Origin of the sequence: Legionella steelei, from assembly GCF_001468005.1 — a bacterium.
Classification (GTDB): Bacteria; Pseudomonadota; Gammaproteobacteria; order Legionellales; family Legionellaceae; genus Legionella; species Legionella steelei.
Map to the genome: position 1 here is coordinate 808,035 of NZ_LNYY01000021.1, position 57,671 is coordinate 865,705.

Sequence of the window (57,671 nt, forward strand, 5' to 3'; positions counted from 1 at the left end):
AAGATAATCTACTGGAGTTTGAATCAGGTCTACATCACTTACTTACAGAAAACCCAACCCCCAAAGAAAATACTCAAGAACAAATTAGCGAGGATGAAAATAGTTTGGATTTTGTTCCTTCTGCATCTGCCGATGTACATACACAAGAGGATGAGCAGGGTAAAAATCTGGCTAATTTAAAGAATAAAAAAGCATTAGACACACTATTAGCTTTAGCAAGAACCTATATAGGAATGGAAGATATAGAATCAGCATTACATTCCTTGAATGAAGTCATGGAACATGGAAGTAAATCACAAAAAGAAGACGCACAACGTTTAATTGATGAGATTAAAGGGAAGTCCTAATATTTTAGTACTTTGTAGTTTTGTAGTCTGGGGGAAGGCGTAAGCCTAAGCCGGGGAGTCTGCAGAAAGTCCCAGGGTTGGCTGTGCTTTACCCTGGTTACACCGCGAAATATAAATTCAGCTTAATAAGGTTCCCATTCACAAGGACTAATTGATTGAGCATATCTAATATTAATTAGCTTGATTATAAAGTAAGCAATTTCAGTGATGAATGTACTATAGTTATAAGATGACTTTAACTTTATGGTCAAGGAATATCAAGAGAGAGAAAAGAACTCGTAGGTCATAAAATATTTCGATTTAGGGTAGGGGGCTCATTAAATTGCAGGAATGGTTGTTTCTATTAGAAGATAGAAGACTGAACTTTTTGAGAAAATTTTTTATATTCACGCGACCATGATTAAAATTACAAATTTCTACGCCATTGCATTTTTAGGATTATAGGGTATAGACAAAACATATACTGTATTATAAATTGATCCTTTTTTTCAGGAATAATCAATGCGTATCGCCTTAGTGCTTGAGTACGATGGTAGCCAGTATCATGGCTGGCAAGCACAAACAGGCTTGCATACTGTGCAACAAGCCGTAGAACATGCTTTATCAAGAGTAGCTGATTGCCCTATTTCTGTTGTGTGCGCAGGTAGGACAGATACTGGCGTGCACGCTACAAATCAAGTAATTCATTTTGACTGCGATAAAGTTCGCAGCATTCGTGCCTGGATTCATGGTGCGAATTCTTTTTTGCCTAAAGATGTTTGTGTTAAGTGGGGAAAAGAATTATCAGAAGAGTTCCACGCACGATATTCCGCTACCGCAAGACGATATCGTTATGTGATTTATAATTGTGCCATTAGACCTGCTTTATTACGAAGTAATGTAACTTGGCAATACAGGCAACTAGATCACCGCTTGATGCATCAAGCAGCCCAAGTTTTACTAGGAGAAAATGATTTTACTTCATTTCGTTCCGTTGAGTGTCAATCGAATACACCTATGCGAAATATCCACAAATTACAGGTTAGTCGCATGGGGGATTTGGTGGTAATCGATATTACTGCCAATGCTTTTTTGCATCATATGGTACGAAACATTGCTGGTGTGTTAATTGCAGTAGGATCAGGTAAGCATCCTGTGGCTTGGGTCGATGAAGTACTTAAAGCAAAAGACAGACGATTAGGTGCTGAAACAGCACCTGCTTATGGTTTGTATTTGGTGCAAGTAACTTATCCTCAGGAGTTTTCTATATTACAAAGTGGTCCGGGGCCTACTTTTCTTTTGGAGAAATAATTGAATCTGGCACGTGTACGAGTCAAAATGTGTGGTATGACACGTAACGAAGATATCGCACATGCGGTTAATCTAGGTGTTGATGCTATAGGTTTGATCTTTTATCCAAAAAGTGCTCGTTGTGTCTCAGTCGCGCAGGCAAAAATTTTATTAAGAGACCTTCCTGCACTTGTAGATGCAGTTGCTGTTTTGGTTAATCCTGAGCGAGATTTTGTCTATGAAATAGTAGAGGAATTACCAATTCAGTTATTGCAATTTCATGGAGATGAATCAGCTGAGTTTTGCCAGCAATTTAATAAACCTTTTATTAAAGCCATTCATTGTGATTCGACAGAACATATTCATCAGGCGGCACGGGATTTTATGACCGCACGCGCATTGTTACTGGATACTCCTTCTAATGTGGCACGAGGTGGTACTGGGTGTGTTTTTGACTGGAATATTATTCCCCAAAAAGTAGAAAAGCCTTACCTGCTGGCTGGTGGATTAGATGAGTTTAATGTACTAGAAGCAATTAAATCATGCCATCCTTATGCTGTAGATCTGTGTAGTGGCATTGAGATGTCGCCTGGAGTTAAAGATCATGGCAAAATGAGTCGATTTATGCAGAAATTAATACATAGATAATGTAGTAGTAGCCTGGGTGAAGCGCAGCATAGCCCAGGGTTAGTAATCCAATATTCCCGGGTTACGCTGCGCTTCACCCAGGCTACGTTTATAAGAAGTAATAAGGTAGATAATGAGCAAAAAAGAGCTTCCTGATGAGCGCGGGCACTTTGGCCCCTACGGCGGTATTTTTGTTGCAGATACTTTGATGTACGCATTGAAGCAATTGGAAGAGGCTTATGCAAAATATCGAAAAGATCCTGAGTTTTTAGCTGAGCTGAATGTTGAATTAAAAGATTATGTGGGACGTCCCAATCCACTGTATCATGCACGACGTTTAAGTCTGGAGCTTGGTGGTGCACAAATCTACTTAAAGCGAGAGGATTTGAATCATACCGGTGCACATAAAATTAATAATACTGTAGGACAAGCGTTACTTGCCAAGCGCATGGGAAAAACGCGAGTCATTGCTGAAACGGGTGCAGGTCAACATGGAGTTGCCTCAGCAACAGTAGCTGCTAAATTAGGTTTAGAATGTGTCGTATATATGGGTGCTGAAGACATAAAACGTCAATCATCAAATGTTTATCGCATGAAATTGTTGGGAGCAGAGGTTGTTCCGGTCACTGCGGGATCACGCACGTTAAAAGATGCATTAAATGAAGCCATGCGCGATTGGGTAAGTCATATTGATGATACTTTTTATATTATTGGCACAGTTGCCGGTCCACATCCATATCCGCAAATGGTTCGCGATTTTCAAGCAATTATTGGTATTGAAGCGCGCGCCCAGTTTTTGGAAAAAACAGGACACTTGCCTGATGCCCTGGTGGCCTGTGTCGGTGGTGGTTCCAATGCAATCGGTTTATTTTATCCTTTCCTGAATGATTCAACAGTGGCTATCTATGGTGTTGAAGCTGGAGGAAAAGGGCTAGAAAGTGGTGAACATTCTGCGTCGCTGATTGCTGGAAAACCGGGTGTTTTACATGGCAACCGGACTTATTTGCTGTGTGATGAATACGGTCAGATTAAAGATACCCATTCAGTTTCAGCTGGCCTTGATTATCCTGGTGTAGGCCCAGAACATGCCTACTTAAAAGATACCGGACGTGTCGTTTATGAAGCAATTAATGACGATGAAGCCTTGCATGCATTCCGTACTTTAACACGCGTTGAGGGGATTATTCCTGCTCTTGAATCCAGTCATGCAATTGCTTATGCAATGAAACTTGCTAAGAACATGTCAGCGGAGCAAAGCATTATCGTGAATTTATCTGGTCGTGGTGATAAAGACATGCATACTGTTGCTCAAATTGATGGAATTACTGTATGAATCGAATTGATAAAACTTTGATGCGCCTGCAATCTCAAGGCAAAAAAATGCTTAGCCCTTATATTACTGCTGGGGATCCATATCCAGAAGTCACGGTCAAACTCATGCATGAATTGGTTAGAGCAGGGGCTGATATTTTAGAATTAGGCATCCCTTTTTCTGATCCTATGGCAGAAGGCCCTGTTATCCAAAGAGCAATGGAGCGTGCACTTGCTCAAGATGTACATTGCCATACCGTATTGAATATGGTGAAGGAGTTTCGTGTACAGGATCAAGAGACACCCATTGTTCTCATGGGCTATCTAAATCCTATCGAACATTTTGGTTATGAACTGTTTGCACAACAGGCTGTGGAAGCGGGTGTGGATGGAACGATTTTGGTAGACTTACCACCAGAAGAAAGTGAGGATGTAGCAAAAGTCTGGCAAAAACATGGTTTATACAGTATCTTTCTTTGTTCGCCTACGACCTCTGATGAGCGAATGGCATTAATTAACCAATTCGCGAAGGGCTATTTGTACTACGTGTCTTTAAAGGGTGTTACTGGATCGAATGCGTTGGATGTTTCATCTTTAAAATCGCAATATCAACACCGGAAAGCACAAACCACACTTCCTTTAATGGTGGGTTTTGGTATAAAAACACCAGAAATGGCTGCAGAGGTTGCTGGTTTTGCTGATGGTGTCATTGTGGGAGCAGCCCTTATTACGCAAATTCTGGATGCGTACAATACGAATAATGATATATTGCAAGCGGGAGCAGATTTAATTTATTCCATGCGACATGCGATGGATAATTAAAATAATGGCTTCATAGTAGAATTGTCAAAAGCCCATAATAGACGGAAAAATCTAATGATAGAATTAACTGAAAAACGAGCTCATTTTATAAGACAACTGATTACTGATGAATTAGCGAGTGGCAAACATAAGTCTGTAGTGACTCGTTTTCCTCCTGAGCCTAATGGATATTTGCATGTAGGGCATGCTAAGTCTATATGCCTGAATTTTGGTTTGGCACAAGAATTTAAAGGTATTTGTTTTTTACGTTTTGATGATACCAATCCAATGAAAGAAGAAGAGGAGTACGTCAATGCGATTATTGAAGACGTACGTTGGCTAGGTTTTGAATGGCATGCAATGACTCATTCTTCAGACTACTATCATGAACTCTATGACTTTGCAGTATTATTAATCAAAAAAGACTTGGCTTATGTTGATAGCTTAAGCATGGATGAAATTCGTGCTTATCGAGGAACTTTGCAAGAGCCTGGACGTGAAAGCCCTTACAGAAATAGACCTATAGAGGAAAGTTTGGATTTATTTACTCGTATGAAAGCTGGAGAGTTTCCTGATGGAACGCATGTGCTAAGAGCAAAGATTGATATGCAATCTGGTAACCTAAATATGCGTGATCCAGTAATCTATCGTATTCGACATGCGCATCATCAACGCACTGGGGATGAATGGTGTATTTATCCTATGTACGACTATGCTCACCCTATTTCTGATGCGCTAGAAAAAATTACTCATTCTCTATGTACTTTAGAGTTTCAAGACCATCGTCCTCTTTATGACTGGTGTGTTGATAATTTACCTTTACCGGCAAAGCCAATACAAACTGAGTTTGCGCGCTTGAATTTATCGCATACGGTCACATCAAAACGTAAATTACGTACTCTAGTTGAAAAAAATGCTGTTTCAGGATGGGATGATCCGCGAATGCCTACGTTACGCGGAATGCGTAAACGTGGTTATCCACCGGCTGCAATTCGGCAATTTTGTGAAATAATAGGGATATCACGGAGTGATTCCGTAATCGATATGTCTATTCTTGAGGAATGCGTCCGTAACGAATTGAATAGGACTGCCAAACGTGCTTTATGTGTTATGGATCCTGTAAAAGTAGTTATAGAAAATTACCCTGAAGGCAAAGTAGACATGTTAAAGCCTGCTTATAATCAGCAGGACCCAGATTCAGAAAAGCGGGAATTACCTTTTACTCGCGAACTCTTCATTGAGCGTTCTGATTTCATGGAAGAACCACCTAAAAAATATTTCCGTTTATCTCCTGGGGCTGAAGTACGTTTACGTCATGCCTATGTGATTAAATGTCATGATGTGGTTCATGATGAGCAGGGTAATATCGTCGAGTTACGTTGTACCTATGATGAAAAAACTTTAGGAAAGAATCCAGAAGATAGAAAAGTAAAAGGTGTCATTCATTGGGTATCATGTGAACACGCTTATCCTGTGAGTGTACTGGAGTATGACCGTTTATTTAATGATCCGAATCCTGGTCGAGAGGAGGATTTTTTCCAGTTTTTAAATCATGATTCGTTGCAAGTAAAACAAGCCTATTGTGAGCCGGCTCTAGCCCATCAGCCATTAGGTGAGGTATTCCAATTTGAGCGTCTAGGGTACTATTGTGTTAATGAGTCAAAAGATGGACGAGTTAGTGTATTTCATCGTGTTGTTGACTTAAAAGATACTTGGACAAAAGGATAGAGTAACCTAAAGGGGTAGATATGTTGCATTTATATAATTCTCTAACCAGAACAAAAGAACCATTTGTTTCCATTTCTCCTGGAAAAATTGGTATCTATGTTTGTGGTATTACCGTATATGATCGTTGTCATATAGGCCATGCCCGCTCTATGGTATCTTTTGACGTCATTGTTCGATACCTTCGTTCTCAAGGTTATGAAGTAAAATACGTACGTAATATTACAGATATTGACGATAAAATTATTGCACGTGCGCATGAACGTGCAATACCGATCGATGAGTTGACTGCTCAGTATATCGCGGCAATGAATGGGGATACGCAAGCTCTAAATATTTTATCTCCGGATGTAGAGCCACGTGCTACAGAACATATCAATAGCATTATTCGCCTAATTGAGCGATTGCTAGAAAAGGGGAATGCATATCTTAGTGATAATGGCGATGTATGTTATCAAGTAGATTCTTTCGCTGACTACGGCAAATTATCGCACAAAGATTTAGAGGGATTAGTTGCAGGAGCACGAGTAGAGATTGTCAAAGAAAAACGCTCTCCCTTAGATTTTGTTCTATGGAAAAAGGCAAAGCAAGGGGAACCAAGTTGGCCTTCCCCATGGGGCGAAGGACGCCCTGGCTGGCATATTGAATGTTCTGCGATGGCTATGAGTGAATTAGGTGAACAATTTGATATTCATGGAGGTGGACTGGATTTACAATTCCCACATCATGAAAATGAAATTGCTCAAAGTGAAGCTGCTACTGCAAAGCCTTTTGCAAATTATTGGTTGCATGTAGGAATGCTACAAGTCAATAATGAAAAGATGTCCAAATCATTGGGTAATTTTTTTACAATAGCTGATGTTTTGGCCAAGCATCACCCAGAGGTTGTACGCTATTTTCTTTTAAGTAGCCATTATCGTAGTCCATTAAATTATTCCGAAGAAAATTTAGCAAATACTAAGAAAGCGTTAACGCGCTTATACCAGACAATAAAAGACAGCTATACTGCTGCAGATGGTGAGTTAGATAATCATTGGATTAATGAATTTAATCAAGCAATGAATGATGATTTTAATACGCCTGTAGCGCTCTCTGTTTTGTTCCAACTAAGCCATGAAGTCAATAAGAATCGTTCATCTATTTTAGCGAATACATTGAAGCACTTAGCCGGGATCCTGGGTCTATTACAAGAAGATCCAGCATCTTTTTTACAATCAGGTTTTGCTGAAGAAGATAAGACTGAAATAGAACAATTAATTGCTGAGAGACTTCAAGCTCGTGCTGATCGAAATTGGCAGCGGGCTGACCAAATAAGAGCAGATTTGTTACATCGTGGGATTGAGTTGGAAGATGGACCCAATGGTACCACTTGGCGTAGGATGGAATAAGCAATTTTCTGTAGCCTGGGCACAGCACAGCGTACCCCGGGTTTCTATGCAAAGATAGCCGTCATCCCGAGTACAACGAGAGATCCCACCGTAACAAGTTGTTACAACGCGGGGATCTCTCGTTGCACTCGGGATGATGCTTGCTTTTTATTACGAAATAAAAGAATAACAACTAAAAAACAGAGTAAACTGAGAGCCATCCAGCCCATAAGATAAAAGCAATCGTCCAATGCCAAAGCAGTGGCTTGTCGCGTAAGATAAACATTTAATTGGGCAGCAGTCTGTTTTCCTTGCAGATGAAATAGTTTTGCTCGCTCGAGAAACTGTTGTGTTTCCTGGGAAAATGCAGTTAATCTGCTTCCTAAACGAAGATGAAAAAATACTTCACGTCTGTGCCATAAAATAGAAAATAAAGCAACTCCTAATCCGCTACCAAGCAATCGAGAGACATGAAAGAAGCATATGCTTTCGGCAAGCTTTGTTTCAGGAAAAGCTTGTACTGACAATTGAAAGAGTGGCGATAAGAACAATGCGAGACCTATACCGGCTAATACACGTGAAAAAGCAATTCGATTAAAATCAATATCTACATTAAAGGAAGTGGTATAGAAACAGGAAATGGCAAAAAAAAGTAAGGCAATGATTAATGGGAAAAACGGATCATATTGTTTCTTATTGAAAAGAACTGGAATCCATCCACAAAATGCCATAGTACCTATAATGAGTGCGATCCAATTGGGGGTATAATTGACATAAAGTTTTAACCATAAAGACAATAAAATCACCATACCAAAATAGAGTGCAAAAAATAAGATGATATAGAGCATTGCAAGTGAAAAATAAAAATTCTTAAGTAATTTTAATTCAATGACAGGATGCTGTGCTGACCAACTACGTAAAATAAAAAAGATAAGACTGATTACCCCAGAAACAAGCAAAAAAGTAATTAAAGGAGAGCGAAACCAATCTAGCTCCTGGCCTATTGTTAACGCGCTGACAATAAAGATCATGCTGACGCAGTAATAAAGATATCCGAGTTTGTCAAAATATGCCTTTTTAACAGGTTCATGATATTTTCTATAGCCATAACCTACATAAACAATAAAAAACAAACAAATAGGTATATTAGAATAGAAAAGGAAACGCCAATCATAGATGTAAGCAATCCAAGCGCCATATGAAGCACCAAGTACCGGAACTATTGAAAGACAAATCAATACTAAAGAAACAATATAGACTTTATCCTTATTTGATGAAAGTAACGGAATCAGTGTACACGTAATAAGAAGAAACATTGGTCCTGAAGCCAATCCTTCTAAGAATCTGAATAAGATAAAAGTAAAAAAATTGTTGGCTATAGCGCATTGCCACGAGAATAATGCGGTAAGGCTAAGACATACTACATAAAGCTGAATGGGGCTTAAGCGTGTTGCCGTAGGTTTGCCTAGAGGAACGCCGAGGAGATTTCCAATGCAAAAAAAACTGACTGTATACGACGTCATATAAGGGCTGCCACCCAGATCACTGACAATATATAGACCAGCCATTATAGTTAAGGTCAGGTTGAAAATGATTGCAGCAAGTGAGAACAGTAAAATATAAAGAATCATTACTTACTCATTTTATTTAGCGCAATTTTATTGTGCCTAAGTGGAGTATGGGCAAACTCCTGAAGATTAGGGTCTAAATTGTTCTTAATAATATTTGCAATGAGCTTCTCATTACCTGCCTCTTCTTTTTGAAAAATTTCAGTAACGTAACTTGGTGAGTTTGATGTTGAGGTGGGCACTAAAAGTCCGTTTTGATCGGACAAATCAGTAGTTAACTCTAAAGAGAGACCAATTCGCAGAGGATATTTTTTTAATTCATCCTGTTCTATTGCTACACGAACCGGTAATCTTTGGACAATTTTAATCCAATTCCCACTGAGATTTTCGGGGGGTAATAATGAAAAAACATTACCTGCACCACCTGGTAAACCGACAATCTTCCCATGAAATACAACATTGGAACCGTACAGATCAGAAGTAAACCTAACGTTTTGGCCGATACGCATTCTTTTCATTTGAGTTTCCTTATAATTGGCATTGACCCAAATTTGATCGAGCGGAATAATGGCCATTAGTGGATCATTGGGAGAAACCCACATGCCTACTTGAATTGTTCTTTGTGCGATCAATCCCTCTACAGGAGCATAAATTTTACATCGATATAATTGTACCCATGCATCGCGCACCTCTTGTGCTGCTGCTTGTACCCATGGATGCTCTGTAATGGAGGTACCTTGTACAAAAGCAAGCTTTTTTTGATAAGTGTTTTTAGTACTTCTTAAGGTGGCAGACGCGGCTTTGAGATCATCTTGTGCATTTTGGTACTCTTCTAAAGAAATCGCATTGGCACCAATGACATCATGACGATGCTTTAGATTTTGTTTTGTTTTTAAGAGCTCTGCACTTCTAACTTCAATATCTGCGGCCAAAATAAACACATCATGAAATGCTTGGCATACATCACGTACTGTTTTGGCAAGTTTCTTTTTTGCTTTTTCCAGCGCGATCAGTGAATCAGTTTCATTTAAAGAAACAATGAGCTGTCCTTTTTTTACTAGAAAACTATCATCGGTATAAATGCCTGTAACAAATCCTGGCCGTAAGGATTTGATGTAAACCTGATTCCCTTGTACATAAGCATTATTGGTATAAGCTTGGTTTCTCCATACAAAAAACCAATACAAGAAAATAAAAATAAATAAGACTATAAGAATAAGTGTAAAATAAAAAGAAGGAGATCTTTTTTTCATGAGTTTTTCACCAATGGGATGGTATTTTGATGGTAACCGCCACCTAACGCCTTAGTTAATTTTATAGAGGCTAAGTATTGATTATAAAGCAGCGTAACATCTTCAAGTTTTCTTTGGATGACCTCTTCTTGTATAAGATAAAGATCAAATAAGTTATCTAAACCTTTTTTATGGCGTAAAAAACTTAATTCATAACGTTGTTTCGCATATTCTACTATCTTTTTTTGTTCTATTTTTTGTTGATAAATGTCTTCAGAAAAAGCCAAAACATCAAGAACTTCCTGGGTGCTGTATAAGAGTAAACTATTGTATGAATCGATTGCCGCATCAAATTGTGCTTTAGTTGCCTTAATATTAGCGCGTATCGCGCCTGCAGTAAAAATGGGTAACTGTAATGCGGGCCTAATCGCTGCGGTGCCGCTTGAAATATCAAGAAACTTTCTCCAACTGGTACTTTCTAAGCCAATTAAGCCAGCAAGGTTTACGTCAGGATAATATTCTGCCATCGCTGCCCCTGTTTTGTAGGCTAAGGCTTTAGCTCGCCAAATTTGTGCCATAAGATCAGGTCGGCGTGCTAAAAAATCGAGTGGTAGTATTTGAGGGATATTCAGAGTTTTAGGCAATGCAGGAAGGGATGAATTAATCATAAGAGGAGTGTCTGGTCCACGACCTGCTAACGTATTAATTAAGTGTTTATTTGCAGTCAATTCATCAGTAATACTTGAGAGTAATTTTTGGGATTCAAGTAGGTTTGCTGAAGTTTCTAATGCGGGCAATTTTGAGGAAAGTCCTTTTTGTACTAGTAAACGCTGCAATTTTGCAATTTTTTGTCGTACATCAATTAACTGTGTGAACAATTGTTTTCTTATAAGATTCGTTTTATAAGCAAAATAAGCTTGCGCGATTGCTGTGCTTGTAATCAAAACTACTTCAGCAGCTTCTGCTTCTTGTGCTTTTGCTTCGCCTAATGCAGCGTGAAAAAGATTACGGTTTTTTCCCCAGAAATCAAACTCATAATTAAAGGAAAGCGAAAGGTCTAAGAGTGTGGCATTCAAGGGGAATTTATGATTGAACGCACGATATAAACCGTTTTTGCTTATATATTGTCGATTTTCATCTGCATTGAAGAAAACTAAAGGGAATAATACAGAGCGCGTAACAATTGCTTGTTGCTTGGCAACTTCAATACGATTTCTGACCTCATGAATTGATGGATTATTCGTTAACGCTTCTACAACTAAGGTATTGAGCTCGGGGTTATTATAAGATAACCACCATTGTTCTCTGGGCCATTTGCCTTTAGAATAAATGGCTTTTTTTTGTAAGCTCTTTTTAATGGTGTGTTCCATATTCGGAATGGCTTTTATATTTTTAACTTGGCTTTGTTGGGGCAGAGATACAGTGCAGGATGTTAATGCGTACAAACTAAAACAAATACATCCTACTATCCAAAGCCGCATAATTGATCCCTTTTTATTTGGCAGCACCACTCAATCCTAAAAAATTATCCCATTCCATGCATTCGTGACTTTATGGTCCTAAGGACAGACTGCTAATTCCTTAACTTAATGAGCCCAGCCACTGATATAGCAAATATCCTATATAGTAACCATTAACATTTGATTTTCATAGGAATTTTCTATCGATTAATAGGAAACAATTTTTTGAATAATTGAAGGTGTTGTTATCCCAAGTGCAATAGGGTACATATGTTACGAAGTGAAGAACCTTCTCTACACTCAGGATCTGATGTATTTCCATGAATTTGTTGTCACTCCTGCAAGGCATGGATCCATTACTATTTTGGCATTGTACCATCTTGATGGATGGATCCCTTGCCTTCGCGGGGATGATGGCTTGCTCATAAGTAAGAGCAATTAATTCAAATTTATGTTCAAAAAACCAGGTATACGTCAGCTCGGGATGACGAGAGTATGATATTTTGCAATACTCAGTTACCTTTTATCATGGGCTGTAGTTCTATTTCTTTGTCATCTTTAGGCAATAACTCTGATATTTTATATATTATTGAACCTAATACCTCGAGACAAAAGCTCGCAACGGGAGCAACTTGAGAAGCTTGATCACTGACTTTAAGAGCATTATAAAAACCAGCTTCTGCAGAATATAATATGCTATTAAACACATTACTTAAATTATCTAAGTAAGTCTCTAACGAGTCAACTTTCTTTGTTTTAGGTATTGGTATTGCCAAAGCTTCATTAAAAATGGGATCACGAAAAAAATGAAGGGTACCTACTTTTTGTAAGTTTTGAAGCGCTTCTTGAGTCTTTTTGTGAAAATATTCTCTTTGTTTCCCAGATGGCATGGTTATTCTCCCAGCGATTAACTATAAAAAATCGAATACTTTTTAAACACTTTTTTGTGCTAAAAATATAAAAGTAATTCAAATTATATAAGAAAAAGCTTAAAGAAATATTAATATGAACAAAGTGTATTAATTTATTCCATGTTTTTTCTGTTTTTTGTGCAACACTTCGATGTGATGCTTAATCAATTAACCCTGTGTTGTTACGCGAAGGATTTCAGCAAGTGAGGTATCGCCGGCCAGCACTCGCTGAAATCCATCATCGCGAATACTGGGAGTAGTGGGGCGTAAATGATTTTCCATTGTTTGTAAATTTTCATGACGATGAATCATTCCTCTTAATACCTCATCTATAGTAATCAGCTCATAAATCCCTGTTCTCCCCTTATAGCCTAAGTGATTACAGGCGTCACAGCCGTTGGGCTCAAAAACATTAGAAGTATCTGCGTCAGGAGCAAGTCCCATAAGCTCTTTTTCATCATCTCTCAATTGATGTGGTGTTTTACACTGATGGCATAATTTTCTGACCAGTCGTTGGGCGATGAGTCCAACAATACTTGAGGAGAGAAGGAATGATTCTACTCCCATATCGCGTAAACGGGTTAACGCGCCTAGTGCACTGTTTGTATGCAAAGTTGACAGTACTAAATGCCCGGTAAGACTCGCCTGCACGGCAATGTCAGCGGTTTCCAAATCACGGATTTCCCCAATCATAACGACATCGGGATCTTGCCTAAGAATTGCTCTCAAGCCTTTAGCAAAGGTCATCTGTACTTTAGTATTTACCTGCGTTTGTCCTATACCTTCAAGATCATATTCTATGGGATCCTCAATGGTTAGAATATTACGTGTGACTTCATTTAACTCGGTTAACATGGCATATAAGGACGTAGTCTTTCCAGAACCAGTTGGCCCAGTAACTAAAATAATGCCATGAGGCTCGGCAATCATTCGTCGCATGGCTTTCACAGTTGGCTCAGGCATACCGAGCAAATTTAAATCTAATTGAGCAGCCTGTTTGTCTAGAATCCTTAAAACGACACGTTCACCATGGTTAGAGGGGAGTGTTGAAACCCGGACGTCAATATTATGTCCACCAATACGCAGGGAAATACGGCCATCTTGTGGAATACGTTTTTCTGCAATATCTAATTTGGCCATAACTTTGACCCTGGAAATTACTAGGGGAGCTATAGCCCGTTGAATTTCTAAAACTTCATGTAAAACCCCATCAATTCGATTACGTACTAAGACCCGATCTTCATAAGTTTCAATATGAATATCAGAAGCTTTTTGCTTTATCGCCTGAGTAAATAATGCATTCAATAAGCGGATAATTGGTGCATCATCCTGATTTTCCAACAAATCTTCACTTACAGGTAGTTGGCTTGCAAGTAATGAAAGATCCATATCATCCTCCATTCCTCCAGCAGCTTCCAATATTGATGATTTTGATTGATACACATGAGCTAAATGTTGCTGAAACGCGGATTCATCAACTTGTTTTAAAGTAAATTCACATTGTAATAATCGTTTGATTTCGGCAAGTGCTTGTAAGGGCGTGTTAGATAAATAATAAACAAGAACATGACCATCACTCATTTCACTGGCAACAACAATCCCATGGTTTTTTGCAAAACTGTATGGGATTTTCAGTGATGTTTCTTCATGTTCCATAGTTTAGTTCGTTACTAATAAAGGTGGACGATTAAACGGTTTAGGTAATTCTGCTTGTTTTAAAGCAGGCATTACCGTTGCGTTATTACTTTGTAAAAATGCATCTTGTGATCTTATCCAATCCAGTTGGTATTGACGTACGCTATTATACTTTTCGCCAGTCATATGCATCGCATCTCGTTCATTACGTAAAATAATGGGTTTAATAAAGACCATCAGTACACGTTTTTCGCGAGAATTTACGTTACGTTTGAAAATGCGACCTATGCCTGGTATATCTCCCAACACAGGTATACGATTATCGTCATTACCCAGACTGTCTTGAGTTAATCCCCCTAGAACAACAATGTCACCACTGTCAACATGAACAGAAGTAACGATACTGCTAATTCTAAATGTTGGCGTGGTTGTATTTGGTGCAACAACTGGTGGGTCTAAAGTATCATTGCCCTGATCGATTTGCATTTGAATGCCTTGGCCACGCGTAATTTGAGGTCTGACATAAAGATGTAATGCAACGTTAACCCGATCAAAAGTGGTAAATGGTACGCCATTATTTGTTGTACCTCCCGCATTGGCAGGCTGAGTAGTGGATGCAATCGAAACCTGTTTACCTACCAGTATCTTAGCTTGACGATTATCAAGAACTACAACCGAAGGTGTTGATAAAATATTCGCTTTATTTTCTCTTGCCAAGGCATATATTTGCGCTTGAAAATCATCAAGTCTGGTCTTGCTATTAATTATAGCAAACCCAGGCCTAAAGCTGGCTGGTTTTCCTGTTTGTTGATTACTACCCCATTCTATACCTAGGTCATTAATGTCTGATTGATTTATCTCAGCGACAATGGCCTCAATGAGAATTTGCGCAGGCTTAATATCCAATTGGCTAATTACTTTTTTCAGAATTCGTATTACAGACGCTGGGGCATTAAGAATAATAGAATTTGTATTGGGCTCAGCAATAATTTGTACTGTTGGTTTTGTGGAGCCTTCATTTTGTGAGGTTGCTGACGTAGTATTTGCAGTCGCCCCAGGTGATGCCAATGGAGAGCCTCCTGCTGGATAAGGAGAAGTCGAACTCGGACTAGAGCTAGAGTTATTACTGTTGCTTACAAGATTGGAAGCAGGGTTAGTGCTGTCTAAAACGGGACGCGTGACTGTGCCAATAGTTGTTCCAACATTACCACTGAAGTTTGCTTGAGCAATACCGGCAAGAATGGGGACTAGGTCTTCTGCGCGGAGATAGTTCAGATAAACAACTTGAGTATTGGTGTTAAGACCCTCAGAGCTTTCTTTATCTAACTTTAATATTAACATTCTAAGACGTATTCTATCTGTTTTGGATCCGCTGATTAATAGAGAATTTGAGCGGTCATCAGCCGCTACAGTTAACTGAGTTCGAGCTCCTCCCATACTGGGTTGGGTTTTTACTAGATCTTTTAGAGTTGCGGCAATGTCCATTGCTAAAGAATGTCTTAAATGGACCATATCAATACCATTTGCGGTTGAGTTATCTACTTGTTTGATAATGTCTGCAAGACTATGAACATTGTTTGCTCTTCCTGAGAGGATGAGCATGTTTGAAGGGGCATATGCGGAGATACTACTCCATTGGGGCATTAACGGACGTAAAACAGGGACTAATTGTTCTGCTGGAACATAATGAACAGGCACAACAGCGACCATCATATCATCGCCTTGAGGCGGATGTTTTATTTCGTTCAGCAGATCAGGTGATTGGGTTTTCGCATCAATATTCGGAATAATTTTAATCACTGCACCACTGGGTATGGCAGCATAGCCCGATACTTGCAAAACGGAAAGGAAAACTTGATAGAGTTCGTTATTATTCATTGGTGTTGACGATACAATCGATATTTTCCCTTGAACACGAGGATCAATGACAAAGTTTTTTCCTGTAACGCGCGATACTTCAGCGATGACAGCTCGGATATCCGCGTTTCTTAAATTCCATATTTGACTATTTGGTGGCAGTGTTTCTGTTGGCTCACTTGAATTTTCAGATTGATTTGTTTGTACCGAGGGAGGTGTTTGATTTTGCTCATTATTTTTTTGATTTTTTTGAGCACTGATTTGTTGGGTTAGTTTATTCTGCAAATCACGCGCTTTAAGATAATCACTAATAGGACCGATTTGTACAAGATAAAGTTTTTTATCTGATAGATTCTTAATTGTTACATGTTCACTAACAAGACCAGATAGCTCTTTTTCACGTTGCTTTGCATCTTTTTCTAAATTAAATGCTCCTGCTTGCAGGTAAAAAATAGTATTCCCGTTCTTGGTTGTGGTGGAAATATTAATTTCGTTTGCATGAATTAATGCAGAGCAGATAAATGTTAAAATTATAATTACTATCGAGCGCATTGAAAAACCGCAAAATCATAAGTAAATAACATAATAACTAAATTTATAAACTTACCATAGCTTTTTTGACGAGTAACTGAAGGTATTTTGAAGCATTTTTCTATTTTGCTTCAAGATTATATTAATTGTTAAGAAATTAATGAAATACGATGCATAGTGCTTCTTTTTTTCTTCAAATTGATTTCTGAGTGTTCATATTTTATACAGAAAAAAAACTGCAGTCCCGGATCACTTAATGTTGATCCGGGACTCTCTCTTAACTAAGGATGGTGGGTATGTGTATGTGAATCATGCTGCTGATGATGTTGTTGTTGATGATGTTGTTGTTGATGATGGTGATTATTTTGGTATGGATTATGTACATGATGATGTGGCTGAAAGAAACCGTTATGATGGGCGCCTTGTACTACCGGAGTCGTAACAACTACTGTAGTGTGTGGTTGGGTAGTTGATTGATGGGCGTTTGGCTGATGTCCATGTGTTGTTCTTGAAGTCATATTATTTCACCCTAATTAAATTAAGAATTGAATTTTATTTATTGACGTGTACTGATGATAAAGAATATAAGTGTACATTTTAAGTATCATCCAAACGCATTATATGCAGAGAGTTTGGCAAATGTATATGGCTTTTCGAACACTATAAAATTTAAACACTATCAATGCATTAGCATAATGATGAGAAAAAGCCTTCTACATTTATATGTAGAAAGCTTTTGCAAATTTTAGGAAAAGGTTAAGGGCAATAAATTGTATCAATTACTTCTTCGAGATCGGCATTACTCGGATCATTTAAATCAAAGTTGCCATGAAGCTCTTCACCTGCTGAACTGATGTAGCACTTTTCAAAAAATCTTGATATCACTGCATTTTGTCTTCGAAGTACGAGTGATGGGAGGATTTCATCGGGATTAGGTAATAGAACCAAATGATTTTCTGATAAATCACCTGTACTTGTTTGGCCTCTGGTCACGAACAACGTTTTTGTATCTCTATCAAAAAATTTGGGCATGCGAATCTCCAGATGGATGAGTTGGTGATTACATACAACAATTTCAGTTGAACTTATAGTGCCGATTAAGCTCAATCAACTTTTGTACACGAATGTGATTACCCCGTCAACTGCATTAAGTTGAATGCGTTTTATTATGCAAATAATTGGGGTCTGGAAGACGATATTTTAATTGTACAATACCACAGCCAATATTCTTTGTATCCAAAAGCTCCAGTTCGACATCATTTTTTAGAGGGCCAAATAATGACCTGCCAGAACCGAGTAAAACGGGAATTAATGTAATGGTTAATTCATTAATGAGGCGCTCTGCAATGAACCTTTGAATGGTGAGTCCTCCATCAATGTAAAGGTGTTTCATTCCTTTTTTTACTAAGCGTTGCACGAGGGCAGTGGGCGTTTCAGACGATGAGGTAACGTAGTTTTGTAAGTGCTGAGGAATATTTATTGCTGTACTACTCATGACAATTACTGGAAGTGTTCCATATGGCCATTCAGCAAATGATAGGATTTGTTCAAAGGAATGCCTGCCCATGACCAATCCATCAACTGTCGAAATAAAGGCCTTATAACCACCATCCTCACCTTCAGGGACAATGGAGTTAACTTTCATCAGCCAATCAATAGAGCCGTCGTTTCGAGCAATAAATCCATCGACACTGGTAGCAATAAATACGGAACATTTGATGGACATTGTAGAATATCCTTGTGATTAATTTTGCAAAATATGCAGTAAAAAACGGATTCAATTCTGTTTAACTAACCAGAAAGAATATTACAAAAACAATGCTTAATATGCAGAGTAAAAAATTAATTTTTTGCCGTGTTAATAGTTTCAACAAAGTATAAAGAATAATACCGCCGCCAATCCCATCCGCAATAGATGCAGTAAAGGGGATCATCATAATTGTAACCATGCAGGGTGCTGTTTCACTAATATCATTTAATTTCATATCAGTAAGGTGTTTCATCATACAACATGCGACATAAAGAAGAGCGGGACCTACAGCAAAATTAGGGATCATTCGCGCTAAAGGTGAGAAAAATAACATGAGAATAAAACCGAGAGCAATGACGATTGCGGTAATACCACCACGTCCACCCGCTTCAATACCTGCCGCTGATTCAATATAAGGAGATGTACTTGCTGAGCCCAATAATCCCGCTACAGCTGAAGCTGCTGCATCCGCTATTAAGCAGTTACTCAGACGTTTCCCATAGTTTTTTTGTTGTTTGAATACTGATGGATTCAATAATCCGATCAATGTACCTGTTGCATCAAATACAGCAATTAAAAAAAAGGTGAAAGTGGCTTTTATGGCAAGCGCAGTATTTAGACCAGAAAAATCAAGTTTTAAAAAAGTAGCTTGCATGGAAGGGGGCATGGAAATTAATCCCTGCCAGGTGGACAAGCCCATTAACAAACTTAAAGCGGTAATACTCAGTATCCCAAGAATAATAGCTCCTGGTATTTGAAAATAATCCAAAGTCAGAATGAGAAGAAAACCTAAGAAAAATAATCCTGCTTCAGGCCGATTGATTTCACCTAGACGCATTAAATTATGGTTATCCGCTATAATAATTTGATTATTTTGTAAGGTAATTAACGCAATGAGCAGACTAATCCCTATCAAGATAGCAATTTGTAAATTATAGGGGATTGCTTCAATTAAAAGACGTCGCAGGCTGGTGAGCGACATAAAAAAGAATAAGACGCCCGAAAGAAAAACAATAGCTAAAGCCTGCTCCCAACGTATACCCATTCCTTGTACGACCGTGTAGGAAAAGAAGATATTTAAAGCCATACCCGGAGCAATACCGATGGGGGTGTTAGCAAAGAGGCCTGCGAGTAAACAGGCAAAAGCAGTAATAAGACAAGTAGCTGTAAATACTGCACCTTGATCCATCCCTGCATCATGCAGAATACTTGGGTTAATAAAGGCAATATACACCATTGTTAAAAAAGTGGTGATCCCTGCAATGATTTCAGTTCTTAGTGTCGTGTCTTTAAGAAAATAGGATTTTAACCGCTCCATAGTGTTTTATACTCTTATTTAAAAGTGAATTTAAAGACACTGGTTATCGCAATGTCATTAGTGAGTGATTTCTACTAAACATAACAAAAATTCAGTTTAAAGTATCTAGGGCTTGTTGTAATTTATATGCAAAAAACGCATCTTGAAAGCCTCACTGAAAACAATGAAGCAATGTTTCGCTAATCATCTTTTGCGTTTGTTTGCATAGACATTTTATTTAGTAGATGACGTCAACTTTTTTATCATGCGATAGTTTGTAAACATTGTGCCACGCAGTTCTTTAGTTTGTTTTGCTTTCGTAATGTACCCGCGACGCTCAAAAAATGGTTTAGCAGTGATACTGACATCTGAAAAGAGTGTAACAATTCCTAAGGTAATTGCTTTATGTTCACGTGCTTCTAATAATGCTTTTCCGATTCCTTGATTTTGATAGTCTTTATGAACATACCCTCGATTGAGATGGCCATTTTCTTCTAAGTCTGCAAATCCAATGATTTTATTATTTTCTAGAGCAATAGCTACAAAGGTGTAGTTTTTAGTAAGAGATTTTTGCCACTCGAACACATTCGGATTTTTAGGTGCCCATGCGTCAAGTTGCTCTTGGGTATAATCGGTGCAGTTAATATTGTGGACTGTATCATAAAAGAGTTGGCAGATTTCTTGTGTGTCGTTTGCTTCAAAAGCTCTAATATAAAATTTTTGATCTAGTGTCCTAAAGGCAGGATAAAACTCTAGGGGTTTTGCATCAGCCCAGAGTTTGTTCATTTCACAGAGTATATTCTCCGCCATTTGTTTTAAATGGGGTAATAAGTTAGTTTTGGATGCAACATGAATAAATGCCTGTAAACGTGATAAAACTCTCGGCCTTACCCAATTTTCTTTGATATCCCATAATGAGTTTTGAGGAGTAGGCCCTGAAGGGCCTACTCTGTCTTTTTCCAGAGTCGAATTAAGAAAGTGGAGGGTTTGTTGCAATAACCAGAAACCACAGGCCTCAGTATAGGCTTTAGCATAAGCTAAATCATCAGATGCTGCGGGAATAGTTCGTTTGAGTTCTTCTCGATAAATCATTTCAAGAGGGGCTATGACCTCCTCGGGTATGGCTTTGGCACACCAACACGTAGGCATGCTCATTCTAAGATAAGTTCCATCCAATAGGGCATTGCGTACAAAGGCCCATTCAAAATCAATGAGTTGCAAATCACGTGTTTCTTCGTGGTCAAAAACATTATCCGGGCAAATATCCCCATGAGTTAAAACAGTAAATGGACCTGGTGTGAGTAACGACTCAATCAGTGCAGTGGACTCATTAATGCATTCAGTTGTTAAAGTCAGATTGAGTTTTTTATTAATTGTGTGCAATTTTTCGAGTAAATCTGTACGAGTGAACTCCAAATCCTCTTGCAATGTTTCCGCACTCCCATGAATTTTATTTAGAATGGCTTCATACAGTTCTGTTTTAGCAAAACTTGCTGCATGGAAGCTCCCTAATGCGTGCATGAAGCGACCTAAAGCCCGAATCGCTTTATCACGGTAGGGGAGTGTCAATGCATCAACCAAACTTATATGTGGTGCTCCTAAATCTTCGATGAGAATAAATCGATACTCTTTATCACCGCCATAAAAGCGTGGGACATTATGCATGCTTTGATGAATTTCGTTTGCAAACTCAAGACCAGCCCAATCGCGGGCAAATCGTGCGTATGCCTCTTTATCATCGGCTTCTGATTCTTCAGGTAATGATTGTTTGAAAATAATGCTTTGGGGAATAGAGCTCAATGTACTTTGGAGCATAATTCGTAACACAACATTTCGGCGCTCTGGCTCGCTTAAAAACTTTAAAGAAACAATTTCAACTTCTACTTTAAAAAGTTGTTGTAGTATTTGAGTAACCTTTTCCAGTATCACTGGATTGATTGTTTGTTGTGTACCCATATTATTTAAGCCTTAGCGTAACGTTTTCAGCAGGATCAGATAATCTTTATCTTCACTATATTCAGTGTGTTCAAATCCGGCTTTTTCATAACAGTGAATTGCTTGGTAATTATTAATTGCAGGATCAACGACAACAGCACGAAACGTGTTAGGTAGATTCTCTGTAAAAATATCCAACATGTGTTTGCCTAATCCTTTACCGCGATTATCGCCTGCTGCAATAAAGAGATCCACTCCTGCCAATTCATTCGGTTGATACTTTTGAAATAAAGCATTCTTGGTATGTGAAATACCTTCAGGGAGATGATCTTTGAAACAATAATATTGAATAAAGCCTATTGCTTGTTTATCCAAGTAAACAATAAAACTAGGAACATTATCTTGACCATAAATTCTTGGTAAGTACTTCTTCGTTACCATGTCAAGGGACCAAACCATACCTCGAGCATACCATCGATTAATGTTCGGCTCCTGAAACCAGTGGTAAAGAAGGTTGATATCCTGTTCATGTAATGGTTTAAAATTGAAGGAGCTTTGATGATTCATAGGGATATTACTTTTTAATAGTTTTTTTCTTCTTAGGCATGGGTACTTCGGATGCCGTAATTTGAAAGAGATGAGTCAACCATTCATTTTCATCCCATAATTCAGCTGAGATGAATAAATAGGGCTTTGCACCTGGATAGGGAATGCCTTCAATGTAGTTATTAATAAATGTTTTACCCGCATGAGTGGGTTTAACAAATAATTGATCATCACAAACTAAAGCAATGACTTTGTTGTCGCAATAAATGGCATACTCACCAAACATTTTTTTCGCATATACGATTCCTGCTGTTGCAGTTTGGTCAATGATAAAATCAACGGTACTTTGTTTGGAGGCCATGACTCATTCCTGTGCTTATCTCGTTTTACAATGATGCCAGATATTTGATGTTGCTACTACAAAATCTAAGCTTACTGGTAGTCAAAAAAATAGCCTGGGTGAAGGCTTATGGATAGAGACGGATTGAGGAAATCCTCCAAATGCAAATGGCTAAAGTTTAAGAGATAGGTATCCTTAGAATATTTATGGGGAGGTCCGGGACGGATCCCTGTATAAAAGAAACAGATTGGCGTTTATCACTACAATAAATGGTTGGCTTATTATTTGCGAGTGGGGTTTTTCTAAGAGCCTTATCAGATAGAATCGTTGTAAATAAGCTTTCGTGGTCCAGCTGCTTTCCACAGTGGCAAGTAGGTTGGGTATTTTGACCCAACCATCGATGGTGAGTTTAGATTTGAGGTCGCGGCTACTACTTAACTAGCTCAGTGACTCGCGTTCATTGATGTTAAAGCAGTTTTTTCCAGTTCGGCTCTTTCTGTTTCTAAAGTTGCGAGCTCCTTGACTAAGCCATCACGTTTGAGTTTTTTAGCCCAAATTAGGTGATGCGTTTTATCAGAAATATCAACAACTTCTTTTTCAATAGCACGAATTTGTTTCACAGTAAGGTTCTCTGGACGACGGTAGAATGCATAAAGTTGCATACAGATCTTCTCAATTTTCTCCACCTCACTTAGGTTTTCACTACCAGGCTTGGTGTGGAAATCAATGACACAACACTCGGTGACGCGTACGTTGTTCATATGAAGAAAAGATCCTAATGCACGATAAATAGAGTTGTTACGAATAAATACAGGAATGAGCGGGTTATCCACACTCCAGAAACCATCTAGTCGAAGAACACGAATAGCTGCATTATTCTTCACTGCAAGCTTGGCTGCTCCGTCATAGACTCTGTGTGGCTCTTGGCCTATTTTTGCAAGATTACCTTGAGGGAAGAGTGCTAAGCAGCCTTTTTCTCTAAGTATTTGCCCAGCTTTTTCTAGTGCTTCGGCATTAGCCGATCGCCCATCACTACTTTTACTTGCTTTAGATTTTATTGTTATCGCTTGAAACATATCCAGAAAAGTACGGACTCCGGGTATCTTATCATAGTCATCTGTGGCAAAAACATGAGGTGGTATGCCTTCCATTTTTGAGGCAACAACAGCTCCGTCCACTAGACCAGTTCGATGTGGTCCTACTGCAATGATTTGACCTTCATAGTCGGTAATCTTTATATCGTCGCTTTTGGTATGCAACAAGTCCGTCGTAGTCTTTATTAAACCGGATATTATACGAGCAGAGCGGCTTTCATAGTTAAGGCGATTACGAGACTCAAAGTATCTTGCAAGTAAATACGTGAGTGTAGCGAGCGCAAAAAGTAGGTACAAAAGATTATAAGCACTCGATGAAGTGTCATTATCATTATGTAGATCTAAATGAGAACCAAGTCCAGGCATGTTTATTACTCCTTTAATAACTATATATCAGCCAGAAGATTGCATTTTAAGTAGGTTGAGTTATTTTGACCCAACATTTTATCTTATATATCTTGTTGCAGAGTTTCAACAGTTACAGAGTTGGTGTTAGGCGCTTTTTCTTTAAAGGTGTTTCCCAAGATTGGGAAGATGCATGTTTTCGGGATAAATTTGATTTTGATGGTGGCTATGGGTGGACTCGAACCACCGACCTCAGCATTATGAGTGCCGCGCTCTAACCGGCTGAGCTACATAGCCACAAGAGGCGTGATTTTGTCGTTTTAATGGAAAGTTGTCAAGTCTGTTAATCTATTTTTTTTGATTTTTTTCTGATTATAAGTAAAGTGGGCTTTTATCGTGCTTTTTTATAATTTTTTTATACAACCCATTAAGACAAAAGGGCTAGCCCAAGTGTTGTGCCTGGGGCGGGATTGTAGGCGTTAGGTAATTCGTTGACAAAACTAAATAACCGTAGGCTGGACTGCTAAGCCCTGCATTAACAACACCAATATCTTTCTTAAGAACAATGGATAAGTATTTGTTAATTGGTCTTACAGAGATGGATTTTGTGAATAGACATTTTGGAGAATTAATTCAGCGCGTGCTGGGCTTAACAGCCCAGCCTACACTTGCTGACGTAGCCGGATTATGTTGCGCTAATCCGGGGCTACAAAGTACTTAAAATTAGATAATCAATAAGTACATAGCGCCTGGTCCACGTAATATTTGAACCAACAATTCTTGTTTTTTCTGTTGCGCAACTTGTTGTAGCGATTTAACGTCTTTAACTGGAGTTTTATTAGCAGAGATAATAATGTCCCCAGGTCTTAAACCTGCACGCCATCCTGCACTTGTTTCTGAAGCGCCGACGACTTGTACGCCGATCACATTACCGTGAGGAGGGGTTTCTTGTTCAAAGCTTTTTAATGCCAGTCCGTAAAGGAAAGGATTTTCTGATTGAAGCTTTTGTTCATGAGATTTAATGTCGGTTACGACTGCATCCAAGGTGATTGTCTTGCCATCACGTTGTACCATCATTTTAACATTGGAGCCGACGCGTAAGAGACTAATGGTTGTTTTGACCTGAGTCGCTTGCGTGATTTTTGTATTGTTAATTTGGGTAATGATATCGCCCGCTTTTAAACCAGCACGTTCAGCAGGCGAGTTTGGATTAACCTGTGATACCAACGCACCTTGAAAATCTTCAGCATATCCTAATGAATGGGCAAGTTCTGGCGTGAGATGTTGAACAAATATACCCATTAAGCCACGATGAATTGAGCCAAATTTAATTATTTGTTGGGCAACATCTTTTGCCATGTTGATGGGTATGGCAAAACCAATTCCCACGTTACCGCCATAAGGAGAAAGAATTGCAGTATTAATTCCGATCAACTCCCCTTTTGTATTAACCAGCGCACCACCAGAATTACCTGGGTTAATTGCTGCGTCAGTTTGAATAAAGTTTTCTACGCCTTCAATATTTAAATCACTGCGTTTTAATGCGCTGACAATACCAAATGTTGCAGACTGGCTGTTGCCAAAACTGTTTAAACCGAAAGGATTACCAATAGCCACTACAAAATCACCAACTTGCAGTTGATCCGAATCACCTATAGGCAGGGATTTTAAATTGGTAGCAGTAATTTTTAATATGGCTAAATCAGTTTCACTATCACTACCGATCAGTTTTGCTTTTAAACGTCGACCATCTTGTAACGTAATGGTAACAAGATTCGCATTACGAATTACGTGATCATTAGTTATGATGATCCCGTTTTGCGCATCAACAATGACACCAGAGCCTATGCTTTCAAATTTACGTCCTTTTTCAGAATTTGGTCCTTGCTTTTTGTTGTTTTGAGCTTCACTAGGAGGTAAATAGCCTTGTACTGCAACATTGACAATCGCAGGCATAATGTTTTTTAGAGCCGGAGCCAAACTGGGCATAGGCGTAGGGGAAGGGGCTGCTGCTTCGTTTGCCGCATAAGTTGATGAGGCTGTTACAAGAAGCAGGGTACTTATAATGAATTTGATATGTTTTATCATAATTATTAGTCCTGAGGTTGATCATTAAACCAGATTAAGGTAGCTATTCTACCTGTTTGTGATGTTCTTCGATAGGAATACAACTCATTTTTTAACTCAAAAGTACATAATCCAGACTGATATACAGCTTTAATGCCTCTTTTAGTTAAAACAATTTCAGCGATAAGGGGTAAATTAGCCAACCATTTTCCATTTACAGGTTTGAATGCTTGTTTACTTAAAGGATAAGTATCGGTAAACGTTTGGTATACCTCTTCGCCAACTTCATAACATTTTTGACAAATTGATGGGCCTATCCAGGCTATTATATCAGATGTCAGACTGTTCATTTTATCAAGGGTATGTTCAATAATTCCATGAGCTAATCCTTTCCAGCCAGCATGAACCGCTGCAATTTCAGTGCCTTGTACATTAGAAAGCATGATGGGCAGGCAGTCGGCAGTAAGAATAACTAAAGGGTGATTCATAGAGCGGGATATGGAAGCATCCGCATTTCGATTCGGATCCTCTTCGGCAATAACACAATGAGTACCATGTGTTTGATGTAACCATTGGGGCTCGCCAGGCAGGTGCAACACCTCTATAAGCTGCTGTCGGTTTTGCAACACGTGCTGATCGTTATCACCCACATTCAAACCCATATTATTGCTGTCATAAGGTGCTTGGCTATACCCTGATAGACGAGTTGTGCTCAAGGCGGTGATATTTTTTGGCGCAGGCCAATTTGCTAGGTTATTCTTCATAATGCTCGTCCAATGTGTTAAGAAGAAGTTGAAAGTCATCAGGCATTGGTGCTGTAAACGTCAACTCATTTTCTGTTTGTGGATGATAAAATGAGAGTGTACGTGCATGCAGTGCCTGTCTTTTAAAATCTTGGATTAGAGTGCGTAACTGCTCCGTCGCATGAGCTGGAACACGCATCCGACCACCATAAAGCGAGTCTCCAACAACAGGATGATTGATATAAGACAAATGAACTCTGATTTGATGAGTGCGTCCAGTCATCAGCTGGACATCCAGTAAAGTAAAATCTTGATATTGTTTTTTTACTGCATAATGAGTTACTGCTTGTCTACCGTGCTCTTGCACGGCCATTTTTAACCGATTTCGTGGGTGTCGACCAAAACCAGTATCAATCGTACCACCTGAAATAATATGCCCTTGTACCAAAGTAATATAATGACGTTGAATATCGCGTGCCTGCATTTGGCGTATTAGAGCAGTATGTGCCGGTAATGTTTTTGCCACGACTAAAAGACCGGTTGTATCTTTATCTAAGCGATGAATAATGCCTGCTCTAGGTAAATGGTGTAAGGAAGGGGCATGGTGTAACAAAGCATTTACTAAAGTATGCTCTCTATTTCCCGCGCCTGGATGAACGACCATGTTTGCAGGTTTGTTGAGTACTAAAATGTCGTCATCTTCATAAACAATACTTAAAGGAATTTGTTCAGGGGCACAATGATTAAAATCATTATCTATTAACGTGAAATTGACATTGACCTCAATGTAATCCCCGTCCAACGCCTTGTCTTTAGGCTTACATGGTTTCTGATTGAGTGTTATTGTACCGCTTTTAATCCAATTGCTAATTTGTGAACGCGAATAATCAGGGAGTAGGTGGGCGAGTACACTGTCAATACGTTGATTATGGTACTCGCGTGGAACCGTTAATTGTTTGTGAATATGCTCTATCATTAAATTGTTTCAATCTCAACTTCGCTGAGACGCCCTCGTAATGAATTAGGTAAGGCATCATTGATTTGCACATTGACGAATTGACCTATTAAATGAGCTGGGCCATCAAAATTCACAACTCGATTGCATTCAGTGCGCCCGGACAGTTGTTGGGAGTCTTTTTTAGAATGGCCAGTAACTAATATTTTTTGTGTACTGCCAACCATCGATTGGCTATAACGAGAAGCGTTTAGTACTAGTCTATTTTGTAATATCTGCAGCCGTTGTTTTTTCACTTCCAATGGGGTGTCATCAGGCAAATTCGCTGCTGGTGTACCCGGTCTTGGACTATAAATAAAACTAAAAGAGGTATCGAAACCAATTTCATGAACCAAATCCATAGTGTCTTGAAAATCTTTATCTGTTTCTCCAGGGAAACCAACGATAATGTCTGTAGATAAACGAATATCAGGGCGTACTTTACGTAATTTTCTAATCTTGGATTTGAATTCCAACGCTGTATAGCCTCGTTTCATCAAACCTAAAATGCGGTCAGAACCGCTTTGTACCGGCAGATGTAAATGATTTGCCAATTCCGGTACTTCTGCATAAGCGTTAATTAAATTATCTGAGAATGCCAAAGGATGTGAGGTTGTAAAACGAATTCTATCTATACCTTCTATAGCAGCAAGATAATGAATTAAAAGTGCCAGGTCAGCGATATCACCATGTTCCATCACGCCTCGGTAATCATTAACATTTTGTCCTAATAAATTGATTTCTCTAACACCTTGTGTGGCCAATTGATAACACTCAGCAAGTACATCATCAAAAGGGCGACTAATTTCAGTACCACGGGTATAAGGGACAACACAGAAACTGCAGTATTTACTACAACCTTCCATAATCGAGACAAATGCAGTTGGACCTTCGGCTCTTGGTGGCGGTAAATGGTCAAATTTTTCAATTTCAGGGAAGCTGATATCAACCACGGGTTTTTTCTTTTCTGCACGCTCATTGAGCAATGCTGGAAGTCTGTGTAGGGTTTGAGGGCCAAAAACGATATCGACAAATGGGGCTCTTTTAATGATTGCCTCACCTTCTTGGCTTGCAACGCAGCCACCGACACCAATAACCACATGTGGGTTTTTTGCTTTATATTCACGCCATTGTCCCAATTGGGAAAAAACTTTTTCTTGTGCTTTTTCACGAATAGAGCATGTATTAAGCAATATTACATCTGCCTCTTCTAGATGCTCCGTTTTGACTAAGCCATGTGATTGCTGCAAAACTTCTGCCATTTTAGTTGAATCGTATTCATTCATTTGGCAGCCGTTGGTCTTGATGTATAGTTTTTTAGCCATATCAAATCTACTTTAAAAAATGTATTTGAGTGCATGCATAATCTGCGACAGGAAAACCTGAGTTTCGCTTTGCTGCACCCAGGTTATTATACCCCAGGAAGTCACGTATTATTCCATTAATGTACACTTTGGCAATAAGTTTCTTTAATTTTTGGTAAAATAATTAGCGCAATAAGCATTCCTATAGGAAGAATAGCAAGTCCGGTATAGTACGCTTCTAATGGATATATTCGAACATTTCCATTCAGTTCTCCTTGCCACATCCTATCCAGGACGAAACCAATAAGTGGCTGTGCTAATGCAATGCCTATCATATTCATCATGTTCATAAAGCTTAAACCGGTAGCGACATATTTTTTATTGCATAATTCTTTGGCTACAGTAAATGCAGGTAAAAAACCTGCGGAAAATATACCAAATGCAAACAACAAAATTTCCATATATATTGCATTATTAATTGGGGCAAAAATAAAAATCGTAGAGCAGATAAGCGCACCAATGCATCCAATGTACATAGGTGGTTTGCGTAAGCCAATACGATTCGAAAATATTCCCCATAATGGACTAGCAATTGCCCAGCCGATGAAAACTAAGGAAATATAGTTTGCTGCAGTTGTTTTGGTGATCATCATTTTAGTCATTAGGAAAGGAACACCCCACAGCCCACAGAAAACAGGAGTGGCCATATACATTAACCCCCCATAGCAAGCAACCAACCAAAGTTGCTTATTTTTTATTAGCGTTAATAAACTGGGGATTAGGTGTTCTTCTTCGATAGGATGTTGATGGGCAATTTCATGATTCTTAGGAGTATCTTTAGCAATGATGCTAATTAAAACAGCAAGAACAAGACCAATAGTCCCCATAATGAGCATGCTATGGCGCCAGCCAAAACTATCAACTAATAATGCTAACGGTGCTTCACCACCAATTGCTCCTAACATTCCTATGGTAACCATAAGACCCGTCAGCAGAGCAAAACGTTGAGCAGGGAACCAATTTGCAGCGAGTTTCATCGTACCTACAGCTGCAAAGGCTGAACCAAAACCTATCATCAAGCGTGCGACACACGCCATAAAAAAGTTATTGGTCATTCCAAAGGCGATAGTGCTTATTGCACAAACAATAGTCGCTAGTGTTAACAATCGTTGTGGACCAAAATAGTCCATTAATACGCCACCAGGTAATTGCATCGCTGCATAAGAATAAAAATAGACACCAGATAGAATTCCTAATGTTTGACTGGTAACTGAGAAATCTCTCATTAATTCGTTACTCATAACACTAGGGGATACTTGTAAAAGACATTCATAAAAGTAAAATAAACAACCCAAGCCCCATACCATCCAAGGCATTATCGACTGCATCCCAAAGCTAACTGCTGATTCGGATCGTGTATTGTAATGTGCCATGCTTTTATCATTCTCCAAATTCATCTACATGGATTGATTTTGTATTACTACTTTGGCATAAAATAAGCGCTTAGCATTATTTTGACCAATTATTCTGAAACATTCTTCAATCGAAAAAGATGTCCAGATGTAGCCTACTCAACCCGCACTTTTTTGTAAGAGCTCAAGCCCTATTCATTGAGTAGCTGTAATTTGGCGCAATCTGCGCTCAAATCCAACTGTTTCCCGAGATTCAAGCAAACGGTTACTTTTTTCTGACCATAGCGTACTCTATGCAGTTTTTTAAATCACGAAGTCAACGGGCAACGTTATCATACAAATATATAAATTTCACCATGTAAAATATTAACAGTTTGTCTATAATTTGTCTATTGCTCGTTTGGGTCATCAGTAGGATCAATGATAACACGAGTACCTTTCATGCCATCACCGGGTAGATCAACAAACTCTTCATTTAGCCAACGTGCGTCTTCAATGAACATTCTAATGCAACCATGACTTGCTCTAAAACCTGGCACATCATAACTTCCATGTAATGCATAACCTCTAAAGAAATGCATGCAATAGGGCATTAGCGCACCTCCATCATTGCCATCAGCTCTTCTCGGGAATACCGTAGATACGCAATCTATATCTTGTTTACGCACAATACGAAATGAACCTGTAGGTGTACCACAACCACCTATGACCCCTGGACACTTTCCTATCCCCGAAGAAATTGGCCCCCACCAAAGTAATTCTCCATCTTGATCATAGGCAGCCCAAGCCAATTTTTTTTGGCTTACATAAATTGTTTTCTCTCCTTCAGAGTCAATATACCGTGGAAAGGGAGAAACGTCATAGATAGTTAAGCGATCGATATTTTTAGGTACAGCAATCGTCATTCCGGAGCGCAATGAAATATTCATGCGATTAATTCGTCGAACCATATCTCGTTCTTCAGTATTAGGAAATAGTTTTTCCCAGCTTTCACCATTTTTAACTTTCATACAAAAATAATCAGGTGAATTACATAAAGTTTCACCATATCGCGTATAGGAAAAAGCGAATTGGCTGGCCGTTAGTAAGGCAATTGAGACGGTCATTGATATCATAATTTTCATAACATGATCTCAATTTGAGTCGTTGTACTCTCTATAGCGACACTTTTAAAAATAACTTTAAATTTGATGAGCTCTATTTTTATGCTAGTTCTTGATAATGCGAGTTGGAATGAAAACCAGCATTTCGATGTTAATTAATGTTAAGTAAAAAAGGATATTGAGTAAAAAGCTAGCATTTATAGGGAGAAATAATAAGGATAATCCTTAGTGAAAAAATGAGAAAACAACGATAAGATTAAAAAAATTCAGGAGAAACTCATCTGGTGTTAGCTGCCTTTAGATAAAAAACACAAACCCTTGTAAATTGGGGGCAATGAGTTGAAGCATTTGGCCTAACAACTCAAGGATCTGTGTTTTTTAATTAATTGTTAACCCAGAAACGGCATAATTGCAAAATGTCTCATAATTTCTTCTGCTCTGATTCCATATAGACCTGTAGCACCTGGAATACCTACAGTAGTTAGAGCACCATTAGCTGTGTCAAAAACTGGAGCTGCTGCTGCACCTACACCCCATGCTGTAGCAGATGCTGTAACAGCTGAAGCTGGAGTTCCAGCTCCAGTAACAAGAAGTGCTATGTTAGCATAAGCTGTAGTAGGAGGAGTGAAGGATACTGCTGTTGCTGTAGTTGCAGGAACTGTTGTGGTAGTCACACTGTCATAAACTACAGTTGAAACAGTACCGATTGATGTTTTAAGAGGTGTTACTGCTACTGAAGTAATACCAGTACAAGAAGTTGAACTATGGGTATTTGAAGCAGACCATTTGACAGTTACTGTACCATAATAAGCAACTGTTGCAGTAGTTGAGCATGGTCCTGTACTGTCTGATACTACTACAGAAATACTCGAAGCTGTACTTCCTGGGTAGCCTGAAGAGGAGTCGGCATTCCCGAGACCATTAATTATGACGAGTTGTCCACTTGTAACACCAGCTGCAAAAACAGAGCTTGATGCGAATAAGGCAACTACAAGGGTGGATTTTAAAAAGGTTTGTTTTAATTGTTCCATTTAAATAGTCTTCCTTTGATTGATGTTTAAACAACAAAACGTGGAATATACAGCAACCACTCGTGGTAAAGTCTAGCATAAAATTGCAAATCTGCAGTAATTTTTAAAATAAAGTTTTGTAGTTATTTCAGTGAGTTGACCCTATTGATTTAAATGATGGTAGGCTTATGTTGACTCAATGCCAATAATGACGGTTAAGGGATACTAGGTGGTGTTTTTGTAGCCTGGGTGCAGTGCAGCGGAACCCTGGAATGATGTAATACGGCACCCGGGTTCCGCTGCGCTGCACCCAGGTACAATGCTTATTAAGTTTCAGTATCTATAATTAAGAGAGCGATGAGTCAGACTCTAGATTATCGGGGCTTATTCTTTGCCATGCCTCATGCAACTGTGCAAGCAATGAATTAGATTGTGTCAGCAGCTCTTTGTCATTATTAAGGTTGGCTTTTAATAACAAAAACTCAATATGTCCGTATAATTGGAGTAAATTTTCCGCTATTTCCCCGCCTTGTTCACGGTTTAGGCTGGTTTTTAAACCTTCAATAATACTTAATGCTTTACTAATGTGCTCTCCTTTTTCTTGAATTTCATTGCGATCAATATTGCCTTGAGCTGTAGCAATATGAGTTCGTGCACCTTGCAGCAATAAATTAATTAATTCATGTGGAGAGGCTGTATCAATACGAGTCTGTAGTTCAATGGTTTTATATTGATTTATAACTTGTTGATAGGGTTTTTTCATTAATGATGCTCCAATTATTTGGTTTTCAATTTGGGTAGGTTCGACAAGATTTGAGTCAGTGTATTGCTGGTGTTTTGCATCTGTGAAATTAAGAGATCCACAGCATTCCATTGCTTATAGTATCTTTTTTCTAGAGTAATGCTGCGTTCGTTAATGCGTATTTGCATTTCATCTAATTGTTTTGCTTGATCGTTTAAACGGTCTATTCGTTCTTCAATTTCGCCATCATCATCCACCAAGGAGTCTAAATAGCCATCGATCAATGAGGCTAAACCATCGCTAACGATAATTTGGCCTCGATTTCCCACTAATCCTGAAAGCACGTCGATCGATAATGTACTGAAATCGCCTGTACCATTTAGAGTAACTCCATCTGGGGAGTTGGCTAAAATGCCACCTATAGTCCCTGACATACTTACCCCAGGAGTATATTCGCTCAATATAACATCATATGAACCTGCAGCGACCTCAGTGTCTAAAGAGTTGAGTTTAATATTAGGATCAGTCGCTGTAATTTGTTTTGCAAATAAGTTACCTATAGCTTGATAATTATTATCAATGGCCTCATTCAACATATCCGGGTCAATTTGTAATAAACCATGTTTATCGGAGGTAATACCTAAGTCAGCGAGACTTTGGATTGGTCCAACAGAAGTTAATGGGCTGGTGGCCAAGTTATATAAGTTGGTTTTTAACTCTCTAAGCTTACTGTCACCTTGTAACACGCCTTTTTTTCTGGTCTGCATATCGAAACCAGTTAAGTTGGTGATGAATTTCATAAAATCATTATATTTTTTGACGAAATCATTAATTAAGCCTTTGGCATGCTCTACATCTTTTTTTACAGTTAAAGTTACTGTTGTTGCTGGATCAGCTTGTTGTAGATCAAGAGTGATTCCTGATATCGCTCCTTCAATTTGATTGCTGTTTTCATTTAGAACTAATCCATTAATTTTTACTAGGCTGTTTTGCGCGGCCATGGTTTGAGTTAACTGAGTATTGCTTGTTGTTGGGTCATAATTTAAAGCAGTCAAGCTGCCTGTAATTTGCATCGCATAATTCTCACCTGTTTCTGATGAGGTTAGGGTTAATCTTGAGCCAAGGCTATCTTGCACAATCGATGCCGTAACACCTGCGTTCGCAGCGTTAATTGCATCGCAAACCGCAGTGAGACTGTCATTTCCTGAAGCTATATTAATTGTTACAGGAGGAACTGTTGTATTTTGCGTGAACGTTGTATTGCTGTTGCTGTATGTGCCAAAGTTAATGGTGATACTGCCACTACCCACAGCAGTAGTGCTGTTGGCGAAATAAGCACTGGCAAGGCTTTGTGCTTGAGCTAATTGTTGAACTTGTATTTGATATAAACCATCAACTGCAACCCCTGTTCCTGTAACTGATGCAGCAACATATCCGGTTTCATTGATTGTACAATTCATTTGATTAAATTCACTAGCAAAAGATAGGGAGTTAAGACTCGTTTGAAAGGTTGATATGGCACTTTTTAATTGCCCAAATGCAGACAATTCAGTAGCGACTGAATTAAGTTTTTTATCATGTTTTAGCTGAATTGACATGAGATCTGCTTTCACCATCCCTTCAACCATTGCTTTAATGTCTAAACCTGATCCAATACCTGGCGTTGATAGACCCATAGCATTCCCTTTTCTGTTTTAATAATTTCCTCTGAAATTACATTTTATCCATAAATTGCATCAAACATGTTTATCTATAGAACCACTAATTATCCCATCAAGCAAGTGTAGTAAATGCAAATATTCGTCTGAGGGTATTTTGCGAATTATCTTTGCCGAGATTTTGTCAGTGACAATAGTTTGCAGAAGACCAGTGGCATTATCTATGGCTTGTTTCGAATCAATATCCAAATTAAGATCCGATGTGGCGCATTTGGTCACAGGCTTAATGTTTTTGTCCTTTAATTTGGCTGAATCTGTCTGTAGCAATTTATTATTTGCTGGAGGAATCGATTCCATAGTCATTTTTTACTCCTTTCCCTTGATTTGTATCTTTAATCATTGGGATACAAATAAGCCGAAAGCGGCAAATGCCGCATTTCGGTTTTTTACTTCTTTTGTTACAACTATCCTAACAAGGAAAGAACAGATTGTGGCATTGAATTTGCTTGCGCCAACATTGCTGTTCCAGCTTGTTGCAGGATTTGGTTTTTAGTTAAACTAGCCATTTCTGCTGCATAATCGGTATCTTGAATACGGCTACGCGCAGCAGACATATTATCAGATACGTTTTGCAGATTATTTACTGTTGCATCAAGTCGGTTTTGCATCGCACCTAATGATGAACGGTTAGTCGTAATACTGTCCAAAGCAGCACCAATTCTCAATATGGCTTTTTCTGCACCAGCTTGAGTAGTGATATCAATTATATTAACCCCACTAGTGTCCACGCTCACACTAGATAAGCCAATATCTGTTGCTGTTCCGCCGACAGTAATGGCTTCTGCCGCACTCATAGTGATATTTCCACGTAAAGTTGTAGCAAATGCACCGCCAGTAACACTTAGTCCGTTTGTACCAGCTGTAAATCCAGTACCAGTTTCTGTTACGTCAATATTTCTTCCATCTGCTGCAGTTAAGGTCATACTACCGCCATTAAGTGTGGCTACCACACCAGTTTGTTGGCTTGAAGCATTAATTGCGTCTAAAAGCGAGTTGTTGCTTAATGCAGTAGACACGTCTTGGTTAATAAATATGTTAACTCCATTAATACTCAGGTTATAAGTATCGCCGGCTGCACCACCAATAGCCCCGACGGTTGCGCTGCCACTTGTTGAAGCAGTTACAGTTAGACCAGAAATACCTGCCGCGTTAAGTGCTGCTGCTTTAGCAAAAGCTGAAGTGCTGTCCTGGCTAGCTGCTGCACCGATATAGTTTGCAGAAGATCCAATGCTGACTGCTGCACTAGAGCCAAGAGCAATCGTAATATCACTTGCAGCATTACCGCTTACTGTAGTTCCTGTTTGGTAAGCAATATGACCTATATCAGCAGATGCAACACTGTTGATAGAAAATGTAATGGTCTCACCAGAGTTAGCACCGATTTGCAGTGAAGCATTGGTGTATGATCCGTTCAATATTGTTTGACCGTTGAATTGAGTATTGTGGGCAATATCGTCCATTTCACTCAAAAGGTTGTTCACTTCATTTTGTAACGCGTCACGGTTTGCTTGGCTGTAGGTTCCGTTTGCAGATTGAAGTGCTAATTCTCTCATGCGTTGTAAGAGGTCAGTTGACTCTTGCATTGCACCTTCAGCTACCTGTGCCAATGAAATACCGTCATTTGCGTTTTTCACTGCTTGGTCCATACCGCGAATCTGTGATGTCATATTTGTTGCAATTGCAAGACCTGCCGCATCATCTTTCGCACTATTAATTTTTAGACCAGATGATAATCTTTGTATCGCAGTAGCCATCGCGTCACTGGATTTAGATAAGTTACGCTGTGCAAGTAACGACGGTACGTTGGTATTAATAATTTGAGCCATAATTATAGTCTCCTCAGACCTGAATCCCTGGTTTGGGACATTTGTAATTGGCAAATTCCTTTTTACGCGTGAATTTACCGTACGCAAAAATGTTATCGGACAGAATGCGGAAAACTTTAGGCTTATCACTATTTTTTTTCAAAAATAGGGGAAATTTATTTATTAGAATTAATGAGTTGTATTTTTGTGCAATTTGGTATTTGGATGTCATCTTCTGTATGAGTTTACTAATGATTTAGCTAAAAATATGGGAAGGATTGAGCGTTAATCTGTTGTTTCTATGAATTTCTACTTTGTTGCTCTATAGGATTACTAAAAAAATACTTGGTCGATGCATAGCGAAAAAGTCCAACCATCTCAAATACAACTGGGAACTCTACGCGGTAGTGCTTTGTAGATCCCTCGTTGTGGTGGGAATTATGGCAAAGATATGGGTTAATCCGGGCTACCTAATGAGAAAAGCAGCAAGCCATCCTTGATATAGATTTAAGAATATTTTTTTCTGTGTATAATATTGTGATTCTATAATATTAGGTTCCAATTATGAGTTGGTTTAAAAAACTATTGCCTTCGAGAGTAAGTACTGATTCTTCCCAAAAAAAGGGAGTTCCTGAAGGTTTATGGCTTAAATGTTTAGGGTGTAATGAAGTTCTTTACAGTACTGAATTAGAAAGAAATTTAATGGTCTGCCCATCCTGTAATTTTCATCACAGGATATCAGCGCGTGTTCGAATTCAGCAATTTCTTGATGAAGGTGGTCAAGAAGAGATCGCTGCATCATTAGAACCCCAAGACCGATTAAAGTTTAGAGATTCAAAAAAATATAAAGACAGAATTTCACAAGCTCAAAAAGCAACTGGCGAGAAAGAGGCTTTGGTTATTGTCAAAGGAACTTTGTTGCAGCAGCCTGTGGTTGTTGGTTCTTTTGAATTCAATTTCATGGGTGGCTCCATGGGAGCGACAGTGGGGGAGAAATTTGTTCGGGCAGTTGAAACTGCGACAAAAGAACAACGTCCATATATTTGTTTTACTGCGAGTGGTGGTGCACGTATGCAAGAAGGATTGTTTTCCTTAATGCAAATGGCTAAAACTTCTGCAGCTCTTGCAAAATTTGCAAAGACAGGAATGCCCTTTATTGTTGTTCTAACTGATCCAACAATGGGTGGTGTTTCTGCAAGCTTTGCAAGCCTTGGTGACGTAATTATTGCTGAACCGAATGCATTAATTGGTTTTGCTGGTCCAAGAGTTATTGAGCAAACGGTAAGACAAACCTTACCCGAAGGCTTTCAGCGAAGTGAGTTTTTATTGGAACATGGACATATTGACATGATTCTCGAACGCAAAGATATCCGCCCAGTTGTTGCAGAGTTGATATCTAAATTAACGCGTAAAGGCTCAGGGGATTCAGTTGTCAAAACCGCATCCTATTAACCCACTTACAAAACGCACTGAAGAGAGCGAAGCACAAGACGATGCGGAGCGCAAAGACGGAATGTACGCTACAGTACATGAGGATTTGGGCAACGAATCGACGCAGCAGTTTTCCTCTTCAGTTGCGAATCAAAAGAAGTCTCTTGATGAATGGTTACATGATTTAGAAACTAGAAATACTCAAGAAATACAGCTTGGTTTGACTCGTATCTCGGAAGTTGCGAAAAAATTAGGCTTACATCATCCAGATTGTCCAGTGATTACGGTTGCTGGCACTAATGGAAAAGGTTCAACCGTAACTTCTCTTGAAACGATTTATCATGTTGCGGGATATAAGGTAGGTGCTTACACTTCACCACATCTTATTCAGTTTAATGAACGTATTCGTGTGAATTTATCTCCTATTGCTGATGATGATTTATGCCAGGCTTTTAGTATTATTGATGCAGCGCGCGAAAAAACCTCCCTGACTTATTTTGAAATGACTACTTTGGCCGCATTGTGGTATTTCAAAAAAATGGACTTAGATATTATTATTCTTGAAGTGGGACTGGGCGGGCGCTTGGATGCTACTAATATTGTTGATGCAGAATTATCTATAATTACTACGATTGATTTTGATCATCAGGACTATTTAGGTACTACGCTTGATGCGATTGGTTATGAGAAAGCAGGGATTCTCCGTCCTGGAAAGCCTTTTATTTATGCTGATATTAATCCGCCCTCGTCAATCACTAACGCTGCAATGCAACTTTCTGCACCTGCTTATTTTTACGGGCAGGGGTTTGTGATTCAGGAGCAAGACTCTGTCTGGAGTCTCCATTACAACGAACAGCTTACACTTACTTCAGTTTCTGGATTGCCTAAACCTTCAATACAATTGAAGTCAGCAGCTGCAGCAATTACTGCATGTCTGTTATTAGCGGATGTGCTACCGGTGGCGCATACTCATTTTCAAACTGCAATGCAGCGTATTTTTATTCCAGGTCGTTTGCAATTACATGAGGACACAGTAAGTATATTATTTGATGTATCTCATAATCCTCAATCAGTAAAGCTGCTCGCTGATACTTTACACAGATTGCAAAAAGCAAAAGTACATGCGGTATTTTCTGCTTTAAAAGATAAAGATATTTTGGGTTTGATTTTGCCATTAAAAGATTGCGTCGATTGTTGGTATCCTGCACAATTGGATGGCAAACGTGCTGCTACTGCAGATTGCTTGCTTACATTTTTTAAGGATGCAGAAATTCCTGTGGAAATTTGTTATAATAATCCACTTGTAGCTTTTGAAACTGCATTGAAACAAGCTAAACCTGGTGACTTAATTGTTATTTACGGGTCTTTTTTTACTGTGAGCCATGTTATGGCTAATAGGAGATTCAATGAAATTAGTAATTGATGAGAAGCTAAAGCATCGTTTAGTTGGTGTGGCTGTTGTTTTATCATTAGGAGCAATTTTCCTACCTGCGATGATGAAAAAGTCGAGTCAACGTCTTGAAAATAATTTTAGTGTCAACGTGCAGTTACCTCCCAAACCAACAACTCCTAATGTAGTGATGACTAATGAGAAGGAGATGTTTAAAACTATAAAAGTAGCTAAGATTGACACTCCTGATTTGAAACAGAAAAATTCTGATCTTGGTAAGGAAGATTTTATTCAATCCATTCAGGTAGCTGATAATGCAGTTGTGGATGCAGCTGTCCCTGTTGCTAAGGTAGTGTCAGCGCCTAAAGTTGACGCAATAGCAAAACCAATTGAGTTGGCTCTAAGTAATGCTGCAAATAACGTTGTAAAAAAACAAGCCAAAACTGTGGCTAAACCAGTTCAAGCGATTGCTCAAGTAAAAGCGAAGCCGATAAGCAAGCCAAATGTAGCCAAGGCAAATGTATCTACAATACGAAGTTTGAATAAAAAGGATATTTATGCTGTGCAACTGGCTTCATTTTCAAAGTTGACTAATGCCCAAGCTTTGGTTAATAAATTACACAGCAAAGGTTATAAAGCAAGTTATACCAAAATCGCTGGAAGACAAGGTACTATTTATAAGGTTTATGCAGGTCATTCACCGGTTAAAAGTGATGTGATGAAATTAAAAACTCAATTGGCAAGCGCCATGCAGTTGAATGGTTTTGTAGTCAATACCGGAGTTAGCTAATGCAATATCAATGGATTGATATCATTTTAGTCATAGTAATAGGGCTATCCACTATTACTGGTTTGCTCCGGGGATTTATTAAAGAGTTTATTGCCTTAGGAGTATGGATATTAGCTGTATGGGCTGGTTACCACTACTCGGGCGCTCTTAGCCCTTATCTGCAACCTTATATTCAAGATCCGACGGCTCGTAGCATAGCGGGTTTTGTTATTGTTGTTCTGGGCGTTTTAATTACTGGTGGTATTGCCAATGCGATACTCGGCCTCTTTTTAAGGGGAAGTGGCCTAGGGGCTATGGATAAAGTCTTAGGCGGCTTTTTTGGTTTCGCTCGTGGAGTTTTTATTATTTCCCTGGTCTTCTCAGTACTCAGTATGACTTCTTTGCCATATACTCAATATGTGCAAGGTTCCAGAGTTTATAATCAGCTACTACCGGTCATAAACTGGGTTTCGGGGTACTTACCGGGAATTATTAATAAAGCAAAACAAACAGTATCAGTCAACGAATCTTTTAAACTGATTGATATAGTCCCTGAGACTTAATGTATTCATAGACAATATATGGGAGCTTGTTTTTTACATCAGCTCCCTTTTTTATTTCTTCACGAACTGAAGTGGATGAAATTTCGTAAGTACCTGCATTAAATAAAAAAATACATCCAGCCTGAGTGCTTAAGAGTTCAATTTTACTCTTAATTTTATATTTTTCTAAAAAATTGTTCATTGTTTCTGGAAGGGAATGATTGTGGAACTCATCTCTATTGATTACCAACAAATTAGCTAAAGTAATAATTTTTTCCCATTGATACCATTGAGGTAGTGAGAGAAAAGCATCATACCCAATAATTAATGTTATGGATGAGTTAGGATATTCCATTCGGAAACTTTTTAATGTTTCAGCCATATAGGATGGAGTGTTACGCTCTATCTCGCGTAAATCGATCTTAAAGTCTGGTATGTTCTTTATTGCCAGCTTGACCATTTCTACTCTCTGTTCATTGCTGGCAAGCGTAGGAGGCTTTATCGTTGGTGTTTTGCAAGGAAGAAAAATATAAGAATCAAATTTAAAATGTGTTTGTATTGTTATACTGGTTTGTAAATGACCATTGTGTATGGGATCAAATGTACCGCCAAAAATAGCTATGCTGTGCATGCGTCACCTATTAAATTCCCCAAACATAGTGAAAGAGCTGCATTTTCTAAGGCGCCCCATACTTGAGTATTTAGATTCGATTTAATCCGTTCATCAATAGAATAACAGTATCGATGTAAGTGTTGTAAGGTGGCTTTATTGAGTCGGTTACAACATATTTTATAAAGGTTAACACGTTGAGGCCAAATTTTTAACTGGTTACACGCAGTCTGAAAATTTACTTGTTGCTCCATTAAATAGAGCAATTGCATAATTAATCTTATTTCTTGACTGATCATCCACAAGACTAGTGTTGCTTCAGTCTTATTATTTGCAGCATGACGTAAAATCTGAATCGTTTTATCTCCTTGGCCTAGCAAGCAGGCATCTATTAATTCAAAAAGATCATGATCACATTGATTGGATAAGTGCTCTAATACTTCTTGCGTATCTACTTTACAGCCAGAGGTTGAGGATAAAGCTATTTTTTCAATGACTTGAGAGCAAGCCAACATATTCCCTTGGGTGTATTGATGAATTAAATTGGGAACTTGCGGATCATAGCTCATCGAGTTTTTCTTTAACTGTGCAGCGATCCAACTGATGATTGCATCCGAATTAAGTGGATAGGCCAAAATAAGCGCGGCATGCTCCTGTGAAGACAACCATTGCAATTGCCTTGCCGGTATGTTGGGTGCTCGAATAACAATAAAACAGCGTGAATTTATCGAGCCAAGGTATTCAGTTAAAATCTTTTTTCCAGTAGCATCGATTGATTTTTTATCATAAAAAATATTTAAGAGTACTATCTCTGAAAATAAAGAATAACTGTTTGCTTCTTCTTTTACAGTATTCCAATCTTCTACTGATTGGATGGATATGATTTTTTCATCATAATGATGATTTTTTTTTATTGCTGATTTTATGGTAGTTAAAGAATCTTCCAGCAAGTAATTATCTTGTCCGATAATCATATAGAGCGGCGCAATTTTTTTTTGTACGTGCTGGGCAAGTAATTGTTGTTTGATTTGCATGATAATTTAACTTAAGTGTGTTCATATAAGATTGGATGAAGAGAAGCACGTAATCTAGTATCCATTGATACTAGTATGCCAATATCTCCTAAGTTACTTACTTTTCCCTCTTTAAGCTATCTTTTTTTCTCTAGTGGAGGAGGGGACAAATGACTCAGTCGATAAATCATTTGGGTTACTGCATCTTGCTTCATTTCTCCAATTAAAATACTTTCCTCGTCTTTAGAGCCAAGGATTCGGTCATTATTTAATGTAAGTTCACGAGAAATACTTATTTGACCAGGAACTCCTATAACTTGACCTGCACGTGTTTTCAGTGCAAATACTACAGTGAGGGTTAAAGTATATTGTCTGGGATTCGTGCTTGCTCCCACACTGATAATCTGTTGTTGTAGGCTCACTTCATTCACAATGAGCCAATATTGTGCATGAGAAGGATCTGAGTTAACTTGAATTTTTGCTCCATCGAGCCGGGATTCTAATATTGAGACAAACTGCTTGTCATTATTTTCAGAAATGATGGCCACGTTATTAAGCCAACTAGGTATACTGCTTACACCTCGCAGATGAAAACCACAAGCTGACAGTAATAATATGAGCAAAAAAGAAACGGTACCTCGTAATATTGAAAATAAATGGGTTTGTTGCTGTCCCGCAGCTTTTTTTTGTAGCAGATACGGGACATTAGATGAGCCAGAGCAATAATCCTTCATTAGCCAACAACCAAATTGATCAATTGTCTGTGTGCAACAACAATTGCTTTTTTTACTGTTTTATCGACAAGAAAATCTTTGGCATGTTGTTTTGCTGCAGCAACTAAAGTTTCCTCTGTAGCATCAACACTGGCGGTAAATTGGGCTCTTAATTTTCCATTAACCTGAACCACATAATCTACTTCATCAGTTTTTAAAGCACCTTTATCTACTCTCGGCCAATTAGCATCAATAATTGCTTTTTCAAAGCCTAATTGTTGCCATATGTGGTGTGCGATATGAGGTGTTATAGGCGCTAATAATCGCAACAGGATACTTAGGCTGGAATGAATAAAGAATTTATCTTCTTCCGTTTCTATAGCGTAATTAGATATTTCATTGAACAGTTTCATGCATCCTGAAACCACGGTATTGAACTGGTTCCGATCATAATCGTGAGTTGCTTGTGCAAGGATTTGATGTACAACATGACGTGATTTCTTTAAACGACTTTCAGCTTGTTGCCAGTTCACATGTCCATTACCACTTAGAATGATATCATTTACTTCCATGAACATATTTTGATGTTGATGAGCAAAAGTCCAAATTCGTTTTAGAAAGCGATGAGCACCTTCTACTGCTGCATCTGACCATTCTAAAGATTGTTCAGGAGGGGCCGCAAACATAACAAATAATCGGGCTGTATCCGCACCATAGGTATCAATCAGATGATTGGGGTCGACAACATTACCTACGGATTTTGACATTTTATGTCCGTCTTTTAAAACCATGCCTTGTGTTAATAGAGCTTTAAATGGTTCGTCTGAATTTACTAAACCTTCATCACGCATTAATTTATGGAAAAAGCGGGCATAAAGTAAATGCATTACTGCATGTTCAATACCACCAACATATTGGTCTACAGGAGTCCAATATTTTGCGCGGTCATCAAGCATTGCATTTTCCTGCCCTTTACATGCAAAACGAGCATAATACCAAGAGGATTCAACAAAAGTATCAAACGTATCTGTTTCACGAGTTGCATCCTGGCCACATTTCGGACAGCTAACATTGACGAATTCTGGGCATTGAGCTAATGGTGAGCCGGCTCCAGTAAATATTACGTTTTCTGGAAGGACTACGGGGAGCTCTTCATCAGGAACGGGCACGGTACCACATTGTTCACATAAAATCATGGGAATAGGAGTACCCCAGTATCGTTGTCTCGATACACCCCAGTCACGTAACCTATAGTTAATTGTTGCTTTACCTGCTTCGTGTTCTTCAAGGAAATTGGTTATAGTCTCTATTGCTTGAGTAGAGCTTAATCCATCAAACTGGCCTGAATGAATCAGTGTACCTTCCCCAGTGTAGGCAGATGCATTGAAGTCGTGTTTTACGTCATTTGCAGGCTTAATGACTTCTTTAATAGGTAATTGGTATTTGTGTGCAAATTCCCAGTCTCTTTGATCGTGTGCAGGTACTGACATTACAGCACCTGAGCCGTATTGCATGAGTACAAAATTTGCAACCCATATAGGCAGCTCTTCGCCGGTCACGGGATGGATTGCTGTCATGCCTGTAGCTACACCTCGTTTTTCCATGGTAGCTAGTTCTGCTTCAGCCATTTTGGTGCCTTGACAGCTGTCAATAAATTCTTTGACATCCTGACGATTACTTGCTGCTTCTTTAGCGATGGGGTGATCTGTTGCTACTGCAAGATAGGTTGCGCCCATTAAAGTATCAGGTCGTGTTGTGTATATTTTTAATCGTTTAGGATAATTATTGACGTTAAAATGAATTTCAGTACCGGTGGAACGACCAATCCAATTGCGTTGCATTTGTTTTACTTGCGCGGGCCATTCGTCCAAAGTATCCAGTGAGCTAAGTAATTCATCCGCATAAGCAGTAATTTTAATAAACCATTGAGAAATTTCTTTGCGCTCAACAAGTGCACCCGAGCGCCAGCCACGCCCATCAACGACTTGTTCATTTGCTAAAACAGTTTGATCTACAGGATCCCAATTTACTACGGCATTTTTTTTGTAGACTAAACCTTTCTCGAATAAGCGAATGAAAAACCACTGTTCCCATCGATAATATTCAGGTGCACAAGTACAAATTTCACGTCTCCAATCATAAGCATTGCCTAGACGTAAAAATTGCTTTTTCATAGACTCTATATTTTTTTTAGTCCATTCAGCGGGTGGAATTCCGTTTTTGATGGCCGCATTTTCAGCGGGCAAACCAAATGCATCCCAACCTATTGGTTGAAGCACATTTTTGCCCAAAGCACGTTGATAACGAGCAATAACGTCTCCAATGGTATAGTTGCGAACATGCCCCATGTGTAATGTTCCACTTGGGTAGGGGAACATGGATAAACAATAAAATTTCTCTCTGTTTAAATCTTCTGAAACATTAAATGATTGTTTTTTATGCCAATACTGTTGAGCTTGTTCCTCAACTTCTTGTGGTATATAGGTATTATCCATAGTCCAATTTTTTTAAGTGACTCTAAATCGCTAAGGATAACTCCTCTTGTGTCTGCCAGCAATAGATTATTACCGGAATAAGCGACGAAGTTGAATAAAAAGTATAAAAACAAGGAAAATTGTGCAAAAAATGAGGGATGGGTACTCATGCCAAATAATCCATGGGGTCAAACCTTCTGCCGGAAAGACACTGCTTTCTAGGAGGCCAGGACTAAAAGGAGGAAGGCTTTCTATTATGTCCCCATTGGCATCAATGACTGATGATAGACCATCGTTATTAACGACTACTTGATATCTCCCTGTAAGTAGAGAAAGAATTTGCGCCATTTGTAATTGTTGGTAACTAGCCAGTGAATGCCCAAACCAGCCATTGTCACTGATTGAAACGATCCATTGGGCTTGGGGCATTTGTTCACGCAATATATTGGGATATGCAATCTCATAACAAATGAGGCTTGCTATTGGATGGTTTTCAATGCGAATTAGAGATTGTTTTCTTTTTCCTGGCAACAAATTAGGTTCTGGTAAGTTCAACCAATGATTAATCGTCACCAGAGGTTTGGGAATGTATTCTCCAAAAGGAACTAGATGACGTTTGAGTTTTTTCCCTTTTGCTTGCCCGAGTGTAATGACTGAGTTGTAGTAATTTGTTTCTGAATCATTTGTAGGTTGTAAAATACCTAACATAAGCGCACTTTTTGCCTTTAATGCTTTGTTATTCAGTTTAAGTAAATATTTATCCAAATAGCTTGCGGGTAGCGGTATGGCTGACTCAGGCAAAATAATTAATTGTTTTCCCAAAAGTTTATTAATTGAGTTTTCATAATATTTTAGTAAGTTCCAAAATAAGGCTTCATCCCATTTATCGCGCATGGATAAATTGGCTTGTACGGCACCAATACTAATTGGTTCTTTTTTGACTCGTGACCATGAAATGTTTTTGCACAACATCGGGCCGATAAGAATCAGTACAATGGTGATTAAATAATAGTAACGATTGGCTGAGTTTTGTGTCACGGCTAAAGTGAGTAATGCCGCAATAAGGACACATACTAAACTTAATCCATAAACTCCTAGAATAGGTGCGATGTATTTTATTGGTGTATCAATGAGTGGTGTGCCTACTGATAGCCAGGGAAATCCAGTAAATAATGTAGCACGACAATATTCACTCAAACACCATAAGACACAAAATAGAGTTAAAGACACCAGTTTGCGATTTTTGAACTCTAGTAATTTATATAGATAAGCTACTAGAGCAGGGAAGAGTGCAAGGTACATAATGAAAATTAATGTAATTAACCCGGCAAGAAAATAATTGAGTTGTCCATAGTCATGGATACTGACTATGACCCAAGAAACCCCAAATCCAAAATAACCCATCCCATAAAAAAATCCTAAAGAAAAACCTTGTTTTCTAGAGCAATTTTGGAGGCTTGAATAGAGAAATGCCAAACTTAAAAGTATCAACCCTGGTATGTGAAAAGGTGCAAAACCAAAAGGCGCTATCAGTCCTGCCATGAACACAAAAAAATATTTAATATAGCCAAGATGAATGGAGGAATTCAATGAAATAGGATTGGCTAAAGCGGTTGGCTTCATGGGTTATGAATAAATTATAAAACGATAAGATAATGGAGTCCTCTATTTAGGTCAAGAATTAGTGAGTTATTTTAGCAATTAATCCTTATCGTTCAATGAAAAGCCATATTTGCTGTATATTGAACGATACTCAATAGTATGCATCTCAAGTAAGTTATTTTATTTTTTCAGCACATAAGTCCCTGGAGCATCGCAAATTACGCTTATATTTTTTTCAGGGTTACCTAGCTTAGGTGGTTTCTTTTTGGAGCCTGAGTAATCTGCAAGCCATTTTTCCCATGTGGGCCACCAAGAATCTTTAAAGTGAGGGGCTCTTTCTAACCAAATGTCAGGGGCCAAATGTTTCTCATTTCTTTTATGAGTTAGTATTTGATAACTTCGTCCAGGCTCACCGGGCACATTAACAATCCCAGTATTATGGCCTGCGTTAGTTAACACAAAAGTAATCTCGCTATCAGTAAAGTAATGAATTTTATAAACGGACTTCCATGGCGCAATGTGATCCTTTATGGTACTTACTGAAAAAATTGGGAGCTGTATGTCAGCAAGATTTATATTATTATTAAGAATCTTAAAACGTCCTTCAACTAAGTCATTGTTTAAAAACAAATGGCGCAAATACTCACTATGCATTTTATAGGGCATTCTTGTGGTATCATAATCCCATGCCATCAAATCATTTACTGTTTGTCGTTTGCCCAGCAAATAATCATAAACAGCGCGCGACCAAATCAAATCTATGGACCGTAACATACTAAATGCACCGGCCATTTGCGATCCGTCTAAATAACCTTTTTCCCACATGATGTCTTCAATGTAGGTAAGCTGGTTTTCGTCAATAAATAGCTGCAGTTCGCCGGCATCCTCAAAGTCGGTTTGTGAGGCAAACAGCGTCATTGTTTTTAATCGATTATCATTATTAGCGGCCATTTGTGCAGCAACCATAGTTAATAAGGTTCCTCCAATACAATAGCCTACAGTATGAATTTTTTGTTGTGGAATAATTTGGTTTATTGTTTTTAAAGCATCCATCACTCCAAGTTGTGCATAATCAGAAAAATCCAAGTCTCTATCTTCAGAGGTTGGGTTTTTCCAGGAGATTATAAATACGGTATGTCCTTTATCTACTAAGTATTTAACCATGGAATTATTTGGCGAAAGATCAAGTATGTAATACTTCATGATCCATGCAGGAACGATCAAAATAGGCTCTGGATGAACGGTAGGTGTTGTTGGTTCGTATTGGATAAGTTCAATTAAACGATTCCTGTAAATAACTTTTCCTGGAGTTACCGCAATATTCTCTCCAACTTTATATTTTTCACTGCCTGCAGGCGGGGTGTTATTCAGTTCCCGAGTAATGTCTTCAAGAAAATTATTCCATCCTTTGATAAAATTCATGCCTCCTTCATTCATTGTTGTCGTGATTACTTCGGGGTTCATTGCAGGAACATTTGAGGGGGCAAAAATATCCAAAACTTGGCGCGTGACAAAATTAACAATATTTTCATGATGTTTGGAAACACCACGAAGATGTGTCGTTGCATCGTTCCACCATTCTTCGGTTAATAAAAATGACTGGGTATAGATATTGAATGGAAACTTTGCCCACAGCTCATTTTGGAAGCGATGATCTGTTTGACGTACCTCAACACAAGGTGCACATTTATCTTGGGTTTGTTGGTGGATGTATTGTAATAAATGCCCAAGTTTTTTGAGTGCGTTTTTATTTAAATCGGCTCGTTTTGCCGGTGAGAAATATAAATAGATTAACCAATCTGCAAAAGACATCAGGAGTGTTCCGGGCGACGTCCAGTTGCTCAATTGACTGATTGTCGCGTGGAATAATCTATCAAAACTAAGTCCTTCGTAGTCCCCTTGTTCTGACTCAGATGATCTGAGGTTCCGTATATTTTCAACGGATTTTGGATGATTTTTTTTTGATTTATTCATGACAAGTTCCTTTTGCCAAATCCAAGAATAGATTAAATGTAACAGTTCCCAACATTATGGATCAAAAATTGGAATAACTCGATTTAAAAAAGCATTTTGAACTTTTTAGGTATGAGATTAGCGAATACTCGGGTTGTATACAAATTGTTAGATTGAACCAGAATGCTGGGTTTTAGAGCACCTAAATGCAGTATACACCTGATATTTACATAGTGGCATGCATAAAAAATCAGCATTTTTTCAAGGTAGTAGAATTGTAAACAGCCACTATCCAATTCCTAATATTTTGTGTAGGATGATCGCGTTTTATAATGGAGAGGGATTAAATGTATAATGTAATGATTACTGGTGCAGGGAAAATTGGTAGCTTAATCGCTTGTTTATTATCAGACAGCGGTTCTTACCAGGTCCATTTAGTTGATATCGATTTTAATGGATCAGATGTAAAAAGGCTGTTGGAAGCGGTACCCCAAATTAAAACAGTAGCCTTAGATGTATGTGATAAACAGTCAACTCAAGCTTACATGGAAAAGCATAATATTGTTGCTGTTATCTCAAGCCTTCCTTATTTTTTAAATACCTATGTTGCTGAAGCTGCAAAAGCTGCAAAAGCACATTATTTTGATCTCACAGAAGATACAGCAGTTACAGAAGCAGTAAAGGCGATAGCTCTTGATGCAGAAACTGCATTTGTGCCTCAATGTGGATTAGCTCCTGGATTTATCAGTATCGCAGCAAATAGTCTCATGCAGGAGTTTGAAGAGAACTACCATGTGAAATTACGTGTAGGCGCACTACCGCAAAATGCAAACAATGCACTCCAATATTCATTAACTTGGTCTACTGATGGGGTGATCAATGAATACGGTAACCCTTGTTATGCAATTAAATACGGAAAAGCAGTCACTTTGGCGCCTTTAGAAGGATTAGAAACGATCCAAATTGATGGTTGTGAATACGAAGCGTTTAATACCTCTGGTGGACTGGGAAGTTTGGCGGAGATGCATGCGGGTAAAGTACAAACCATGAATTATAAAACAATGCGTTATCCAGGCCATTGTTCAAAGATGCGCTTATTAATGAACGACTTGCGATTAAATCAAGACAGGCCTACTTTAAAACGCATTTTGGAAAACGCTATTCCCAAAACTTATCAAGATCTTGTTATTGTTTATGTTTCCGTTGAAGGAATGAAGCGTGGTGAGTTGACGGAAAAAAATTACGTGAAAAAGATTTATCCTGCGGAAATTCGTGGTTTGGAATGGTCTGCAATTCAAATCAGTACTGCCTCCGGTGTTTGTGCTGTGGTGGATTTGGTATTGGGGCAATCTAATGAATATAAAGGCCTGGTCTTACAGGAAAAATTCCACTTGTCTGCCGTGTTAGAAAATCGCTTTGGCCGTTACTACGCGTAACCTGGAATGTCGTTTACTGTTCCCGGGTTCGTAGAGTTCCCGGGTTACTATGGAGATAATGAATGGACATATTAAAACGTTTGAAAATTCATGCAGTTAATCCAGGTGCCTATAGTGGTCAGGGTTGGCAAAGTGGAGTTCATGAACATAAATTAATCTCTTGTAATCCTGCAAATGGTGAAAAGCTTGCCGAAATAGCAACCTGCACTATGAAAGATTATGAAGAGGTAATGACTCGTGCTCAGCATGCAGCCCATGAATGGAGAAAAGTTCCTGCTCCTAAAAGAGGTGAAATAATAAGACAAATTGGTCAAGCCTTACGTGAGCATAAAGATGCCTTAGGTAGTTTGGTTTCTTTAGAAATGGGTAAGTCCAAGCAAGAAGGGGATGGTGAAGTTCAGGAAATGATTGATATAGCTGATTTTGCAGTAGGTCAATCACGAATGTTGTATGGTAACACAATGCATTCTGAGCGTCCCCAGCACAGAATGTATGAGCAATGGCATCCATATGGCATTGTCGGGGTTATTTCAGCATTTAATTTCCCAGTTGCAGTTTGGTCTTGGAATGCTTTTCTTGCTGCGATTTGTGGTAACGTCACTGTGTGGAAACCTTCAGCAAAGACGCCTTTGTGTGCTGTAGCAGTGCAACATATTTGCAATGATGTGTTACGAGCGAATGATTGTCCTGAAATATTTAGTTTAGTTATTCCATCTGACCATGATGTAGTTGAAGCGCTTGTTAATGATCAACGTATCCCTCTTATTTCTTTTACTGGTTCAACAGCTGTAGGTAAGCAAGTTGCTGCAAAAGTTGCATCCCGATTAGGAAAGACTATTTTAGAGTTAGGGGGCAATAATGCGATAATTCTTGATGAGTCCGCCGATTTCCATTTAGCAATTCCAGGGATTGTTTTTGGAGCAGTAGGTACAGCCGGACAACGATGCACTTCTACACGTCGCTTATTTGTCCACCATGCTAAGTATGATTATGTTGTTGAGCGTTTATGTTTTGCCTATGAGCAAATAACAATTGGTGATCCTTTAGATAAGGTGAATTTGATGGGGCCTCTGATTGATAAACAAGCGGTAGATCAATTTAATCGAGCAATCGTTCGCATCAAAGAAGCAGGGGGACGAATCGTCTTTGGTGGTGAAACAGTGCCTCAACCAGGCTTTTTTGTACAACCTACTTTAGTATGTGATGTGAAAAATCATTGGGATATTGTGCAAGAAGAAACATTTGCGCCTATTTTATATGTTATGCCTTTTCAAACAATTGATGAGGCGATTGCTTTACAAAATCATGTACCTCAGGGTTTATCTTCAGCCATGTTTACCCAAAATTTAAAAAATGCAGAACATTTTTTAAGTGCTTGGGGAAGTGATTGTGGTATAGCCAATATTAATATAGGTACTTCAGGTGCTGAAATTGGCGGTGCATTTGGTGGAGAAAAAGAAACAGGCGGTGGTCGTGAATCTGGATCTGACTCTTGGAAAGCATACATGCGTCGACAAACCAATACGATAAACTGGGGAAATGAATTACCTTTAGCCCAAGGCATTCGTTTTGATTTGGTATAGTTGAAATTATAACTGCGCGAAGTATGGAGCTTGTTTCCATTCTGGCTCAAGATGGTAGAAATGTAAACAGGCCTTAAATTGTAGCCTGGGTGAAGCGAAGCGTAACCCGGGTTGTTTTGCACAATAAGAAACCCGGGTTACGCTTCGCTTCACCCAGGCTACTTTTTAATTAACGAGGAAAAAGAAATGCAGGGACCTTTTTTTATAAAAAAAGTTGCAGTTCTGGGAGCCGGTGTTATGGGAGCACAGATTGCTGCGCACTGTGTTAACGCAGGTATTGAAACCTTACTCTATGATTTGGCATCCAAAGAAGGAAACCCAAATGCATTGATCGATAAAGCAATAGCTAACTTGGGTAAGCTAAAACCTGCTCCGCTTGCAACAGCCCAAACTGCGGCGTTATTACAAGCACGTAACTACGAACAAAACCTCGCTGATTTATCTTCATGCGATTTAGTTATCGAAGCAATTGCTGAGCGCCTGGATTGGAAAGAAGACTTATACAAGCGTATTTCTCCATTTTTAGCAGAACACTCTATTTTAGTGAGTAACACATCGGGCTTAAGCATTAACTCTTTATGCTCCGTTTTACCTGAAGTGCATAGGAAAAATTTTTGTGGCGTTCACTTCTTTAATCCTCCGCGCTATATGCATCTTGCCGAGCTTATCCCTGCCAAAACTACGAATAAGGAATTAGTCGATCATTTGGAGACTTGGTTAACACGTTATTTGGGTAAAGGAGTCGTGCGTGCCAAAGATACACCTAATTTTATTGGTAATCGTATAGGTGTATTTTCACTTTTAACAACCCTGCATCATGCTGTTGCTATGGACATGGGATTGGACGAAGTGGATGCATTAACCGGCCCATTGTTGGGAAGACCTAAGTCAGCAACTTTTCGTACTATGGATGTTGTTGGCCTTGACACCATGCAACATGTAATCCATACCATGCAGCAACAGTTGCAAGATGATCCGTGGTATCACAGCTTTAAACTTCCTGAATGGCTTACTACTCTTATTAAAGAGGGGCATTTAGGGCAAAAAACTGGCCAAGGTATTTATAGAAAAAATGGCAAGATTATTGAGGTTTATGATATTAAATCTACAACATATCGGCCAGCACAACCTGTTGTGCATGATGATTTAAAAGCCATTATGGGTGAGTCTAATCCTGCTGTACGCATGCAAAAGCTGATCACTTCGGATAACAAACAAGCGCAATTTTTGGCTGCCTGCTTCAGAGATTTATTTCATTATTGTGCATATCACCTTGAAGCCATTGCGGACAATGTTCGAGACGTTGATTTGGCGATACGTTGGGGTTTTGGTTGGATGCAAGGCCCATTTGAAACATGGCAATTAGCTGACTTAACCAAGATGACACAGTATATTAACCAGGCTATAAAGGAAAAGTCATCACTGAGCACAGCACCATTACCTGGATGGCTTTTCGAAATCGATGCTTTCTATACGGAACAAGGTGCATACTCCCCGCAAATGAGTGCTTATCAGCCTCGAAGTCAATTGCCTGTTTACAAGCGTCAATTTTTTACTGACCGTGTTATTAAAGAAATAGCTCATCCTACGCCAGTAATTTTTGAAAATGAGGGTGTTCGCTTATGGCATTTACAAGATGATGTCGCTGTAGTGAGCTTTAAAAGCAAGGCGAACACAATTGGGCAATCAGTACTTGATGGACTGGAAGCTGCGATTGAAACTGCAGAGAAACAATGCCGAGGATTGATCATTTATCAACAAGACGCGAACAATTTCTGTTCCGGGGCTGATTTACGAGGTGTCTTAAATTTAATCAAAGACAATAAAATGCAAGCTTTGGACGATATGATTGCCCAATTTCAACGTGTGGCTTTACGTTTGAAATACAGTCCTATACCAACAGTAGCAGCTCTGAGAGGACGTGCTCTCGGTGGCGGTTGCGAATTAATGATGCATTGTGATGCGGTAATTGCTGCTTTTGAAGCTTATCCGGGACTGGTTGAGTTTGGGGTTGGATTGATACCCGCTGGTGGCGGATGCAAAGAAATGGCAATGCGAGCCGCACATCTGGCTCCTAAAGGCGATTTGATGACAGTACTTCAGAGTTACTACCAACAAATTGCTACTGCACAAGTTGCAGGTTCCGCTGCTGATGCAATGCAGATGGGGTATTTACGCAGTACAGACAGTTATGTGATGCATGCTGATGAAGTGCTCTATGTTGCCTTGGCCAAGATTAATTTGATGCATGCAGAAAATTATCTGCCTCCTTTAAAGAAACAGTTTCAAATCGCTGGAATTGAAGGTAAAGCACGATTACAAGCTGGTTTAGTGAATTGGTTGGAAGGTGGTTTTATTTCTCAACATGATTATTTCATTGCTACGGAGTTGGCGGCAGTGCTTTGTGGCGGCAATCTCAATCAAAATACTTTTGTTGATGAACATTGGATGCTCAAATTAGAGCGCGAAGCCTTTATAACCCTTGCTGCATCACCATTAACTCAAGCACGGATTAGTCATTTATTAGAGACTGGCAAGCCGTTACGTAATTAAGGGAGATTAAAAAATGACTAATGTATATATAGTTGACGTATTACGTACTCCTGTTGGTAAAGCACCACGTGGTGTATTTAAGAATACTTTACCTGATGATTTATTAGCGCATGTGATCAGAAATTTAATGGAGCGCAATCCATCAGTGGATCAGCAGGAAATAGGAGATATTGCAATAGGTTGTGCAATGCCTGAAGCAGAGCAAGGTATGAATGTGGCACGTATTGCAGCATTACTTGCTGATTTACCGCAATCTGTTCCAGCAATGACAATTAATCGTTTTTGTTCTTCTGGAGTACAAAGTATTGCTACAGCTGCAGAGACCATACGTTGTGGAGATATACACTTAGCACTTGCCGGTGGTGTTGAAAGTATGTCCATGGTACCTTTAGGTGGAAATAAATACACAGCAAACCCTGTTATATTTAATAATGAAGACGTTGCGATCGCATACGGCATGGGGATTACTGCAGAAAATGTTGCAAAACGTTGGGAAATTACCCGAGAGCAACAAGATGAGTTTGCTGCTGAAAGTCATAAAAAAGCTGTAGCGGCACAACAACGTGGTGACTTTAAAGCGGAAATTAGTCCTGTGGAAATTACGATAAGACAGGCTGACTTAGCGAATGCCTCAACTTCAGTAAAGAAAAAATGGGTCAATGATGATGAAGGACCACGGGCAGATACTTCATACGAGGTCATTTCTAAATTAAAACCTGTTTTTGCCATGAAGGGAACAGTTACTGCAGGAAATAGTTCACAAACCAGTGATGGAGCTGGCATTGCTTTACTAGCCAGCGAACACGCTTTGCGCCAATACAATTTAAAACCGCTCGGACGATTGTTGAGCTACGCTGTAGCTGGTGTTCCACCTGAAATTATGGGGATTGGTCCCATCAAGGCGATCCCTATTGCCTTAAAGCGAGCAGGTATTACGTTAGATCAGCTTGATTGGATAGAGCTAAATGAGGCTTTTGCCGCCCAAGCATTAGCAGTGATTAAAGATCTTGATTTACCTCGAAGCAAGGTAAATCCTTTAGGTGGCGCTATTGCCCTGGGACATCCCTTAGGTGCTACAGGAGCGATAAGAACCGCTACTTTATTGCATGGTTTAAGAAGAACTAAAGGACGATATGGTATGGTAACCATGTGTATTGGTACAGGCATGGGAGCTGCTGCAATATTTGAGGCTTTATAGTAGGGTAGTTGTACTACCACTACAAAATTAATATTTAAACGAAGGTTGAGCCAAGGCCCAACCTTCGTTTATTGTCTCGTGAAGGCTATGCAATTTCATGTACAGTTATCAAAGGAGCTTGAAAGACAGCTTGCTCTCTTAAACACACGTTGTAAAGAAAAGATTTTTAAATAAGACGTTGCTTAGTTTTTATCGCGGAATATGATACGGCCTTTAGTTAAGTCATAAGGCGTTAGCTCAACTTTAACTTTATCACCAGTCAAAATTCTAATGTAATTTTTACGCATACGACCAGAAATGTGGGCAGTGATAACATGTCCATTTTCTAATTCAACACGAAACATGGTGTTGGGTAGGGTATCTATAACGGTACCAGCCATTTCTATATGATCTTCTTTTGCCATAGGTCTCTCAGTGATGTACCAGAATTTATAATGATTATTGGGTATAGCGTGTATACTGCACTAAAATGAAGAAAATGGCAATGTAAGCATGTCAAAATTTAACTGTTATATCATTGATCCTTGACATTTTATGGAAACTATTTATTAAGATAAGTTTGAACCTAATGCTTTATTGATATTTAGGTGTCATGGTTGTTATAAATGCATCGCCGACATAGTCCGAAAAGTGCTTCTCTTTACTTGCTTGCGTATGATGCGGCCTAATAAGTCCTCTCAGATCAAAGTGTTCTTCTTCTTTTAAGTAATGACTTAACATCTTAATTTGCTCTGGGGCGGCTTTTTGGTCAAACAGAGTTTTTGCTGTATCGGCAAAACTTTGTATTTCCTTATCAAATTTGGCTTTGTCATGCATATATTTTGCTTTTACCTCTAGTGTATCAGTCAAGGCAGGTTCTTTAGGAGGCTTAGGAACCATTTTCCAACCATCGTGGGTTAAACCAAATCGGAGATTTTTTACCATATCCTGTTCTTGTGAGTAGTAGGAAACTTTCATGAATCCTAGAAAATGATCATCTTCTCTAATTAAAAAAACAGCTTTAGTTTCTTTTTTTTTGGCATCGTTGTTTTCTAAAACTACATGTAATTGATCGTTTTTAATTTTTCTGAAGATAACAGGAACCTTTGACTCTGGTTTTGATTCCATAGGGAAATACTCCGGCTTGTTTAATACAAACATTAACATTCCTTCAGATCATAATAGGCTAGAATGATAATGTACGACTCATATCGTATAATAATAGTACAATGTTATTGCTATTTGAAATATTAGAAGATGTTCCATAAACCGTGTTTTGTAGGATGTTGTAATGACAGGTGCAACATGTGAAGAAATTCTCTGCGCTCAATAATCTTAGCACCCAAACTTTGCAAATGATGTGTGGGAATTTGGCAATCGATAAAATCAAAGTTCCATTCTGCCAGTGTTTTACATAAATAGTAAAAAGCAATTTTTGATGCATCGGTCATCTTATGGAACATGGATTCGCCAAAGAAGGCACGGCCTAAGCTGAGCCCATACAGGCCTCCAACAAGTTCATTTTCATACCACACTTCGAAAGAATGTGCATAACCCATTCTATGCAAATGAGTATATG

49 protein-coding genes and 1 tRNA gene (2 of these 50 cut by a window edge) are annotated in these 57,671 nt (G+C 38.8%); 16 read left to right on the forward strand and 34 right to left on the reverse strand.

Annotated features, from left to right (window positions below; translation table 11 throughout):
- The 7 genes from Lste_RS18110 to cysS form a co-directional block, all read left to right on the forward strand.
- On the forward strand, positions 1 to 347 hold the 3' end of the coding sequence (locus Lste_RS18110; protein WP_058512373.1) for a motility hub landmark protein FimV. It extends 2,062 nt beyond the left edge of the window; 347 of the gene's 2,409 nt are visible here — the last part of the coding sequence; its start codon lies off the left edge, out of view; its stop codon occupies positions 345 to 347.
- Positions 348 to 848: 501 nt separating this feature from the next.
- Positions 849 to 1,637, forward strand: coding sequence for a tRNA pseudouridine(38-40) synthase TruA (gene truA, locus Lste_RS18115; RefSeq protein WP_058512374.1), 789 nt, complete (start codon positions 849 to 851; stop codon positions 1,635 to 1,637).
- Positions 1,638 to 2,264: a phosphoribosylanthranilate isomerase gene (locus Lste_RS18120; RefSeq protein WP_058512375.1), complete on the forward strand. Its 627-nt coding sequence runs from the start codon at positions 1,638 to 1,640 to the stop codon at positions 2,262 to 2,264.
- 112 nt (positions 2,265 to 2,376) lie between these two features.
- Positions 2,377 to 3,576, forward strand: a complete 1,200-nt coding sequence (trpB, locus tag Lste_RS18125; RefSeq protein ID WP_058512376.1) for a tryptophan synthase subunit beta — start codon at positions 2,377 to 2,379, stop codon at positions 3,574 to 3,576.
- Positions 3,573 to 4,376 carry a tryptophan synthase subunit alpha gene (gene trpA, locus Lste_RS18130; RefSeq protein ID WP_058512377.1) on the forward strand — a complete coding sequence of 268 codons (804 nt, stop codon included), beginning with the start codon at positions 3,573 to 3,575 and terminating at the stop codon, positions 4,374 to 4,376. Before trpB ends, trpA begins: the two co-directional genes overlap by 4 nt.
- 54 nt (positions 4,377 to 4,430) lie before the next feature.
- Positions 4,431 to 6,083: a glutamine--tRNA ligase/YqeY domain fusion protein gene (locus Lste_RS18135; protein ID WP_058512378.1), complete on the forward strand. Its 1,653-nt coding sequence runs from the start codon at positions 4,431 to 4,433 to the stop codon at positions 6,081 to 6,083.
- Between the two features lie 20 nt (positions 6,084 to 6,103).
- On the forward strand, positions 6,104 to 7,468 hold the full coding sequence (gene cysS / locus Lste_RS18140) for a cysteine--tRNA ligase (protein WP_058512379.1): 1,365 nt from the start codon (positions 6,104 to 6,106) through the stop codon (positions 7,466 to 7,468).
- 101 nt (positions 7,469 to 7,569) lie between these two features.
- On the opposite strand, the gene Lste_RS18145 is transcribed toward cysS, so the two are convergent.
- The 6 genes from Lste_RS18145 to lspD form a co-directional block, all read right to left on the reverse strand.
- Entirely contained in the window at positions 7,570 to 9,078 is a 1,509-nt protein-coding gene (locus tag Lste_RS18145; protein WP_058512380.1) for an MFS transporter, read from the reverse strand.
- On the reverse strand, positions 9,078 to 10,268 hold the full coding sequence (locus tag Lste_RS18150) for an HlyD/EmrA/EmrK family protein (protein ID WP_058512381.1): 1,191 nt from the start codon (positions 10,266 to 10,268) through the stop codon (positions 9,078 to 9,080). The genes Lste_RS18145 and Lste_RS18150 overlap by 1 nt, the downstream gene beginning before the upstream one ends.
- The gene (locus Lste_RS18155; RefSeq protein ID WP_058512382.1) at positions 10,265 to 11,728 is read right to left on the reverse strand and encodes an efflux transporter outer membrane subunit; all 1,464 of its coding nucleotides are present in this window, start codon (positions 11,726 to 11,728) and stop codon (positions 10,265 to 10,267) included. Before Lste_RS18155 ends, Lste_RS18150 begins: the two co-directional genes overlap by 4 nt.
- A gap of 491 nt (positions 11,729 to 12,219) precedes the next feature.
- Positions 12,220 to 12,597: a hypothetical protein gene (locus Lste_RS18160; protein ID WP_058512383.1), complete on the reverse strand. Its 378-nt coding sequence runs from the start codon at positions 12,595 to 12,597 to the stop codon at positions 12,220 to 12,222.
- A 189-nt stretch (positions 12,598 to 12,786) separates the two neighbouring features.
- Complete coding sequence (gene lspE, locus Lste_RS18165) at positions 12,787 to 14,274, reverse strand: GspE family T2SS ATPase variant LspE (protein ID WP_058512384.1); 1,488 nt, start codon at positions 14,272 to 14,274, stop codon at positions 12,787 to 12,789.
- 3 nt (positions 14,275 to 14,277) lie between these two features.
- A complete protein-coding gene (gene lspD, locus Lste_RS18170; RefSeq protein ID WP_058512385.1) occupies positions 14,278 to 16,662 on the reverse strand; it encodes a GspD family T2SS secretin variant LspD in 2,385 nt (794 codons plus the stop codon).
- A 235-nt stretch (positions 16,663 to 16,897) separates the two neighbouring features.
- On the opposite strand from lspD, the gene Lste_RS19225 reads away from it, so the two are divergent.
- Positions 16,898 to 17,083 carry a hypothetical protein gene (locus tag Lste_RS19225; protein ID WP_157070794.1) on the forward strand — a complete coding sequence of 62 codons (186 nt, stop codon included), beginning with the start codon at positions 16,898 to 16,900 and terminating at the stop codon, positions 17,081 to 17,083.
- Between the two features lie 314 nt (positions 17,084 to 17,397).
- On the opposite strand, the gene Lste_RS18175 is transcribed toward Lste_RS19225, so the two are convergent.
- The 19 genes from Lste_RS18175 to Lste_RS18265 all read right to left on the reverse strand — a co-directional run bounded on the left by Lste_RS18175 (position 17,398) and on the right by Lste_RS18265 (position 36,867).
- A complete protein-coding gene (locus Lste_RS18175; protein ID WP_058512386.1) occupies positions 17,398 to 17,673 on the reverse strand; it encodes a hypothetical protein in 276 nt (91 codons plus the stop codon).
- A gap of 115 nt (positions 17,674 to 17,788) precedes the next feature.
- Entirely contained in the window at positions 17,789 to 18,367 is a 579-nt protein-coding gene (locus Lste_RS18180; RefSeq protein ID WP_058512387.1) for a dihydrofolate reductase family protein, read from the reverse strand.
- A 61-nt stretch (positions 18,368 to 18,428) separates the two neighbouring features.
- Entirely contained in the window at positions 18,429 to 19,709 is a 1,281-nt protein-coding gene (locus tag Lste_RS18185) for an NCS2 family permease (RefSeq protein WP_058512388.1), read from the reverse strand.
- 213 nt (positions 19,710 to 19,922) lie between these two features.
- Positions 19,923 to 21,644, reverse strand: a complete 1,722-nt coding sequence (locus Lste_RS19015) for a GNAT family N-acetyltransferase (RefSeq protein ID WP_237760526.1) — start codon at positions 21,642 to 21,644, stop codon at positions 19,923 to 19,925.
- Between the two features lie 12 nt (positions 21,645 to 21,656).
- On the reverse strand, positions 21,657 to 22,190 hold the full coding sequence (locus tag Lste_RS18195; RefSeq protein ID WP_058512389.1) for a GNAT family N-acetyltransferase: 534 nt from the start codon (positions 22,188 to 22,190) through the stop codon (positions 21,657 to 21,659).
- A gap of 7 nt (positions 22,191 to 22,197) precedes the next feature.
- Positions 22,198 to 22,530: a TfoX/Sxy family protein gene (locus Lste_RS18200; protein ID WP_058512390.1), complete on the reverse strand. Its 333-nt coding sequence runs from the start codon at positions 22,528 to 22,530 to the stop codon at positions 22,198 to 22,200.
- Positions 22,531 to 22,952: 422 nt separating this feature from the next.
- The gene (locus tag Lste_RS18205; RefSeq protein WP_058512391.1) at positions 22,953 to 23,969 is read right to left on the reverse strand and encodes a lysophospholipid acyltransferase family protein; all 1,017 of its coding nucleotides are present in this window, start codon (positions 23,967 to 23,969) and stop codon (positions 22,953 to 22,955) included.
- A gap of 199 nt (positions 23,970 to 24,168) precedes the next feature.
- Positions 24,169 to 24,245, reverse strand: a tRNA-Met gene (locus Lste_RS18210).
- Positions 24,246 to 24,671: 426 nt separating this feature from the next.
- Entirely contained in the window at positions 24,672 to 26,036 is a 1,365-nt protein-coding gene (locus tag Lste_RS18215) for a Do family serine endopeptidase (protein WP_058512392.1), read from the reverse strand.
- Between the two features lie 5 nt (positions 26,037 to 26,041).
- Entirely contained in the window at positions 26,042 to 26,779 is a 738-nt protein-coding gene (gene pgeF, locus Lste_RS18220) for a peptidoglycan editing factor PgeF (RefSeq protein ID WP_058512393.1), read from the reverse strand.
- Positions 26,769 to 27,734 carry a 23S rRNA pseudouridine(1911/1915/1917) synthase RluD gene (gene rluD, locus Lste_RS18225; RefSeq protein ID WP_058512394.1) on the reverse strand — a complete coding sequence of 322 codons (966 nt, stop codon included), beginning with the start codon at positions 27,732 to 27,734 and terminating at the stop codon, positions 26,769 to 26,771. Before rluD ends, pgeF begins: the two co-directional genes overlap by 11 nt.
- Complete coding sequence (gene miaB / locus Lste_RS18230) at positions 27,734 to 29,077, reverse strand: tRNA (N6-isopentenyl adenosine(37)-C2)-methylthiotransferase MiaB (RefSeq protein WP_058512395.1); 1,344 nt, start codon at positions 29,075 to 29,077, stop codon at positions 27,734 to 27,736. Before miaB ends, rluD begins: the two co-directional genes overlap by 1 nt.
- Before the next feature lie 116 nt (positions 29,078 to 29,193).
- Positions 29,194 to 30,489, reverse strand: a complete 1,296-nt coding sequence (locus Lste_RS18235; RefSeq protein ID WP_058512396.1) for an MFS transporter — start codon at positions 30,487 to 30,489, stop codon at positions 29,194 to 29,196.
- 368 nt (positions 30,490 to 30,857) lie between these two features.
- The gene (locus Lste_RS18240; RefSeq protein WP_058512397.1) at positions 30,858 to 31,592 is read right to left on the reverse strand and encodes a L,D-transpeptidase; all 735 of its coding nucleotides are present in this window, start codon (positions 31,590 to 31,592) and stop codon (positions 30,858 to 30,860) included.
- 368 nt (positions 31,593 to 31,960) lie between these two features.
- Positions 31,961 to 32,602, reverse strand: coding sequence for a hypothetical protein (locus Lste_RS18245; protein ID WP_058512398.1), 642 nt, complete (start codon positions 32,600 to 32,602; stop codon positions 31,961 to 31,963).
- 325 nt (positions 32,603 to 32,927) lie between these two features.
- Complete coding sequence (gene fliS, locus Lste_RS18250; RefSeq protein ID WP_058512399.1) at positions 32,928 to 33,344, reverse strand: flagellar export chaperone FliS; 417 nt, start codon at positions 33,342 to 33,344, stop codon at positions 32,928 to 32,930.
- A 14-nt stretch (positions 33,345 to 33,358) separates the two neighbouring features.
- Entirely contained in the window at positions 33,359 to 34,999 is a 1,641-nt protein-coding gene (gene fliD / locus Lste_RS18255) for a flagellar filament capping protein FliD (protein ID WP_058512400.1), read from the reverse strand.
- Between the two features lie 60 nt (positions 35,000 to 35,059).
- On the reverse strand, positions 35,060 to 35,344 hold the full coding sequence (locus tag Lste_RS18260; protein WP_058512401.1) for a hypothetical protein: 285 nt from the start codon (positions 35,342 to 35,344) through the stop codon (positions 35,060 to 35,062).
- Positions 35,345 to 35,445: 101 nt separating this feature from the next.
- Entirely contained in the window at positions 35,446 to 36,867 is a 1,422-nt protein-coding gene (locus tag Lste_RS18265; protein ID WP_058512402.1) for a flagellin N-terminal helical domain-containing protein, read from the reverse strand.
- A 543-nt stretch (positions 36,868 to 37,410) separates the two neighbouring features.
- On the opposite strand from Lste_RS18265, the gene accD reads away from it, so the two are divergent.
- The 4 genes from accD to Lste_RS18285 are packed head-to-tail and all read left to right on the forward strand — an operon-like array spanning position 37,411 to position 40,999.
- Entirely contained in the window at positions 37,411 to 38,298 is an 888-nt protein-coding gene (gene accD / locus Lste_RS18270; RefSeq protein WP_058512403.1) for an acetyl-CoA carboxylase, carboxyltransferase subunit beta, read from the forward strand.
- Complete coding sequence (gene folC, locus Lste_RS18275; protein ID WP_237760527.1) at positions 38,276 to 39,700, forward strand: bifunctional tetrahydrofolate synthase/dihydrofolate synthase; 1,425 nt, start codon at positions 38,276 to 38,278, stop codon at positions 39,698 to 39,700. Before accD ends, folC begins: the two co-directional genes overlap by 23 nt.
- On the forward strand, positions 39,684 to 40,457 hold the full coding sequence (locus Lste_RS18280) for an SPOR domain-containing protein (protein ID WP_058512404.1): 774 nt from the start codon (positions 39,684 to 39,686) through the stop codon (positions 40,455 to 40,457). Before folC ends, Lste_RS18280 begins: the two co-directional genes overlap by 17 nt.
- On the forward strand, positions 40,457 to 40,999 hold the full coding sequence (locus Lste_RS18285) for a CvpA family protein (RefSeq protein WP_058512405.1): 543 nt from the start codon (positions 40,457 to 40,459) through the stop codon (positions 40,997 to 40,999). Before Lste_RS18280 ends, Lste_RS18285 begins: the two co-directional genes overlap by 1 nt.
- On the opposite strand, the gene nadD is transcribed toward Lste_RS18285, so the two are convergent.
- From nadD to Lste_RS18315, 6 genes are all read right to left on the reverse strand, one after another.
- Positions 40,968 to 41,609 carry a nicotinate-nucleotide adenylyltransferase gene (gene nadD, locus Lste_RS18290; protein ID WP_058512406.1) on the reverse strand — a complete coding sequence of 214 codons (642 nt, stop codon included), beginning with the start codon at positions 41,607 to 41,609 and terminating at the stop codon, positions 40,968 to 40,970. The genes Lste_RS18285 and nadD overlap by 32 nt on opposite strands.
- A complete protein-coding gene (gene holA, locus Lste_RS18295) occupies positions 41,597 to 42,622 on the reverse strand; it encodes a DNA polymerase III subunit delta (RefSeq protein ID WP_058512407.1) in 1,026 nt (341 codons plus the stop codon). The genes nadD and holA overlap by 13 nt, the downstream gene beginning before the upstream one ends.
- A 116-nt stretch (positions 42,623 to 42,738) precedes the next feature.
- A complete protein-coding gene (locus Lste_RS18300; RefSeq protein ID WP_058512408.1) occupies positions 42,739 to 43,335 on the reverse strand; it encodes an LPS-assembly lipoprotein LptE in 597 nt (198 codons plus the stop codon).
- Complete coding sequence (gene leuS / locus Lste_RS18305) at positions 43,335 to 45,809, reverse strand: leucine--tRNA ligase (protein ID WP_058512409.1); 2,475 nt, start codon at positions 45,807 to 45,809, stop codon at positions 43,335 to 43,337. The genes Lste_RS18300 and leuS overlap by 1 nt, the downstream gene beginning before the upstream one ends.
- A 69-nt stretch (positions 45,810 to 45,878) precedes the next feature.
- Entirely contained in the window at positions 45,879 to 47,411 is a 1,533-nt protein-coding gene (lnt, locus tag Lste_RS18310; RefSeq protein ID WP_058512410.1) for an apolipoprotein N-acyltransferase, read from the reverse strand.
- Positions 47,412 to 47,570: 159 nt separating this feature from the next.
- Positions 47,571 to 49,364 (reverse strand): PHA/PHB synthase family protein, encoded by a 1,794-nt coding sequence (locus Lste_RS18315; RefSeq protein WP_058512411.1) that lies wholly within the window; start codon positions 49,362 to 49,364, stop codon positions 47,571 to 47,573.
- A gap of 326 nt (positions 49,365 to 49,690) precedes the next feature.
- On the opposite strand from Lste_RS18315, the gene Lste_RS18320 reads away from it, so the two are divergent.
- From Lste_RS18320 to Lste_RS18335, 4 genes are all read left to right on the forward strand, one after another.
- The gene (locus Lste_RS18320; protein WP_058512412.1) at positions 49,691 to 50,779 is read left to right on the forward strand and encodes a saccharopine dehydrogenase family protein; all 1,089 of its coding nucleotides are present in this window, start codon (positions 49,691 to 49,693) and stop codon (positions 50,777 to 50,779) included.
- A 62-nt stretch (positions 50,780 to 50,841) separates the two neighbouring features.
- On the forward strand, positions 50,842 to 52,362 hold the full coding sequence (gene amaB, locus Lste_RS18325; protein ID WP_058512413.1) for an L-piperidine-6-carboxylate dehydrogenase: 1,521 nt from the start codon (positions 50,842 to 50,844) through the stop codon (positions 52,360 to 52,362).
- A gap of 186 nt (positions 52,363 to 52,548) precedes the next feature.
- Positions 52,549 to 54,915, forward strand: coding sequence for a 3-hydroxyacyl-CoA dehydrogenase/enoyl-CoA hydratase family protein (locus Lste_RS18330; protein ID WP_058512414.1), 2,367 nt, complete (start codon positions 52,549 to 52,551; stop codon positions 54,913 to 54,915).
- 13 nt (positions 54,916 to 54,928) lie between these two features.
- A complete protein-coding gene (locus Lste_RS18335; protein ID WP_058512415.1) occupies positions 54,929 to 56,113 on the forward strand; it encodes an acetyl-CoA C-acyltransferase in 1,185 nt (394 codons plus the stop codon).
- Between the two features lie 182 nt (positions 56,114 to 56,295).
- Here the strand turns inward: Lste_RS18335 and infA are convergent, their stop codons facing one another.
- The 3 genes from infA to aat all read right to left on the reverse strand — a co-directional run.
- Positions 56,296 to 56,517 (reverse strand): translation initiation factor IF-1, encoded by a 222-nt coding sequence (infA, locus tag Lste_RS18340; RefSeq protein WP_019233117.1) that lies wholly within the window; start codon positions 56,515 to 56,517, stop codon positions 56,296 to 56,298.
- A 169-nt stretch (positions 56,518 to 56,686) separates the two neighbouring features.
- The gene (locus Lste_RS18345) at positions 56,687 to 57,253 is read right to left on the reverse strand and encodes a hypothetical protein (RefSeq protein ID WP_237760528.1); all 567 of its coding nucleotides are present in this window, start codon (positions 57,251 to 57,253) and stop codon (positions 56,687 to 56,689) included.
- An 89-nt stretch (positions 57,254 to 57,342) separates the two neighbouring features.
- Positions 57,343 to 57,671 carry the 3' end of a leucyl/phenylalanyl-tRNA--protein transferase gene (aat, locus tag Lste_RS18350; protein WP_058512416.1) on the reverse strand. Its footprint extends 340 nt past the window's final position, so only the last 329 of its 669 coding nucleotides appear in the window; its start codon lies off the right edge, out of view — the gene reads right to left on this strand; it ends in the stop codon at positions 57,343 to 57,345.

Excerpts from the sequence above, each read along its gene's own strand:
- truA (WP_058512374.1), top strand. The coding sequence starts at position 849 with ATGCGTATCGCCTTAGTGCTTGAGTACGATGGTAGCCAGTATCATGGC.
- trpB (WP_058512376.1), top strand. The coding sequence starts at position 2,377 with ATGAGCAAAAAAGAGCTTCCTGATGAGCGCGGGCACTTTGGCCCCTAC.
- trpA (WP_058512377.1), top strand. The coding sequence starts at position 3,573 with ATGAATCGAATTGATAAAACTTTGATGCGCCTGCAATCTCAAGGCAAA.
- Lste_RS18135 (WP_058512378.1), top strand. The coding sequence starts at position 4,431 with ATGATAGAATTAACTGAAAAACGAGCTCATTTTATAAGACAACTGATT.
- cysS (WP_058512379.1), top strand. The coding sequence starts at position 6,104 with ATGTTGCATTTATATAATTCTCTAACCAGAACAAAAGAACCATTTGTT.
- Lste_RS18145 (WP_058512380.1), bottom strand. The coding sequence starts at position 9,078 with ATGATTCTTTATATTTTACTGTTCTCACTTGCTGCAATCATTTTCAAC.
- Lste_RS18150 (WP_058512381.1), bottom strand. The coding sequence starts at position 10,268 with ATGAAAAAAAGATCTCCTTCTTTTTATTTTACACTTATTCTTATAGTC.
- Lste_RS18155 (WP_058512382.1), bottom strand. The coding sequence starts at position 11,728 with ATGCGGCTTTGGATAGTAGGATGTATTTGTTTTAGTTTGTACGCATTA.
- Lste_RS18160 (WP_058512383.1), bottom strand. The coding sequence starts at position 12,597 with ATGCCATCTGGGAAACAAAGAGAATATTTTCACAAAAAGACTCAAGAA.
- lspE (WP_058512384.1), bottom strand. The coding sequence starts at position 14,274 with ATGGAACATGAAGAAACATCACTGAAAATCCCATACAGTTTTGCAAAA.
- lspD (WP_058512385.1), bottom strand. The coding sequence starts at position 16,662 with ATGCGCTCGATAGTAATTATAATTTTAACATTTATCTGCTCTGCATTA.
- Lste_RS19225 (WP_157070794.1), top strand. The coding sequence starts at position 16,898 with ATGTTGATCCGGGACTCTCTCTTAACTAAGGATGGTGGGTATGTGTAT.
- Lste_RS18175 (WP_058512386.1), bottom strand. The coding sequence starts at position 17,673 with ATGCCCAAATTTTTTGATAGAGATACAAAAACGTTGTTCGTGACCAGA.
- Lste_RS18180 (WP_058512387.1), bottom strand. The coding sequence starts at position 18,367 with ATGTCCATCAAATGTTCCGTATTTATTGCTACCAGTGTCGATGGATTT.
- Lste_RS18185 (WP_058512388.1), bottom strand. The coding sequence starts at position 19,709 with ATGGAGCGGTTAAAATCCTATTTTCTTAAAGACACGACACTAAGAACT.
- Lste_RS19015 (WP_237760526.1), bottom strand. The coding sequence starts at position 21,644 with ATGGGTACACAACAAACAATCAATCCAGTGATACTGGAAAAGGTTACT.
- Lste_RS18195 (WP_058512389.1), bottom strand. The coding sequence starts at position 22,190 with ATGAATCATCAAAGCTCCTTCAATTTTAAACCATTACATGAACAGGAT.
- Lste_RS18200 (WP_058512390.1), bottom strand. The coding sequence starts at position 22,530 with ATGGCCTCCAAACAAAGTACCGTTGATTTTATCATTGACCAAACTGCA.
- Lste_RS18205 (WP_058512391.1), bottom strand. The coding sequence starts at position 23,969 with ATGCCTGGACTTGGTTCTCATTTAGATCTACATAATGATAATGACACT.
- Lste_RS18215 (WP_058512392.1), bottom strand. The coding sequence starts at position 26,036 with ATGATAAAACATATCAAATTCATTATAAGTACCCTGCTTCTTGTAACA.
- pgeF (WP_058512393.1), bottom strand. The coding sequence starts at position 26,779 with ATGAAGAATAACCTAGCAAATTGGCCTGCGCCAAAAAATATCACCGCC.
- rluD (WP_058512394.1), bottom strand. The coding sequence starts at position 27,734 with ATGATAGAGCATATTCACAAACAATTAACGGTTCCACGCGAGTACCAT.
- miaB (WP_058512395.1), bottom strand. The coding sequence starts at position 29,077 with ATGGCTAAAAAACTATACATCAAGACCAACGGCTGCCAAATGAATGAA.
- Lste_RS18235 (WP_058512396.1), bottom strand. The coding sequence starts at position 30,489 with ATGGCACATTACAATACACGATCCGAATCAGCAGTTAGCTTTGGGATG.
- Lste_RS18240 (WP_058512397.1), bottom strand. The coding sequence starts at position 31,592 with ATGAAAATTATGATATCAATGACCGTCTCAATTGCCTTACTAACGGCC.
- Lste_RS18245 (WP_058512398.1), bottom strand. The coding sequence starts at position 32,602 with ATGGAACAATTAAAACAAACCTTTTTAAAATCCACCCTTGTAGTTGCC.
- fliS (WP_058512399.1), bottom strand. The coding sequence starts at position 33,344 with ATGAAAAAACCCTATCAACAAGTTATAAATCAATATAAAACCATTGAA.
- fliD (WP_058512400.1), bottom strand. The coding sequence starts at position 34,999 with ATGGGTCTATCAACGCCAGGTATTGGATCAGGTTTAGACATTAAAGCA.
- Lste_RS18260 (WP_058512401.1), bottom strand. The coding sequence starts at position 35,344 with ATGACTATGGAATCGATTCCTCCAGCAAATAATAAATTGCTACAGACA.
- Lste_RS18265 (WP_058512402.1), bottom strand. The coding sequence starts at position 36,867 with ATGGCTCAAATTATTAATACCAACGTACCGTCGTTACTTGCACAGCGT.
- accD (WP_058512403.1), top strand. The coding sequence starts at position 37,411 with ATGAGTTGGTTTAAAAAACTATTGCCTTCGAGAGTAAGTACTGATTCT.
- Lste_RS18280 (WP_058512404.1), top strand. The coding sequence starts at position 39,684 with ATGAAATTAGTAATTGATGAGAAGCTAAAGCATCGTTTAGTTGGTGTG.
- Lste_RS18285 (WP_058512405.1), top strand. The coding sequence starts at position 40,457 with ATGCAATATCAATGGATTGATATCATTTTAGTCATAGTAATAGGGCTA.
- nadD (WP_058512406.1), bottom strand. The coding sequence starts at position 41,609 with ATGCACAGCATAGCTATTTTTGGCGGTACATTTGATCCCATACACAAT.
- holA (WP_058512407.1), bottom strand. The coding sequence starts at position 42,622 with ATGCAAATCAAACAACAATTACTTGCCCAGCACGTACAAAAAAAAATT.
- Lste_RS18300 (WP_058512408.1), bottom strand. The coding sequence starts at position 43,335 with ATGAAGGATTATTGCTCTGGCTCATCTAATGTCCCGTATCTGCTACAA.
- leuS (WP_058512409.1), bottom strand. The coding sequence starts at position 45,809 with ATGGATAATACCTATATACCACAAGAAGTTGAGGAACAAGCTCAACAG.
- lnt (WP_058512410.1), bottom strand. The coding sequence starts at position 47,411 with ATGAAGCCAACCGCTTTAGCCAATCCTATTTCATTGAATTCCTCCATT.
- Lste_RS18315 (WP_058512411.1), bottom strand. The coding sequence starts at position 49,364 with ATGAATAAATCAAAAAAAAATCATCCAAAATCCGTTGAAAATATACGG.
- Lste_RS18320 (WP_058512412.1), top strand. The coding sequence starts at position 49,691 with ATGTATAATGTAATGATTACTGGTGCAGGGAAAATTGGTAGCTTAATC.
- amaB (WP_058512413.1), top strand. The coding sequence starts at position 50,842 with ATGGACATATTAAAACGTTTGAAAATTCATGCAGTTAATCCAGGTGCC.
- Lste_RS18330 (WP_058512414.1), top strand. The coding sequence starts at position 52,549 with ATGCAGGGACCTTTTTTTATAAAAAAAGTTGCAGTTCTGGGAGCCGGT.
- Lste_RS18335 (WP_058512415.1), top strand. The coding sequence starts at position 54,929 with ATGACTAATGTATATATAGTTGACGTATTACGTACTCCTGTTGGTAAA.
- infA (WP_019233117.1), bottom strand. The coding sequence starts at position 56,517 with ATGGCAAAAGAAGATCATATAGAAATGGCTGGTACCGTTATAGATACC.
- Lste_RS18345 (WP_237760528.1), bottom strand. The coding sequence starts at position 57,253 with ATGTTTGTATTAAACAAGCCGGAGTATTTCCCTATGGAATCAAAACCA.